Origin of the sequence: Nesterenkonia alba DSM 19423 (genome assembly GCF_000421745.1) — a bacterium.
GTDB lineage: Bacteria > Actinomycetota > Actinomycetes > Actinomycetales > Micrococcaceae > Nesterenkonia > Nesterenkonia alba.
The window spans coordinates 1-46977 of sequence record NZ_ATXP01000017.1 but is presented as its reverse complement, the minus strand read 5'-3'; the positions used below and the strand labels follow the sequence as shown (position 1 = coordinate 46977).

Annotated in this window: 41 protein-coding genes; 22 read left to right on the top strand and 19 right to left on the bottom strand. The window is 65.3% G+C overall.

Annotated elements, in window-relative coordinates; all coding sequences use genetic code 11:
- The first annotated feature begins 629 nt into the window (after window positions 1–629).
- The 5 genes from H578_RS15755 (at window position 630) to H578_RS0110895 (ending at window position 7650) form a co-directional block, all read left to right on the top strand.
- Window positions 630–3455 (top strand): choice-of-anchor G family protein, encoded by a 2826-nt coding sequence (locus H578_RS15755; protein WP_022873713.1) that lies wholly within the window; start codon window positions 630–632, stop codon window positions 3453–3455.
- 131 nt (window positions 3456–3586) lie between these two features.
- A complete protein-coding gene (locus tag H578_RS15750; RefSeq protein ID WP_022873712.1) occupies window positions 3587–4372 on the top strand; it encodes a DUF5819 family protein in 786 nt (261 codons plus the stop codon).
- Window positions 4369–5439, top strand: a complete 1071-nt coding sequence (locus H578_RS0110905; RefSeq protein WP_022873711.1) for an HTTM domain-containing protein — start codon at window positions 4369–4371, stop codon at window positions 5437–5439. The genes H578_RS15750 and H578_RS0110905 overlap by 4 nt, the downstream gene beginning before the upstream one ends.
- A gap of 89 nt (window positions 5440–5528) precedes the next feature.
- Window positions 5529–7064, top strand: a complete 1536-nt coding sequence (locus H578_RS0110900) for an MFS transporter (protein ID WP_022873710.1) — start codon at window positions 5529–5531, stop codon at window positions 7062–7064.
- Window positions 7065–7104: 40 nt separating this feature from the next.
- A complete protein-coding gene (locus H578_RS0110895; protein ID WP_022873709.1) occupies window positions 7105–7650 on the top strand; it encodes a TetR/AcrR family transcriptional regulator in 546 nt (181 codons plus the stop codon).
- A gap of 45 nt (window positions 7651–7695) precedes the next feature.
- On the opposite strand, the gene purM is transcribed toward H578_RS0110895, so the two are convergent.
- The 4 genes from purM to H578_RS0110875 all read right to left on the bottom strand — a co-directional run bounded on the left by purM (window position 7696) and on the right by H578_RS0110875 (window position 11266).
- Window positions 7696–8892 (bottom strand): phosphoribosylformylglycinamidine cyclo-ligase, encoded by a 1197-nt coding sequence (gene purM / locus H578_RS0110890; protein WP_022873708.1) that lies wholly within the window; start codon window positions 8890–8892, stop codon window positions 7696–7698.
- Window positions 8889–10556: an amidophosphoribosyltransferase gene (purF, locus tag H578_RS14920; RefSeq protein ID WP_084710206.1), complete on the bottom strand. Its 1668-nt coding sequence runs from the start codon at window positions 10554–10556 to the stop codon at window positions 8889–8891. The genes purM and purF overlap by 4 nt, the downstream gene beginning before the upstream one ends.
- A complete protein-coding gene (locus tag H578_RS0110880) occupies window positions 10525–10854 on the bottom strand; it encodes a hypothetical protein (RefSeq protein WP_022873706.1) in 330 nt (109 codons plus the stop codon). The genes purF and H578_RS0110880 overlap by 32 nt, the downstream gene beginning before the upstream one ends.
- Window positions 10855–10975: 121 nt before the next feature.
- Window positions 10976–11266 carry a helix-turn-helix domain-containing protein gene (locus H578_RS0110875; protein ID WP_022873705.1) on the bottom strand — a complete coding sequence of 97 codons (291 nt, stop codon included), beginning with the start codon at window positions 11264–11266 and terminating at the stop codon, window positions 10976–10978.
- Between the two features lie 221 nt (window positions 11267–11487).
- On the opposite strand from H578_RS0110875, the gene H578_RS0110870 reads away from it, so the two are divergent.
- Both H578_RS0110870 and H578_RS0110865 read left to right on the top strand, forming a co-directional pair.
- Complete coding sequence (locus tag H578_RS0110870; RefSeq protein ID WP_156837310.1) at window positions 11488–11748, top strand: hypothetical protein; 261 nt, start codon at window positions 11488–11490, stop codon at window positions 11746–11748.
- An 80-nt stretch (window positions 11749–11828) separates the two neighbouring features.
- Window positions 11829–12554, top strand: coding sequence for a SipW-dependent-type signal peptide-containing protein (locus H578_RS0110865; protein ID WP_169558524.1), 726 nt, complete (start codon window positions 11829–11831; stop codon window positions 12552–12554).
- Window positions 12555–12611: 57 nt separating this feature from the next.
- Here H578_RS0110865 and H578_RS0110860 read toward each other — a convergent pair whose 3' ends face one another.
- The gene (locus H578_RS0110860; protein WP_022873702.1) at window positions 12612–12980 is read right to left on the bottom strand and encodes a sterol carrier family protein; all 369 of its coding nucleotides are present in this window, start codon (window positions 12978–12980) and stop codon (window positions 12612–12614) included.
- 11 nt (window positions 12981–12991) lie between these two features.
- Complete coding sequence (locus H578_RS0110855; RefSeq protein WP_022873701.1) at window positions 12992–14017, bottom strand: asparaginase; 1026 nt, start codon at window positions 14015–14017, stop codon at window positions 12992–12994.
- A gap of 89 nt (window positions 14018–14106) precedes the next feature.
- Between H578_RS0110855 and purD the strand changes: the two genes are divergently transcribed.
- A complete protein-coding gene (purD, locus tag H578_RS0110850; RefSeq protein WP_028464188.1) occupies window positions 14107–15420 on the top strand; it encodes a phosphoribosylamine--glycine ligase in 1314 nt (437 codons plus the stop codon).
- Window positions 15417–16376 (top strand): phosphoribosylaminoimidazolesuccinocarboxamide synthase, encoded by a 960-nt coding sequence (locus H578_RS14915; RefSeq protein WP_084710204.1) that lies wholly within the window; start codon window positions 15417–15419, stop codon window positions 16374–16376. The genes purD and H578_RS14915 overlap by 4 nt, the downstream gene beginning before the upstream one ends.
- A gap of 111 nt (window positions 16377–16487) precedes the next feature.
- Here the strand turns inward: H578_RS14915 and H578_RS0110840 are convergent, their stop codons facing one another.
- From H578_RS0110840 to H578_RS14910, 4 genes are all read right to left on the bottom strand, one after another.
- On the bottom strand, window positions 16488–18440 hold the full coding sequence (locus H578_RS0110840) for an ABC transporter ATP-binding protein (protein WP_022873700.1): 1953 nt from the start codon (window positions 18438–18440) through the stop codon (window positions 16488–16490).
- A complete protein-coding gene (locus H578_RS0110835) occupies window positions 18437–20344 on the bottom strand; it encodes an ABC transporter ATP-binding protein (RefSeq protein ID WP_022873699.1) in 1908 nt (635 codons plus the stop codon). Before H578_RS0110835 ends, H578_RS0110840 begins: the two co-directional genes overlap by 4 nt.
- A 198-nt stretch (window positions 20345–20542) precedes the next feature.
- Window positions 20543–21442 (bottom strand): metallophosphoesterase, encoded by a 900-nt coding sequence (locus H578_RS0110830; protein WP_022873698.1) that lies wholly within the window; start codon window positions 21440–21442, stop codon window positions 20543–20545.
- Window positions 21443–21460: 18 nt separating this feature from the next.
- A complete protein-coding gene (locus H578_RS14910; RefSeq protein ID WP_245554979.1) occupies window positions 21461–23725 on the bottom strand; it encodes a transglycosylase domain-containing protein in 2265 nt (754 codons plus the stop codon).
- A 138-nt stretch (window positions 23726–23863) separates the two neighbouring features.
- Between H578_RS14910 and sp36 the strand changes: the two genes are divergently transcribed.
- The 3 genes from sp36 to H578_RS0110810 are packed head-to-tail and all read left to right on the top strand — an operon-like array spanning window position 23864 to window position 25741.
- Window positions 23864–24028 (top strand): Sp36 family protein, encoded by a 165-nt coding sequence (sp36, locus tag H578_RS16445; RefSeq protein WP_022873696.1) that lies wholly within the window; start codon window positions 23864–23866, stop codon window positions 24026–24028.
- Window positions 24029–24053: 25 nt separating this feature from the next.
- Complete coding sequence (locus H578_RS0110815; RefSeq protein ID WP_028464184.1) at window positions 24054–24512, top strand: RidA family protein; 459 nt, start codon at window positions 24054–24056, stop codon at window positions 24510–24512.
- On the top strand, window positions 24509–25741 hold the full coding sequence (locus H578_RS0110810; RefSeq protein WP_022873695.1) for a carboxylate--amine ligase: 1233 nt from the start codon (window positions 24509–24511) through the stop codon (window positions 25739–25741). The genes H578_RS0110815 and H578_RS0110810 overlap by 4 nt, the downstream gene beginning before the upstream one ends.
- Before the next feature lie 202 nt (window positions 25742–25943).
- Here the strand turns inward: H578_RS0110810 and H578_RS0110805 are convergent, their stop codons facing one another.
- Window positions 25944–26621, bottom strand: a complete 678-nt coding sequence (locus H578_RS0110805; protein WP_022873694.1) for a Crp/Fnr family transcriptional regulator — start codon at window positions 26619–26621, stop codon at window positions 25944–25946.
- Window positions 26622–26830: 209 nt separating this feature from the next.
- Between H578_RS0110805 and H578_RS0110800 the strand changes: the two genes are divergently transcribed.
- Together H578_RS0110800 and H578_RS15745 are read left to right on the top strand one after the other, a co-directional pair.
- Window positions 26831–28009 carry a MarP family serine protease gene (locus tag H578_RS0110800; RefSeq protein WP_022873693.1) on the top strand — a complete coding sequence of 393 codons (1179 nt, stop codon included), beginning with the start codon at window positions 26831–26833 and terminating at the stop codon, window positions 28007–28009.
- A 263-nt stretch (window positions 28010–28272) separates the two neighbouring features.
- A complete protein-coding gene (locus H578_RS15745; RefSeq protein WP_022873692.1) occupies window positions 28273–29298 on the top strand; it encodes a hypothetical protein in 1026 nt (341 codons plus the stop codon).
- A 152-nt stretch (window positions 29299–29450) separates the two neighbouring features.
- Here the strand turns inward: H578_RS15745 and aroQ are convergent, their stop codons facing one another.
- Together aroQ and acs are read right to left on the bottom strand one after the other, a co-directional pair.
- On the bottom strand, window positions 29451–29900 hold the full coding sequence (gene aroQ / locus H578_RS0110790; RefSeq protein WP_022873691.1) for a type II 3-dehydroquinate dehydratase: 450 nt from the start codon (window positions 29898–29900) through the stop codon (window positions 29451–29453).
- 370 nt (window positions 29901–30270) lie between these two features.
- Window positions 30271–32250, bottom strand: coding sequence for an acetate--CoA ligase (gene acs, locus H578_RS0110785; RefSeq protein WP_028464182.1), 1980 nt, complete (start codon window positions 32248–32250; stop codon window positions 30271–30273).
- Between the two features lie 248 nt (window positions 32251–32498).
- Here acs and nth point away from each other — a divergent pair, with 248 nt between their 5' ends.
- The 6 genes from nth (at window position 32499) to H578_RS0110755 (ending at window position 37771) form a co-directional block, all read left to right on the top strand.
- On the top strand, window positions 32499–33302 hold the full coding sequence (gene nth / locus H578_RS0110780; RefSeq protein WP_028464181.1) for an endonuclease III: 804 nt from the start codon (window positions 32499–32501) through the stop codon (window positions 33300–33302).
- A gap of 120 nt (window positions 33303–33422) precedes the next feature.
- Window positions 33423–34526, top strand: coding sequence for a CpaE-like family protein (locus H578_RS16440; RefSeq protein WP_022873688.1), 1104 nt, complete (start codon window positions 33423–33425; stop codon window positions 34524–34526).
- A complete protein-coding gene (locus H578_RS14900; protein ID WP_022873687.1) occupies window positions 34519–35640 on the top strand; it encodes a TadA family conjugal transfer-associated ATPase in 1122 nt (373 codons plus the stop codon). Before H578_RS16440 ends, H578_RS14900 begins: the two co-directional genes overlap by 8 nt.
- Complete coding sequence (locus tag H578_RS15740) at window positions 35637–36362, top strand: type II secretion system F family protein (RefSeq protein ID WP_022873686.1); 726 nt, start codon at window positions 35637–35639, stop codon at window positions 36360–36362. Before H578_RS14900 ends, H578_RS15740 begins: the two co-directional genes overlap by 4 nt.
- Window positions 36359–36922 carry a type II secretion system F family protein gene (locus H578_RS14890; protein ID WP_022873685.1) on the top strand — a complete coding sequence of 188 codons (564 nt, stop codon included), beginning with the start codon at window positions 36359–36361 and terminating at the stop codon, window positions 36920–36922. The genes H578_RS15740 and H578_RS14890 overlap by 4 nt, the downstream gene beginning before the upstream one ends.
- Before the next feature lie 156 nt (window positions 36923–37078).
- The gene (locus H578_RS0110755) at window positions 37079–37771 is read left to right on the top strand and encodes a hypothetical protein (RefSeq protein WP_156837308.1); all 693 of its coding nucleotides are present in this window, start codon (window positions 37079–37081) and stop codon (window positions 37769–37771) included.
- Between the two features lie 6 nt (window positions 37772–37777).
- On the opposite strand, the gene H578_RS14885 is transcribed toward H578_RS0110755, so the two are convergent.
- From H578_RS14885 to H578_RS0110730, 5 genes are all read right to left on the bottom strand, one after another.
- Complete coding sequence (locus H578_RS14885) at window positions 37778–38173, bottom strand: Rv3654c family TadE-like protein (RefSeq protein WP_022873683.1); 396 nt, start codon at window positions 38171–38173, stop codon at window positions 37778–37780.
- A complete protein-coding gene (locus H578_RS14880; RefSeq protein ID WP_051130870.1) occupies window positions 38170–38571 on the bottom strand; it encodes a TadE family type IV pilus minor pilin in 402 nt (133 codons plus the stop codon). Before H578_RS14880 ends, H578_RS14885 begins: the two co-directional genes overlap by 4 nt.
- Window positions 38572–38731: 160 nt before the next feature.
- Window positions 38732–38950, bottom strand: coding sequence for a DUF4244 domain-containing protein (locus H578_RS14875; protein WP_022873681.1), 219 nt, complete (start codon window positions 38948–38950; stop codon window positions 38732–38734).
- A 244-nt stretch (window positions 38951–39194) separates the two neighbouring features.
- A complete protein-coding gene (locus tag H578_RS0110735; RefSeq protein WP_033420613.1) occupies window positions 39195–41333 on the bottom strand; it encodes a prolyl oligopeptidase family serine peptidase in 2139 nt (712 codons plus the stop codon).
- Window positions 41334–41505: 172 nt separating this feature from the next.
- Window positions 41506–43107: an aldehyde dehydrogenase (NADP(+)) gene (locus H578_RS0110730; RefSeq protein WP_022873679.1), complete on the bottom strand. Its 1602-nt coding sequence runs from the start codon at window positions 43105–43107 to the stop codon at window positions 41506–41508.
- A 136-nt stretch (window positions 43108–43243) separates the two neighbouring features.
- Between H578_RS0110730 and H578_RS0110725 the strand changes: the two genes are divergently transcribed.
- Together H578_RS0110725 and H578_RS14870 are read left to right on the top strand one after the other, a co-directional pair.
- A complete protein-coding gene (locus H578_RS0110725) occupies window positions 43244–44773 on the top strand; it encodes a S10 family peptidase (RefSeq protein WP_022873678.1) in 1530 nt (509 codons plus the stop codon).
- Between the two features lie 85 nt (window positions 44774–44858).
- Window positions 44859–46580, top strand: coding sequence for a DUF885 domain-containing protein (locus H578_RS14870; protein WP_022873677.1), 1722 nt, complete (start codon window positions 44859–44861; stop codon window positions 46578–46580).
- Between the two features lie 120 nt (window positions 46581–46700).
- On the opposite strand, the gene H578_RS15265 is transcribed toward H578_RS14870, so the two are convergent.
- A partial coding sequence (locus H578_RS15265) for an integrase core domain-containing protein (RefSeq protein ID WP_022872784.1) occupies window positions 46701–46977 on the bottom strand: 277 nt, incomplete at its 5' end.

Sequence of the window (46977 nt, the reverse complement as noted above, 5' to 3'; positions counted from 1 at the left end):
GAAGTCCTGAAGGTTCCAGGCCACGAGCTTCTCCTCATCAATTGTGGAGTCCTGTCACCACCCAGAACGGGGCGCCTGGGCAGCCAGCTGCCCAGCCCTGCCAGCCCCAGGCCCTGGGGTGGAGTCGGTGGGCGGTTCATGCTCGGCATCCACGTTAGAAAACAAGCCCTCAACACTGGGACTGTCGTGCCTCTATCAGCGATCCACGATCCGCCCGTGACCAGCTCCTGGGTGACAACACCCCCCGGATCATCACATGACTGGGGGCAAACGATCATGCCCAGAAGCCGGACCGGACAACACCACTTATCCTGCCGGAAAACTGGTGCCCCTAGAAGCTAACGGGGGCTTCTGACCAGCACTTTTACCCAAAATACGTACATGCGTAGGTATAGTGACGAGTGTTAAGTAGTACTCGACAACGCCTGAGTGTCACACAAAAGTAACGACTTGCGTACCTTCAATCTGCTTACTACGTTGAGAGGCGAGCCACCGTGTTCATACGCGGTAGTTCCCTCACGTTGCATCACTCGCGCAACTCTGACGGCCCGTGCCTTAAGGGGAGCTGTGTCGATGCACCGTCATCACGAACGGAAACAAGACAACGTACCTGCACCGGAAGGACGCACATGGGGGAGACCACATCGGCCGCGAAGCGGCCATGCACGGCGAAGCGGGGTTTCGCCGCCCTCTCCACGGGGGCGCTGGTTCTCGGATTCACGATGAGCCAGGCCGGAGTGGCGCACGCTGCTCCCGAGGAGACTGACGACAGTGCCGCACTGGCGACTGCCGTTGACGTAGACCTACTCGGCATCGACATCGCAGACGTCGACTACGTGTCCTCGGGCTACCCGAGCGACCCGGGGCCGCATCACGCTCCCATCAACGTGGGGCTCTTCGACACTCTCGACCTGAGCCTGGGCAGCATCAACCTGCCGATCTTCGGTGAGGATGGGCTGCTGCCCATGGATGAGGTGGGTGTCCTCTACGGCTACGCCCACTCGCCCAACCCGTATGAGTCCACCGCGGCGGTCGGTGCGGTCAATGCCGAAGGTGCCATCGACCTGGGCACCGGTGAAGGCTACGACGACGCCACCATCGATTTGACCAACGCGCTGCGTGAAGGCCTGGGTATCAACCTCGACGGCCTCATCGACGAGGTGAGCTTGGAGCTCGGTGCGCTCAGTTCGCGGGCCCACCAGGCTCCGGATGGGGCTCTGGAGTCTGAGTACCAGATCGCCGGTGCTGATCTGGTCATCGACAGCCCCCTCGTTGGGGACGTCGTGGGCACTGTCGATTCCACAGTGGACGGCCTGGATGACACCCTGGCCGGCTTGCTCGGCTCCGACGGTGCGCTCAATGACGTACTCGGTGGTCTCGGCACCGTGCTTGACGGTCTGCAGATCGGCGACGAGGAGGGTGCCCTCAGCTGGCTGCTGGAGTTGAGCCTGGGTAATCCGGAGTTGAGCGTCGACTTAGACCTCGACGCCGTGACCTTCCCCATTCTTGAAGAGCCGTTGGTTGCCGACTCCGGTATCACCACGATCGACCTGGCCACCGGTCAGATTCATGTCGACCTGGAGCAGCTCCACGGCGAAAACCTCAACGACCTGGACCCCAACACTCAGATCCTGTCTGAGAATGAGCTCCAGATCATCACCAATGAAGTCACCGACCTGCTGGGCGAACTGGTCAACCAGGTGACGACTGTGGTGGAAGAGGCTCTGCTGACCTCTGAAGTCACCGTGGACCTGAACCCGAGCGTCAGCCTGCTCTCGGGACTGCTGGGCGTGGACCTGGAGGTCTACCTCGATGTCACTCTGGGTCAGCTGCTCGGTGTGCACGACGACGACCCCATCACCGAGGACAACATTCGCCTGGATGGTGATGGTCTGACCCTGGTCGGGCAGACGATTCTGCCCCTGGATGACATCCTCGGCTTCTTGGTGGAACCCATTCTGGTTGACGTCGTGCCGCAGATCACCGGCCCGATTCTTAACGACGTCGTACTGGCCGAAGGCGGCCTCACTGGCCCCGTGCAGGACATCCTCGATGACCTGCTGAGCGGCCTGGACCCGGTTCTGGATGCGTTGCCGAACCTCGTTGAGGTGACTGTCAATGAGCAGCGTGAGGACAACACCACCTTCGGTGACGACACCTTCTCCGTGTCCGCACTGACCGTGCGGGTGCTGCCGGCCCTCGAAGACGGGCTGATCGCCCTGCCGCTGGCGACCTCCACCATCAGCACCCACGACCTGGACCCGGACATCGAGTCCACACCGGAAGAAGTCGCCATCGGTGATGACCTCACCACTGACGGCACCGGCTGGCCCTCGACGTCCACGGTCGTGGTGGAGTACATCGACGCCGACGACGAGGTCGTCCACACCGAAGAGGGCGTTGAAGTGGACGAGGACGGCACCTTCGTCGAAGTCCTCGAGATCCCCGAGGGTACTGCCCTTGGTGAGCTGGAGATCGTCGCCACAGACGAGACCTACGACGACATCTCCGTGACCGACACAGTCACCGTGGTCGAAGGTGAAGTCCCCGGGGATGAAGACGGTACTGAAGACGGAACCGAAGATGGTGTGGAAGACGGCGTCGAGGACGGCGTTGAAGATGGCACCGAAGACGGGGACGACGACGGAACCGAAGACGGGACCGAAGACGGCGTCGAGGACGGAACTGAAGACGGCGTCGAGGACGGAACCGAGGACGGCACGGAGGATGGTGCCGAAGACGGAACCGAGGACGGTGTCGAAGACGGGGCCGAAGATGGTGTCGAGGACGGTGTGGAAGACGGAGTCGAAGATGGCGACGTCGACGGCACTGAAGACGGCGTCGAAGACGGGACCGAGGACGGCACGGAGGATGGTGTCGAAGACGGGACCGAGGACGGTGTCGAGGACGGAACCGAAGACGGTGTCGAGGACGGGACCGAGGACGGCACGGAGGATGGTGTCGAAGACGGCGTTGAGGACGGTGTGGAAGACGGAGTCGAAGATGGCGATGTCGACGGCACCGACGACGGCACCGCTGAGGACCCCTCCCTCGAGGTCGACCCCGACACCGCGCAGCCGGGCGAGACCGTCATCATCGAAGGTGACGACTACGAGTCCGACAGCACCGTGACCATCATCATCACCGACGACGAAGGCACCATCGTCGATGAGATCGAGGTCGACACCGACAGTGACGGCAGCTTCCGCATCGAGTGGACCGTGCCCGAGGACACCGAACCCGGTGACCTCACCATCACCGCCACCGACGAAAGCGACCAGAGCGACTCGGCCACTCTGACCATCACTGAGGGAACGGGAACCGGGAAGGGTGAGGGTGAACTCGCCCAGACCGGTGCCGGCATGGGCCTGATGGGGGTGTTCGCACTACTGGCCCTGGTGACCGGCGCAGGTGCCCTGGTACTGAACAACATCCGCCGTAAGACCGCGGAGTAGAGTACCGGCACCGGGCATGAACTGCGGGTGGCTGCGCGGAACCCCCGACTCGTGCAGCCACCCGCTCATGCCACATGAAGCTCATCAGAGAAGAGGAAGCGCACTAGGCAGATGACGACGCAGGTGCATTCGTGACCCGCTCTGTTGAGGAGCAGCACCGGGAGCTGAACGGGCTCCCGGTGCTTGCTCGTGTGCTGCCGTTCCCGCTCATCGCCATCGCGCTGGTGCACACCATGCTCATCGGACTGTGGGTGGCCCCCAGCACACCCCTGAGTGAAGACATCGGAGAAGAGCGGATCCGCTCCTATGTGCTGCCCTGGTTCGAGCAGAACTGGTCGATCTTCGCGCCCAATCCCCGCCGTGTGGCCGTCACCTTCGAAATCCGAGCCCAGGTGATGGACCCGGAGACCGGGGAGGAGATCACCACCGAGTGGATCGACCTGGTCGAGGGTGAAGACGCCCATGTTCACCACAACCCCGCACCTGCACGGACCTCCAAAATCGCTCGGCGCACCGCCGACCGGCTCCACACGGCACGTTCCCGCCTCAACGACGACCAGCTGCAGTGGCTCGAAGCCAACTACGTGGAAACGCCCATTGAGCAACTGCGCCAGCGGCTCAACGCCGTCGACGGGGGAGCCACCCCCGCCCAGGTGGCCGCCTACATGCGGGCCGATGCCACCGCCACCAGTCTGGCCACCGCGATCGCCGAACACGCCTGGGACGGTGAGGTGGTCCACGTCCAGTACCGCACCACCTCCCGTCCCGCCGTGCCTTTCGAGCGCCGGGGTGAGATGACCATTGATGAGACCGCACAGAACGACCGACGCTACGGGTGGCGCGCCCCCGCCGAGCTCAGCGAACAGGAACTGGAGTACTTCGAACGTTACGCCCGGCAAGCCGGGGTGATCGAATGACGGCGATACTCCGCGAGTTCACCCGCGCCGCCGATGAGCGACTGCTGGCTCTCCAAGCCTGGATGCTGCTGGACAAGCATGCCGCCTACGGGATCTCCGCCTCCCGGATCTTCGTCGGCATCGCCATGCTCGGCATCCTGGTGGCCAATTTCCCCCAGCGTCACATCCTCTGGGGGCAGGCTTCCTTCTGGGCGCAACCCGAACGGGACAACTCACGGTTCGGTTGGCTGCTCGGTGTCTTCGACGTCGAATCACCGGCCCTGTTCACCACCATGTACCTCGCCCTCATGGCGGTCACGGTAGCGGTCATCCTCGGCTGGCGCACCCGAGTGATGACCCTGCTGCTGGCGGTGGGAATGGCCGCCCTCGTGGAACGGGCCCCCATGGTCGGGGACCAGGGGGACAATATCGCCCGCATCGGGTTGACGCTCATGGTGCTGATGAGTGCCGCCGAACACTGGTCACTCGACGCGCGACGCCGACGTCGCGCCCGTGAACAGCACGACGTCGACAGCTTCAGTCTCGGCCGCAAGCTATGGTACGGGCTGCCCGTCCTCCCCACCTGGTTGACCAACCCCCTGCACAACGTTGCGCTGATGACCCTGGCGATGCAGATCTTCATTCTCTACACCGCCTCTGCGCTCTTTAAAGTGCAAGGGGAACTCTGGCAGCAGGGCACTGCGTTCTACTACCCGCTCAGCCTCCACGAATACGGGGTCTTCCCCTGGTTGAACGAACTGCTGGTGGCCAATGCCGCCTTCGTGACCATCGCGACCTACGTCTCCATCTACGTGCAGTTGTTCTTCGCCGTGGGGCTGCTGCACCCAGTCAGCCGGCGGCTCGCCCTCATCGGAATCCTGCTCTTCCACGGCAGTATCGCCGTGCTCATGGGGCTGCCCTGGTTCTCCCTGGCGATGCTCGCCTTCGATGCGATCTTCATCTCCACGCGCACCTATGAGCGGGTCAACAGTGCCCTGCGCCACACAGGGGCACGGCTCCAGGAACGATGGGCGCAGAAGAAAGCGACAGCAGCACCCGCACCGGAGGCGAAAACCGCCGCCGACTGAGCGACCAGACCGGGGCCCTCAGTGGTGAGGAGGGTATGGGTACGACCCCGAACCCGAAACTATACTAAACGTACGGTATAGTTTCGCGGGTGACTGCACCTCCCACCACCGCCCCGGACACCTCGCTCTCCCCGTGGCAGCGGTGGACCGTCTTGGCGATCGTCTCCTCTGCGCTACTGCTCATCGCCCTGGACAACACGATCCTCTACACGGCGCTGCCCACCCTGAGCAGCGAGCTGGGTGCCACCTCCTCGGAGCAACTGTGGATCATCAACGCCTATCCGCTGATGATGGCGGGACTGCTCCTGGGCTCTGGCGCACTGGGGGACCGGTTCGGGCATAAGCGGGTCTTCCAGGTCGGTCTGGTGATCTTCGGGGTCGCCTCGGTGATCGCTGCATTCTCCCCCACACCCCAGCAGCTCATCGCCGGTCGGCTGCTACTGGGCATCGGAGCCGCGGCCATGATGCCCGCCACCCTGGCGCTGATCCGTATCAGTTTCGCCGTCGAACGGGAACGCAACCTCGCCATCGGTGTATGGGCCGCCACCGCCACGGTGGGCATGGCGCTGGGGCCGATCGTCTCCGGGGCACTGCTCGCCCAGTTCTGGTGGGGATCGGTGTTCCTCATCAATGTGCCCATCGTGTTGCTGGCCAGTGCCCTCATGATCGCCATCGGACCCCGGAACATCACCAACCCGGCCCGGCGGTGGGACGCCATCTCCTCAGCTCAGGCGCTCATCGGGATGGCTGCGGCCGTATTGGCGATCAAAACGTGGGCGGAAGCTCCCCTGAACTGGAGCGTGGCGATCACCTCCACCCTGGTCGGCGTCGTCGTGCTCACCGTATTCGTCCGCCGGCAGGTGCGGCTGATGCGTACCACCGAGCCCCTGGTGGACTTCGCCATTTTCCGCAACCGGGGCTTCAGCGGGGGAGTGGTCGCCGCCGGGGTGAGCATCTTCGCCATTGTGGGGCTGCAACTGGTCATCACCCAGCGGTATCAACTGGTGGAAGGGTTCACCCCGCTGCAGGCTGGGCTCCTCGTCAGCGCGGTCGCTGCGGCCTCCCTACCCTTCGCGCTGCTGGGCGGGGCGGTGTTGCACCGGGTCGGACTGCTGGTGCTCATCGGCGGGGGGATCACCGCCGCTGCTCTCGGGTCGGTTCTCTCCGCCGTGGCGGCCGCCCAAGACTCCATGGGGCTGCTCATCGCCGGGCTGGTCGTCGCCGGTGCCGGGCTGGGGGCATCTATGTCGGTGGCCTCCACTGCGATTATGGGCAATGTCCCACCCCGCCGGGCCGGGATGGCCGCCTCCCTGGAAGAGGTCTCCTATGAATTCGGGGGCCTGGTGGGTGTGGCAACAATGGGCTCGTTGTTGACCTTCATCTACACCCGGACCCTGACCCTGCCACCGGAGCACGCTGCCTGGGAGACTGAAGCACCCGCCGCCGCTCTTCAACAGGGCGAGGAACAGGTCGCCGCAGCTGCCGCTGAGGCCTTCGACGCCGCCTATCTGGGTGTGCTCATCGCAGTGGCGGTGGTGATGATGTGTGGGGCGGTGGCGTCGTCGTACTTGTTGCGGCACTACACCCCGGGCACGGAATCCCAGAAATACCCCCATAACCACTAGGGGCCTGTTGTGGAGGGATGGAGGTAATAGGGTGTGAGAGATGCGGGCATCAAAACGCAATGACATCCTCGAGGCGGCCAAACGTGTGGTGCAGCGTGACGGGGTCACCGCACTGTCCTATGAGGCCGTGGCGAGCGAATCCGGGTTGACCAAGGGTGGGCTGCTCTACCACTTCCCCTCCCGGGACGCGTTGCTGCGGGGACTGCACGAGCACGTCGCCGGGCAGTGGGAACAACACATGGTGGAAGAAGCCGGAGGTGGGCCCGAAGACTGCGACGCCGCCACTCGGTTCGCCGCCTACACCCGCGCCTCACAGAACCCGGACCGGGCCGAGCTGCTGTTGATGCTCGAGGCCAGTGAGGACCCCGAAACCTACGCCATTTGGGATGAGATCTTTCTGCGCTGGGGGGTGCAGCCGCCCGCGGCTGGGGCGGAGGAGGAACAGGTCCGCCAGTTCATCGCCCGGCTCGCCGCTGATGGGCTGTGGTTCTATGAGGCACTTGGCACCGATCCTCTGGACCCGCAACTACGGGAACGCGTAGTCACCGCCATCACCCGCCTCGGCGCCACTGACTCACCCCACTGAGTCATACAAGGGGGCGACAGGCCACCGGTGAAGCCAGCCGTGAAGTCACCGGCGCGGTGGTGCTGAGGCAGCGTAGTGGCCGGTGAGGAGGACTCCGCCGCCGTCAACGCCTTTGGCGCCCTGGGTGAAGTCCACGCTGGAGGTGTCAACGGTCTGCGGGTCAAAGGCGCTGACCTCACCCATGATCCAGGCCGACTGGCCAGCGGCATTGAGGTGAGCCACGGCGTCGTCGGCCTTCTCGGCAGCGACAACGGCGACCATCCCGACTCCCAGGTTCCAGGTGCGCTCCGCATCAGCCTGTGGCACACGGCCCAGATCACCCAGCACGGAGAACACCTCCGGTACCGACCAGCTCGACCGGTCCACTGTGGCGATCAGCCCCGCAGGCAGCACACGGGCCAAGTTCGCGGCGAGCCCACCTCCGGTGACGTGGCTGAAACCACGCACTGGCAGCTCGGCAGGAAGTTCGCCCTCGGCCGGGTCGCCATTGAACGCTCTGGCCAAGTCCAGGCACGGCATCGTGTAGAGGCGGGTGGGTTCCAGCAGTTCCTCACCCAGGGTGCGGCCGAACTCCGGAACCTCACGGGAGAACGCCCAGCCGGCATCAGCGATGATCCGACGCACCAGTGAATACCCGTTGGAGTGGATGCCGGAGGAGGCCATCCCGATCACCACATCCCCGGGCTGGACCCGCTCTGGGCCCAGCACTGCGGAGGCATCCACCACCCCGGTGGCCGCGCCGGCGACGTCGTACTCATCCTCGGCCAGCAGCCCTGGGTGCTCAGCGGTCTCCCCGCCCACCAGGGCGGTGCCGGCCTCCGCGGCAGCCTTCGCCACCCCGGAGACGATTGAGGCGATGCGTGCCGGCTCCACCTTCCCGCAGGCGATGTAGTCGGTCATGAACAACGGCTTAGCCCCCATGACGACAATGTCATCGACCACCATGCCCACCAGGTCGAAGCCGATGGTCTCGTGCTGATCCAACGCCTGGGCAATCGCCACCTTGGTGCCGACCCCATCAGTGGAGGTCGCCAGCAGCGGACGTGGCAGCCGCTTCAGCTCCGCGGCGTCAAAGAGCCCGGCGAAGGCCCCCACCCCGCCGAGCACCTGGGGACCATGGGTCGCCTCAATATGGGACTTCATCAATTCCACGGCCCGGTCCCCGGCCTCAGTGTCCACGCCAGCCGAGGCGTAGGTGGTGGGGCCCGGCTGCCCGGTGGTGTTCGCAGTAGTCTCGGTCATCGGGCCGGCTCCGTGGTGTGCTGGCGGGCTGGTTCAGTCCTCGAGGTGCCGTTGCGTTGATCCTCAGTCAGCGCCTGGCCGGACTGCTCACGCAGGGGCGGCTCAGTGGGGTCGAGGTCGAACTCCGCATCCGGTCCGGGCTCACACCCCACCTGCGCTCGGCGGTGCGGCATCCCCGGTAGGGCCGGTTGCTCCAGGAGCATTTTGCCGCGCCGGTCCTCCGGTGGCAGCTCAATGGGGTACTGCCCGGAGAAACAGGCGGTGCAGAGGGTGGACCGCGGCTGATTCGTCGCCGCGATCATCCCCTCCTCGGAGATGTAGGCCAGTGAGTCGGCGCCCACGGCGGCGGTGATCTCCTCAATGGTGGCCCCGTTGGCGATGAGCTCGGCCCGGGTGGCGAAGTCAATCCCGTAGAAGCACGGCCACTTAATCGGCGGGGAGGAGATCTTCACATGCACTTCAGCGGCCCCGGCCTCTTTGAGCATCGCCACGATGGCACGCTGGGTGTTGCCCCGGACGATGGAATCGTCGACGACGACGACTCGCTTGCCCGCCACCACATGCTCTTGAACATTGAGCTTGAGTCGGATCCCCAACTGCCGCAGCGTTTGGCTGGGTTGGATGAAGGTCCGCCCCACGTAGGAGTTTTTGATGAACCCCTGGGCGAAGGTCAGCCCGGAGGCTTCGGCGTAGCCGACTGCAGCGGGAGTGCCAGATTCCGGCACGGGGATGACGATATCGGCGTCGTGCGCGGCTTCCCGGGCCAGCTGGCGACCCATCTCCACCCGGGACTCATAGACGGAGCGTCCATTGATATTGGCATCCGGGCGGGCCAAGTACACGTACTCGAAGACGCAGCGGGCCGGGGAGGCCTCGGCAAAACGGTGAGAGCGGACCCCGTCGGCGTCGATGGCGATGAACTCACCGGGTTCGATCTCCCGGATGACAGAGGCTCCCACTGTGGCCAGTGCGGACTGTTCAGAGGCCACCACCCAGCCCCGGTTGAGTCGGCCGAGCACCAGGGGGCGGACCCCTTGGGCGTCACGGGCGGCGTAGAGGGTGTTTTCATCCATGAACACCAGGCAGAACGCCCCGGTCAGGCTGGGCAGCAGGGCCAAGGCCTGGTCTTCTAAGGAGTCACCTGGTTCGTCCTTCAGCAGCGCGGTGACCAGTGCGGTGTCTGTGGTGTTGCCCTGGGCGAGTTCGCCGAACTTCTTCTCTCCGTGGCGGGCGATGACCATGTCCCGCAGTTCGGCGGAATTGGTGAGGTTTCCGTTGTGCCCCAGAGCCACGGTGCCGTGGGGGGTGGCGCCCAGAGTGGGCTGGGCGTTGGCCCAGTTGTTCGCCCCGGTGGTGGAGTAGCGGCAGTGCCCGACGGCGATATGCCCGGTCAGTGCCGAAAGGGTTGCCTCATCGAAGACTTGGGAGACCAGGCCGACGTCTTTGTAGACCTTGATGTTGTTGCCGTCGGAGGCGGCGATCCCGGCTGACTCTTGGCCACGGTGCTGCAGGGCGTAGAGCCCGTAGTAGGTGAGTTTGGCGACTTCCTCGCCGGGGGCCCAGACGCCGAAGACTCCGCATTCCTCCTGGGGGCGGGGGTCCTCGTCCAGGAGGTTATGGGACAGGCCGGACTTATGCGCCACTCGGCGCCTCACTTCCCTCATCGCGGCCCCGGTTGAGGCGCTCCATGTCATAGGTGGTGGCGCGGCGGCGCAGGTACTTCTCTGTCAGCAGCCAGGCGGTGGCGGCTAAGCCCACGGCGGGCAGACCGAAGGCGAAGGTCATATAGCCCACGGCCGCGGTATCGGTGTAGTTCTCCGCCGGTGGGGTGGAGTACACGGTGATGACGGCTGCGGTGAACGCCAGGCCGAGGGCGACAACGAAAAACGGTGCGAGTTTGGGTGTGGTGCGAACTCTCGCCCGCCGGCGCGACGCAGAAGGGCGCGGCTGCTGAGACGACATAGAGGTCAGTCTACTCCGTGGGTGCAAGGCCGGTGGCGCCGCTGTGGGCTGCCGCACACCCGGGTGTGACCCCGAGGGTGCTCGGCTGCGGAGGCAGACCGGCTTGAGGTGAGAGCAGTCGTTAGTCGGGGCCGTGCTGGTGGGGGTTGTACTCGGTGCGCAGCGGCTCCACCAGGTGGGCGACGTCGACGCGCAGGGCGGTGGCCAGCCCCAGTAGTACTCCGAGCCGCGGGTTGGCGGGGGAGCGTTTGGTCTGGTCACTGAGGCCCCGTTCCAGCAGGCTGAGGTGCTGTAGTGAGATGCCGGCGGCCTGGGCAACTTTCTCCTGTGAGAGCCCGAGTTCGCTGCGCGCTGCCCGCAGCCGTTCCCCGAAGGCAACTGCCTGTTCAGGGGATGGATGCGGTTGGGGCATGCATGTGATTTCACGCGCCCCGACCGGAGATGTCTTCAATGTATACAGAGAATTTGAGAGGCAGTGACGCGGCACACTCACCTTAATGGGAGCTCGGTAAACCCCTGCTGAAAACTTGATGTCAGGCGCTTCGGATGCTAGAAAGGTCTAGATTGAGGGGGACGTGTATCGTGCCGGATCCCCGTTATGTTCTTAACCCTGCGAGCAGCCGGGGAGCTGTGATGCCCGGACGAACCCCTAGTTCTAGCGGTGCCGGGCGTCGTCGCGCCTATCTCACGGCGGTGTTGGCGGCTGGACTGGTCCTCGGAGTGGGTGCAGCACACGCTTCAGCTTTTTGGTCTGAGCACACCTCCGGGGTGCGGACCACCATCACCACGGGCAATTTTGAGGCACCCAACCAGAGCGAGGCGCCGAATCAGAGCACGGATCAATCCGCCGAGCAGGGTAGCTCCGGTGGTGGGCAGAGTGATCCGGCCCGGTGAGTGATGAATTCCGGCGTACAGCGCCTATGCGCTCTGCAGAGACGGTGGGTTATGCAGAGGCCGTAAGCGGTGTGGAACCGGTGAGCACTGGCGAGGATACGACGACGCCGGCAGCCTCCCGAAGATCTCCGCACCGTTGGCTTGGTCGCCGCTGGCGGCGGATGACCGAGCGCACCCGCACCAAGGTCAAGGCGATGCTCGCCGCGGGCATGGTGATCGGCGTCGGTGCCACCGGCACCCTGGCCTCCTGGAGCCACGACTCCCATGTGGGTGTCACCCTCGAGACGGCCAACTTCCTGGTCGACGGGCAACTCGAGATCAGTGGAACGAGTGGCACTGCAGGGTATGAGCCGTATGACCCAGAGGTGCCGCACACGCCCCAAATGCGCGGGGAGTACAGTGATTTCGGGCCTACGAGCGCCGCCGCTGCCGTCTTCTGGATGCGCATGGACCCTGCGAGTAATGCGGCGATTGACCGTTATACCGTGGAATTCACCGGGGTAGAGCTGAGCGGTGAGAACGCCGAGAACATCGAATTCAGCGTGCATTTTCGAGTGGATCAGAACAGCGGAGCAGGGTGTGGTGGGAACGGGCAGATCAATACAACCCAAACGAGTGTTAACTTTACAGGGCATCCTCATATCGAACGCCAGGCGTTGAGTTCCTCCCCCAGCACAGTTGATGTGCAGCCTATGGCGAGGAGTCAGTATCTCCGTGCATGCGTGAACTTCTACGGCACGGAGAGACTGCAGCCCAATGATGAGCTTAACCTCACGTTCCAGGTCACGATCCGCCCTGAAGAGTGAGCGCTCCGCGGTCTGTCCACCACGCGGGTCTGTGCAGACCAGTCCAGGACGCACTGCTCACATCAGCGGCAGGTGAGCCGAGAGGTCGGCGCGGGTACCGGATGCGGTGATCTCCCCGGCCTGATGGGCTTGCTGCCAGCTCACCTGCCCGGTGGCCACCTGCAACCAGGTCTCAGGCCCGAATTCCACCACATTCGGTGGGGTTCCACGGGTGTGGGAGGGGCCCTGAACGCACTGGGCGACCCCGAATGGCGGTACCCGCACCTCCACCGCATGTCCCGGAGCCCGCTCGGCCAGTTCTTCTAAGAGGTAGCGCACTGCCGTGGCGAGCGTACGCCGGTCCGTCGGTGTACCGGCCTGATGAGCAGCCGCCCAATGGCGTACTGCTTCCGTTCCCGCCTCAGGGGAGATCCGGCGTCGTGCCATATCCGAGGTCCCTACAGCCGGGCAGTGACAGCATCGGCCAGACGCAGGGTGCCTACCACCTGCTGATCCGCCCCACCGGTGATCGGCTTGACGATCCGCTGCAGCACACCCTCCAGCCGGTCCAGGTCCACCGCACCCCGGGCAGCCAACAAGCTCAGCCCCACCAGGTAGTTCGGCCGAGAGCTGCCATCCAGGCACTTCACCGCACAAGCGGTGCCGTCACCGGCAGCCAGAACCAGCACACCCTCCGCCCCGGCTTTGGCCAGGATGCCCAGTTCCTCCATCACCACAGTGTCCGGTTCGCCCACCCCGCGCACCGCCCACGGGTAGTCCAGCATGGCCTGCGCCACGGTGAAGGCGTGCACCTCCGCCTCCCGGCGGGTCAGCGCCGCAGCGATCCTCCCGGTCCCCCGGGCCAGCGCGGTCAGGGGCAGCGTCGGAGCCGGGGCACCACAGCCATCCACCCCCACCACACCGGGGGCCTGACCGCAGTACTCCTCGATGACCTCCCAGACCACCTGCTGCACCGGGTGCTGCGGGTCGGTGTAGGTAGCCAACCGGTCTCCGCGGGTGCGGGCGGCGGCCAGAAAAGCGGCGTGCTTGCCCGAACAGTTAAACGCCAAACGGGTGGCGTCCTTGCCGGCCTCCAGATGGATCTTCACGTCCGCCGTCCGTGACGGCAGAGCCGCCGGACACTTCAAATGGGACTCATCCAGCCCCTCTTTGGCCAGAGTGGCCGCCGTCAACTCCTGGTGCCGCCGGGAGCCGGTGTGGGACCCGCAGGCAAGAGCCACCGCCTCCGGGGAGATCAGCGCACCGGCCCGCAACGAGGCCACCGCCTGCAGCGGCTTGAGGCTGGAGCGGGGGAAGGTCGGCAGATCCGGAGTCCCCAGGGACTCCAGCACCTCACCATCCGGGGCGGTGAGCACCGCCGAGCCCAGGTGCCTGGACTCCGGTACCCCGGCTCGGGTCACCACGGCCAGCTCGGCGGAATCCTCAGCGGTCGGGGTCTGCAGCGTGGCTGAACTCTGAGTCATGTTCCTCACCATATCGCTGCCGAATGCCGCCGCCTGTGTTGCCTGCGGGGCGGATTACGGTCTCTGCGGTGGCCGATAAGGTTGGGGGTATGAAGATCCTGGTGGTGGGCCCCGGGGGCCGAGAGCACGCGATTGTCCGAGCATGTCTGCGCGACCCGGCCGTGGAGGCGGTAGAGGCCGCACCCGGTAACGCCGGAATCGCCCGGGATGTACCCTGCCACAGCATTGACGCCAGCAACGGAACAGAAGTCGCCGCCCTCGCCGTAGAACGCGGGTTCGACCTGGTCGTCATCGGGCCGGAAGCGCCCTTAGCCGCCGGGGTGGCCGATGCTGTCCGCACCGCCGGAGTGCCCGTGTTCGGCCCCTCCCGTGCCGCCTCCCAGCTGGAGGCCTCCAAGGCTTTCGCCAAGGAGATCATGGCCGCAGCCGGGGTCCCCACCGCCGAAGCCGTTCACGCCAATGACGCCGCCGTGGCTGCTGCGGCCCTGGACCGCTTCGGTCCCCCCTATGTGGTCAAAGACGATGGGCTCGCCGCCGGCAAAGGCGTGGTCGTCACCGAAGACCGCCACACCGCGCTCGCCCACGCACAGAGCTGCTTCGACGCCGGCGGCAGTGTGGTCATCGAGGAGTTCCTCGACGGCCCGGAGGTCAGCCTCTTTGTCCTCTCCGATGGGCAAAACCTCGTTGCCTTAAGCCCGGCCCAGGACTTCAAACGCATCCATGACGGCGACGCCGGCCCCAACACCGGGGGCATGGGCGCTTACACGCCGCTGGACTGGCTCAGCGACTACCGCGAAAGTGTCGGTGGGGCACCGGCTGACTTCACCGGCGTCGTGCTGGAAAAGGTCGCCCGACCCACGGTGACGGAAATGGCTCGGCGGGGTACCCCGTTCGTCGGTGTGCTCTACTGCGGGCTGGCCGTGACCTCCCGCGGAGTGCGTGTGGTGGAGTTCAACGTCCGCTTCGGCGACCCGGAGACCCAGGCGGTGCTCGAACGTCTGGAGACCGGGCTGGGGGGACTGATGCTGCAGGCCGCCACGGGTGAACTCGACGAACAGACCCCGCTGCAGTGGCGGGAAGGCTATGCGGTCGACGTCGTCCTCGCCGCGGAGAACTACCCTGAGACCCCCCGGAAGGGAGACCTCATCACTGGGATTGAAGACGCTGAGGCCCTTGAGGGGGTCAGCGTGCTCCACGCCGGCACCAGCACCGACGACGCCGGGGCTCTGCGCACTGCCGGTGGGCGAGTTCTCGCGGTGGTCGGCACAGGCCAGAGTCTCGCCGCAGCCCGGGACCGCGCCTACGCCGGGGTCGCGAAGATCAGCTGGCCCGGGGTGCAGCACCGCACCGATATCGCGGCCAAAGCCATCGCAGCAGAGATCACCGTGGAGACCCAAGCATGAGCGCCACCCAGCCGCCGACACCCCAGCCCCCGGAATCGAAGCCCCCGGAGCCTCAGCCCCCGCGGCCCGAAACTCTGTCCGGTTGGGAACACCGCGCCTCCGGGAAAGTCCGCGAACTCTACACCCCGGCCCCCGGCTCCGCATGGGACGGGCAGCCGGTGCTGCTGATGGTCGCCACCGACCGGATCAGCGCCTACGACCACATCCTCACCCCCGGCATCCCGGATAAGGGCACCATCCTCACCCAGCTGAGCCTGTGGTGGTTTGACCAACTCGAAGCCGAAGGCATCCGCAACCACGTGGTCTCCACGGAGGTCCCAGAGCAGGTCGCCGGCCGGGGGCTGGTGGTACGCACCCTGAACATGGTGGAGGTCGAAGCCATCGTCCGCGGGTACATCACCGGCTCAGCCCTGGCCGAATACCGCGAGTCCGGCACGGTGACCGGCATCGTGCTGCCCGGTGGGCTCAACGACGGTTCCCGGCTGCCTGAGCCGATCTTCACCCCCTCGACCAAAGCCGCCCAAGGTGACCACGATGAGAACATCAGCTTTGACGAGCTCACCGGTCGGATCGGCGTCGAACTCGCTGAACGCATCCGGGACGCCTCCCTGCGGATCTATCAGCTGGCCGACCGGCTGGCCCGGGAAGCCGGAATGATCGTGGCGGACACCAAACTGGAGTTCGGACTCGACGACGACGGCGAGCTCGTCCTCGCCGACGAAGTCCTCACCCCCGACTCCTCCCGGTTCTGGGCGTTAGAAGGCTGGGACTCACCCGGCCCGCAGCCGTCCTTCGACAAGCAATTCGTCCGCGACTGGCTCACCAGCCCGGAATCCGGCTGGGACCGAGACAGCGGCCAGGCCCCGCCCCCGCTGCCCGAGCACATCGTGGCGGCCACCCGGGAACGCTACATCGACGCCTACCGGCGGCTCACCCGCACCGAACCGGTGCTCTGAGGTTCCTCGCGGAGCACCCGTCAGGAGTCTTCACTCCCAGATGGACTTCCCGACTCCCAGCGGGGCTCTTTCGGGTGCGCCGGCACCATCTCACCGCCGACGACGCCAGCCTCAGCTGCTCATAGTGGCTTCCCACGCCTCGTGCAGCTTGGAGAAGTATCCGCCCTGGGCGATGAGCTGTTGCGGGGAGCCGTCTTCGACGATACGCCCCTCATCCACCACCAACACCCGATCAGCGATCGCCACCGTGGAGAGCCGGTGGGCGATGATAAGCGCTGTCCGGTTGCCCAGCAGACGTTCCAACCCCTGCTGAACGAGCTGCTCACTCGGCAGGTCCAAAGAGGCAGTGGCTTCATCGAGGATGAGCACCGCCGGGTCGGCCAGGAACGCCCGGGCAAAGCTGACCAGCTGGCGCTGCCCCGCCGAGAGCCGCCCACCGCGCTTATTGACGTCCGTGTCGTACCCCTCCGGCAGGTTCATGATGAACTCGTGGACCCCCACGGCCTGGGCGGCGGCAATGATCTCCTCCTCCGAGGCGTCCGGCCGGCCGAGGGCGATATTGTCCCGGATCGTCCCGGAGAACAGGAAAGCCTCCTGGGTGACCATGGCCACGTGGCGTTTGTGGTCCTCCTCGGAGAGCTCACGCAGATCCACCCCGTCCAGGGTCAGCGACCCGGAGGTCACGTCGTAGAACCGGGAGAGCAACTTAGCCAGGGTCGTCTTGCCCGCCCCAGTCCGACCCACGACGGCGACCGTCTGACCCGCGGGGATGTGTAAGTCGAGTGTCTTCAGAACCACAGGTCCGTCGTCGTTGTATTTGAACTCCGCCTGGTGGAACTCGATCTCACCGTCAGCCTCCGGCAGGCGCACCGGATTCTGGACCTCACGGACCTTAGGAGTCTCCTCCAACAGGCCGGAGACCTTCTCCAGTGCAGCGGTGGCCGACTGCAGCGAGTTGTAGAACATCGCGATCATATCCAGGGGCTGGAAGGCCCGCTTGGTGGCCAGCACCAGACCCACCAGCACACCTGCGCCGAGATCACCCTGCAGTACCCGGAACCCACCCCAGAGCAGCACAGCGGTCACCGAGAGGTTCCCGATGAGCATCAGCGAGGGCTGCAGAATGCCCAGCAGGCTGATGGAGCGCAGCATGTCATTGCGGTAGATCGTGGCCAGCTTCTTGTACTGCCGAGACCGGGCGTGCTCGCGGCGGAAAGCCTGGACCGCACGGATACCGGTCATCGACTCCACGAAGTGCACGATCATCCGGGCACTGGAGACCCGGGTGCGGCGATAGGCGACCTCCGCATTGCGCTGATACCAGCGGCCCACGATGAACACCGGAATCGCCGCCACACAGAGCACCAGGATGGTCGGCGGGTCCATCAGCACAATGGTCACCACAGTGAAGAACATGAACATCACGCCCTGCACCAGGGAGTTCACCCCACCGTCGAGTAGCTCACGCAGTGACTCCAGGTCCGAGGTCTGCCGGGAGATGACCCGCCCGGAGGTGTAGTCCTCGTGGAAGTCCAGGGAGAGCTCCTGGGTCTTGCGGAAGACCTCATCCCGCAGCTTGAACAGCATGAACTGGGAGGCCTCAGCGGTCATCCGCGTGTAGAAGAACAGCAGCGTGGCCGCAGTCAGGGCAGCGCACATGTACAACACTGCAGGCAGCCACATGCCCATCGCGTTGCCTTCGAGGATTCGCGGGATCCCCCAGTCAATGGCCAAAGCCCCGACGATCATCGGGGTGGAGGCCTGGGCCGCCTGAGCCACGACCACCGCCAGGGCGGTCATCAGCAGTTTCAGCCGCACTCCCTTGGAGGTGCGGACCAGCAGCCGCCAGGAGCGACGCCGAATGAACTTGCGTTCCTCTTTATTGAGGTCGATCTGTTCCTCACCGGCGGTACCGCGCAAATGCGCGAAGGGATCGACCTGCCCGGCGGTTCCGGTTCCTCCGCCCGTATCCGAGGGGTTCGGCGGCTGGGTGGCCTGCTGGGGGACCTCCGAGTACTCCGGTGCGGGGTTCTCCGTGGTGTTCTTCCGGGTTGTCTGCGTCATGGGCGGACCTCCTCGGCCACGCTGTTCATCAGGTCCTGACCGCTGGGCCGGGGCGGGGCCATCACCTTGCGGTAGAGCTCGCTGCGTTCCAGTAACTCAGTGTGGGTGCCGACGTCGGCGATCTTGCCTTCGTGCAGCAGCGCCACCCGGTCGGCCAAGGCCACTGTGGAGGGGCGGTGAGCGACGATGAGCGTGGTCGTACCATCCAGCACCTCGCGCAGTCGCTCGGTAACACGCTCCTCGGTCCGCACATCGAGAGCGGAGAGCGGATCATCGAGCAATAGCACCGAGGGATTCGGGGCGATCGCACGGGCCAGGGCCAGCCGCTGTCGCTGTCCACCGGAGAGGCTCAGCCCCTCCTCACCGATGCGGGTATCGACCTGCTCAGGGAGGTTTTCGACGAACTCGGCGTCGGCGGTATGCAGCGCGCTGGTTAAGACCTCGTCGAGCTGCTCATCAGAGGGGGCGGCCGCACGGTAAGGGTGACTGGGATCGTCGTCGTCGCGCTGGTGCCCGGTGCCCAGCAGGACATTGGCTCGCACCGAAGCGGAGAACAGGGTGGGGTCCTCGAAAGCCACGGTGATCCGGGAACGCAGATCCGGCAGCGAGTAATCGCGCACGTCAACACCGTCGATAGTGATGGAGCCGCCGGTGACGTCATAGAGCCGTGGCACCAGGTTCAGCAGAGTGGAGGTGCCGCCACCGGTGTGGGACACCAGGGCCATCGTCTCACCCGGCTCGATACGCAGGGTCACCCCGTCGATGAGGTCCCGGTCAGAGGATTTCTGGTCCGGGAAACGGAAGTGCACATCGTGCAGCTGAACCAGCCCCCGTTCTTGGGCGGTCTTAGGCTCATCCGGGGAGACGATCGCCGGTTCAATGTCCATCACATCGATGTGCCGGTCCAGGGAAGTCTTGGCCATAAACACCTGGGACAACAGCATGCCGATACCTTCGATGGGCTGCTTGAGCACCACAGCCGTGGCGAAGAACGCAGTGAGGGTTCCGGGGGTGACCGTGCCCTGGCCCACCTGCCACAACCCGGTGAGCAGGCAGAAAGCGAGGATGCCTTCCGGCAGCAGGATCATCAAGAACTGGAAGGACGCCAGAGTGCGGGCCTTAGCCACTTCCAGGTGACGCAACTGTCCGGCTTCGCGCCGGAAGTCGTGGCGGGCGTGGTCCCCGCGTCCAAAGGCCTTCAGCACACGAATACCGTGGACGGACTCCTCCACCTTGGTGGCGACGTCGCCGGCTTTGTCCTGGGAGGATCGGGAGAAGTGGATGAACTTCATGCGGAACCGCGGGCCCAACACCATGATGGGGATCGCCGCGCAGAGGAAGATGGCAGCCAGGAGCGGCGAGTTGATGAACATCAGGGTGAAGCCGACCACAATGGTCACCGACTGGGTGACGATCATGATGGACCCGAAGGCGAAGAACCGCCGCAGCATGTTCAGGTCGGCGATGGCCCGGGACTGCAGCTGTCCGGCGTCCCAGGCGGCATGGAAGGCTGCCGGCTGGAAGATCAGCCGGTTAAACAGCGTGGTGCGCATGGAGGTTTCGGCATCTGAGGCCGGGGGGAGCACCAGGAAGCGGCGCAGGAACACCATGACCGCCTCGATGATCCCCAGGATGAGGATGATGCCGCCGCCGATCCAGACCACCATGGTGGTGGCGTCGTCGCTTTCGATATTGTCCACCACACTGCCCAGAGCCTGGGGGATGGACAGGGCCATAATGCCGGCTCCGACGGCGGCGAGCATGCCGAAGAACCACCGCAGCTTCAGGCCTTCGAGATAGGGGCCCAGGCGCTTCATGGCCGCCCAGATGGTGCGCTTATTGCCAGACTCGTATTGCTGCTGCCAGATCGTCTGAGTCTGGTTACGCCGTTCGGATGGTTGCATCGCGCAACTACTTTACGCCCTTCCCTGGGTGTTTGTGAAATTTTACTCGGGGTGGTGTCACGGAAGGTCACGCGGGGCGGATGAGCGGTCGGCGTCGTCGGCTCGAACGCAGCTTAGGCGCCGGGGTGCGGCCCGGGCTGAACCGTGGGCTACACCCCGGGGCCGAACTGTGTGCTGAACTGTGGCGGTCCGTACGCCTCAGGCGGGGGTGACTGTCAGCAGGGTCGCTTCCGGTGGGCAGAACAGCCGGATGGGTGCCTTCGCGGAGGTGCCGATGCCGGCCGAGACATGCAGGGCCGCATTCCGGGTGGCAGTGGTGACCTCACTGAGCCCCGAGGCCTGCCGGGGTGGTAAGTCACAGTTGGTCACCAAGGCGCGCCGGCCCGGCAAGCACACCTGCCCGCCGTGGGTGTGTCCGGCCAGGATGAGGTCGGCCCCGGTGCGGGTGAATGCCTCCAGCACCCGGCGCATCGGGGAGTGGGTGACCGCCAGGCGGAGATCCGCGGGACCCTCGGGCCACCCGGTAACCGTGTCCCGGTCAATATGGGCATCATCGGTCCCGGAGAAGTGCAGGTGCAGGCCCCCGTAGTGCACGGCGGTGTGCCGGTTCGTCAGGTCGATCCACCCGGAGTGGGTGAACCCGGCGAACAACTCCTCGGTGGGTAACTGCTCGGCCACAGTGTGCCGCACCTCAGAAGGTCCGCGGAAATACTTCAACGGGTTGCGGAACTGAGGGGCGTAGTAGTCGTTCGATCCGGGCACGAATACTCCGGGGAATGCGCGCAGCGGGGCTAGTGCTTGAAGAACCTCCGGCACGGCCGCCGGGTGGGAGAGGTTATCCCCGGTGTTGACCACCACGTCGGGACGCAGCTCAGCCAGAGACTGCAGCCACTCGAACTTCTGCCGCTGACCCGGTACGTAGTGCACATCGGAGATATGCAGAATCCGCAGCGGAGCGCGGAGTCCACGCACCGGCAGTTCCACGTGTCGCACGGTGAAACGCTTCAGCTCCACAAAGTGTGCGTAGGCGAGGGTGCCGGCGCCCAGTGCAGCAGTGGTCAGGCCCGCGGCGGCGCCGAGGCGAAGCAGCTGATTCACAGCAGCCGACGACGTCGGTTAGTCGTCATCGTCGTCGTCGCCATTGTCATCGTCATCGCTGTTATTGCTGCCGGCGCTGGGCAGGTCGGACCAGCTGTAGCGCCAGGAGCGGCGGTTATCGAACGGCGAGTCATCGGCTTCGCGGAAGTCGCCGGTGGCGTAGTTGTCACCCACCCGGCTCATGTAGTCGTACCACATGGGCATCGCCAGTGTGGATCCGAAGAACTCTTCGTGGTACTCCCCGGCGAAGGTCTCACCCCAGAGGGTCTCGTTGCTCTGGTAGCGACCCACGAAAGCGCTGGTGGCCAGGCCTTCGGTGAAGCCCTGGAACCAGGTGTGCGCTCCGTTGTGGTGGGTACCGGTCTTGCCCGCCATGGGGAAGGGCGGGTTGCCGCCGGCCGCCTGCTCCTCGGCAATGTTGATCATCGTGTCATTGACCTGAGCGACGACGTCGGGGTCAATGACCTGCTCGCAGTCGACCGGCTGCGGCTCGTACTCGGTGCCCTGGCCGTCCACCACGGACTCGACGACGCGTGGCTGGCAGAGTTCACCGTCATTGGCGAAGGTCGCGTAGGCGGTGGACATCGTCAGCGGGGTCATCTCCAGGGAGCCCAGCAGGAACGACGGCTGACCGATCTGATCCTGCAGGGTGATGCCGCCTTCGCTCTGCAGCTGCAGACGGTCGGCGACATCAGTAATGGCGCAGAGGTCCATGTCATAGGCGGTGGCCACTGTGGCGGTGTTGATGGAGTAGTAGAGCCCGAAGTCCACACTCATGTCCCGCTCGGCATCCTCGGCGACGTTGAAGACATCCCAGCCACCGGGCTCGTTGAGCCGGATCTGTCCACCGTCCACGCAGCTGGCCTCCCAGGTGGAGCCATCCGGGTAGTGGTCCCGGGAAGCGTCGACGAGGTCATCCATTGAGCCGCCCTCTTCGATCCAGGCGGCGGCGACGAAGGGCTTCAGCAACGATCCGGTGTTGAACCCCTCACCTCCGCGGTGGTTGAACCCGACATTGAGGTTCTGGGTCGTCTCACTCGGGTCGTCGGTCTCGGGGACCCAGTCGGTGGACTGTGCCATAGAGAGGATGTTGCCGGTGCCGGGTTCCTGGGTGTTGAGCACGGAGACGACGGCTTCCTCCTCTCCGCTGCTGTTGGTCACGGTGGTGCCGATCGGGGTGGTCTCCATGACTTCCTCATGGGCGGCTTCTTGGAGCTCCGGGTCCAAGGTGGTGACAATATCGAACCCACCGCGGGCGATGAACTCGAAACGGGAGTCCTCATCCTCACCGAACTGCTGGCCGAATTCGGTATCAGCGGTGAGCTCGGTGACCACGTAGTCGCAGAAGTAGGAGGAACCGGCCACGTTATTGCCGGCGGCCATGCAGCCGGGGTCCAAGGAGTTGTTTTCCAAGGTCTCCCCCAGGTCCACGGCGATGGCTTCGTCGTACTCTTCCTGGGTGATGTAGCCGTTGCGCAGCATGGTGTTCAGCACCACGTTGCGGCGGTACTCGGAAGCTTCCAGGTTCTCCTCGACATCCGGGCGGTACTGGTTGGGGGCCTGAACGATCCCGGCCAGCGTGGCGGACTGCTGGACATCCAGCTCCGCGGCGGAGACGCCCCAGTAGTACTGAGCGGCAGCCTCGACCCCGTAATTCTGTCCACCGAGCATCACGATGTTGAGGTAGCCCTCGAGGATCTCGTCCTTAGTCATCTCTTGTTCGAGGGAGACGGCGAGCTTCATCTCCCGCAGCTTGTCCGCATAGGTCTTCTCCTCCAGCCCGGAGGCGAGCACACGGCCCTCACCGCGGACAATCGCGGCATTGTTGAGGATGTTGTTGACGTACTGCATCGTCAGAGTGGAGGCACCCTGCTGGGTGGGCCGGGTGAGGTTGTGCACCAGAGCACGGCCCACACCCTGGGCGTCCACTCCGCCGTGTTCGTAGAAGCGCTCATCCTCAATGGCGACGATGGCGTCCTTCATCGGCTGGGAGATCTCATCGAGGGAGACCGGCTCGCGGTTCTCCATGAACATGGTCGCAATGAGCGTCTCGCCGTCATTGGCGTAGATACGCGCCGGCGTCGACAACGGCTCTTCCTGCAGCTCCACGGGGATGTCATCGAGGATGTCGCTGCCGGTAGAGGCGGCGGCACCGCCGGTAGCAGCCAGGGGGAAGATCAGACCGGCGGCGAGGATGCCGCAGAGGGCACTCACACCCAGGAAGGACATGATTTTGCCCACGGTGGTAGCCGTGTCAAACAGGGGGGACTTGCGGGGCGCCATGCATTCCATCGTACCGAGCAGGTCAAACTGCCTCACCGGTTCCTTCAACGCCCGGTTGATGTGATCTCCGCGACGTCATCTTGCGGTGCGTGCCCTCTACCGCTGCCGGAAATCCGGTGTGTGGGTTAGCCTGACGGTATGGCTGAGATGACCCAGTGGGAGTACGCCACGATTCCGCTCATTATCCACAACACCAAAGGCATCCTCGACCAGTGGGGCGAGGACGGCTGGGAGCTTGTCACCGTGCTGCCCGGCCCGGACGGCAATGCGCCGGTCGCCTACCTCAAACGTCCCAAGCAGTAACGTCTTCAGCAGTTAAGGAGCCCCTGTGTCCCAGGTCGAAGAGCGCCTCGCCGAACTCGGCATCACTGTCCCCGAGGTTGTCCCGCCACTGGCGGCGTACAAGCCTGCTGTCGTCGTCGGGGATGTCGTCTACATCTCTGGCCAGCTGCCCCTGGTCAACGGGGAACTTCCGCTGACCGGCAAACTCGGCGCCGAGGTGACCGAAGAGCAGGGCTATGATCTGGCCCGGCAGTGTGGCATCAATATGATCGGTGCGCTCAAATACGCCCTCGGCGACTTGGACCGCGTGGCCCAGATCGCCAAGCTCGGCGGGTTCGTCGCCTCCACCCCGGACTTCACCGGTCAGCCTGGGGTGGTCAACGGGGCCTCCGAACTGCTGGGCCAGGTCTTCGGCGAAGCTGGTGAACACGCTCGCAGCGCAGTGGGAGTCCCCTCCCTGCCGCTTAACACCCCTGTGGAAATCGACGCCATCGTGACCTTGTGAGGCAGCACGAACAGCCTTTTATCCCCGTGGTGGTGGGCACCGATATCAATGCCTATTCCACGGTTCGGTCCTTCCACGAGCAGTTCGGGGTGCGGTCCCAGGTCATCGGGAAGTTCCGCATGGGGTTCACCGCCTACAGCGGGATCTGCGATGTCCAGTTGGTGGAGGACCTCAATGACGACGACGTCTTCCTCACTGAGCTGACTGCGCTGGCCGAACGGCTCGAGGCTCGCCACCCCGGTGTGCCGCGGGTGTTGGTCGGGTGTCACGACGCCTACGTGCGGCTCATCGTCACTCACGCCGCGGCACTGGACGAGCTGTACCGGTTCAACACGCCCTCGCCCGAGTTGCTCGAGACCTTCCAAACCAAGGAACAGTTCTACGCCCTGGCTGCCCAGCACGGCCTGGAGATCCCCGCCACCCAGTTCCACCAGGTGGGGGAGCCCTTCGAGGTGGAGGTTGATCGCTACCCGGTGATCGTCAAGCCGAGCAACGTCATCGAGTTCTGGGCCAAGCCCTATCCGGGGCAGAAGAAGATCTACCGGCTGAACTCGGAGGCCGAGGTCCGGGACACGATCGCCGCGGTGGAGGCCTCCGGGTACTCCGACAGCCTCATCATCCAGGAATACATCCCCGGCGACGACACCAACATCTGGGATGCGATCCTCTACCTCAACACTGAGGGCCGGTGTGAGCTGGTGACCCTGGCCCAAGTGGTCCTCCAGGAGCACGAAGACCAGTACATCGGGGCCTACACCGCGATGATTTCCCGGTACGAACCGGAACTGATGCGACGGCTGCAGGCCTTCCACGAGGCGGTCGGCTACACCGGTATCGCCAATGCGGACCTCAAATACGACCCGCGGGACGGCGTCCACAAACTACTGGAAGTCAACGTGCGCCAGGGGCGGTCCAGCTGGTTCGCCGCACAACTGGGCCACGATGTGTTCGGCTACCTGGTGGACGACGTCGTGCACCAACGACGGCGCCAGCTCACCTTGGCGCAGGGCGATGCGCTTTTCACCGTGGTGCCACCGGCGATTCTGCGCAAGTACGTGACTGAACCGGAGGCACAGGCCGATGTGCGGCGGCTGCTGAAGGCCGGCCGGTGGGGGAACCCGCTGCGTTACCGGGCGGACCGGTCGTGGAAACGTACGGCGTTTTTAGCCCGCCGCGACCTGCGGTACCGGAAGATCTACGCGAACTCCACCTGGCGAGAGACGGCGTGAAGGTCGGCGGAGCCGACCGCCGTCCAGACACCTGCGTCGGCTTCAGGCGTGAAGGTCGGCGGAGCCGACCGAGGCGCAAATGAGGTTCGCTTTGCTACTGAGCGGTTCGAGGCGGAGTGCCTGGCAAGGGAGGCGAAGGAAGCGAGCCAGGCAGGCGAGTGACTGAGCCGAGCGCCGTCCAGGCGCCCGCCCTCGGATCGCCTCAGCGGGAGCGCTGGCGGATGCGCTGAATATCCAGGATGACCACGGCGCGGGCTTCAAGCCGCAACCAGCCGCGCTGGACGAACTCAGCGAGTGCCTTGTTGACCGTCTCGCGGGAGGCGCCGACCAGTTGGGCCAGTTCCTCCTGGGTGAGTTCGTGGGCCACCAGGATGCCGTCGGGGGCGGGGCGGCCGAAGCGGTCGGCGAGGTCCAGCAGTGCTTTGGCGACACGACCGGGCACATCGGAGAAGACCAGGTCGGCCAGGGATTCGTTGGTGCGGGTCAGGCGCTTGGCCAGGGCCTGCAGTAGTTGGATGGAGACCTCGGGGGCGCGGGTGATGACCTCGCGGAGGTTCTCGTGTTTCAGCCCAGCGAGTTTGGTCTCGGAGACCGCGGTGGCGGTGGCGGTCCGGGGTGCGGGGTTGAACAGTGCCATCTCACCGAAGATCTCCCCGGGACCGAGTACGGCCAGCAGGTTCTCCCGGCCGTCGGGGGTGGAGCGGCCCAGCTTGATCTTGCCGGAGACGATGAAGTAGAGCTCATCGCCGGCGTCGCCCTCATGGAAGATGGATTTCCCCCGGGAGAGCTCGACTTCGGTCAGCTCAGAGGTGAGCATCTCGAAGACGTCGTCGTCGACGGTGGCGAACAGTGGTGCTCGGCGCAACACATCAAGATCCATGGCTGGTCCGTTCTTCAAAAGTGAGCAGTATGACAGGACTGCCTATGAAGTTACCAGGTCGTCGGCCGACTCGGCAGTGTCAGGGCCGTTGTGTTCCCAGGTGTTGCGCCGAGGACGTGTGTGTGGAGGCTATGACATCCTAGGGTTCGGGCTGTGCACAGGTTGGCCGGTCCTCGGGTCCCGGACAGTGTGAAGTGAGGAGGTCGGCAGTGGAGGTCACGCTGCTCGACGTCGTGCTGGTGCTCGTGGTGATCGGGTTTTTTCTGGCCGGTTTGATGCGAGGGCTGTGGGTCACGCTCGGTGGTGCGGCTGGTTTCCTGGTGGGGGCCACGGCCGCCTTCTTCGCCATTCCGGTTGTGGCCGGCTGGGTGCCGGATCCCACCTGGCGGGTTGTGGCCGTCATCGGTGCGGCGATCGTGCTGATGGTGGCCGGGCACGCTGTGGGTTCGACGGCGGGTCGTGAAGTGCAGAAGATGTTCCGGTCCTCTGCCCTGCGGACCCTGGGCTCTGTGGTGGGTGGGGTGCTCAACGCAGTGGTCGCCGTCGTCGTTATCGCGGCGCTGAGTTTCTCGCTCCAGGCGATGGGTTTCCCGGCGGTGAACCACCACATGAAGCAGTCGATGGTGCTGCGGGCGATCGACACAGTGGTGCCTGACCAAGCAGAGCGGATGTTCGCGCAGGTCCGCGGGGTGGTGATGGATTCAGACATCCCGGAGATCGCCCAACTGTTGGTGGAGGAGCCGGCCGAGCTTCCCGAAGATGGTGAGCTGACGGCGTCGGCGGCGGAGACAGCGGCCTCTGTGGCGCGGATCAGTGGGGTGGCGCATCAGTGCGGCCAGTCGCAGACCGGCTCCGGGGTGGCGGTCTCCTCCACGCGGGTGGTGACCAATGCGCACGTGGTGGCCGGGGTGAGTGAGCCGACGGTGGAGATGCCCGATGGGCAGGTGCTGGCCGCGCGGGTGGTGCACTTTGACACCGCCCGGGACATTGCCCTGCTGGCGGTGGATCCGGTGAACGCAGGAGCTGCTCCGGTGGGTGGGCCGATGGACCCGGGGGAGTCCGGCTACGTGATGGGGTTCCCCTCCGGTGGGCCGTTTATGGCCGGGCCGGCGGTGGTGCAGGCGCGGGACACCTCTCAGATCAACAACATCTACGGCAGTTCGCCCAGCGACGTGGAGGTCTACCAGGTCAATGCCGATGTGCGGCAAGGCAACTCCGGTGGTCCGCTGGTGGACGCCGAGGGGCACGTGGTGGGGATTGTCTTTGCCCGGGCGATGGAGGGCACCAATGTGGGTTTTGCGGTGACCGCCGAGGAGATTGGTGAGGTGCTGACTGCCCCGGAGGTGTTTACTGAGACGGTCAGTACGGGCCAGTGCATCGACCGCTGAGCTCGATTGACCGCTGAGCTCGAACTTTTCCGTCAGCTGTCCCACCCAAAGTGCCGTTTCCCAGTGCCGTTTCGGACCGGACCTCTGGTCCTTCCCACGCAAAGTGCCCCCGGCCTCTGGTCCTTCCCACGCAAAGTGCCGTTTCCCACGGAAATTCCGGTGGGAAGGAGCATTTTGCGTGGGAAGAACGTGAGGTTAGGCGTTTTCCACAGGTGGCGGGGCGGAGGTAGCGCTGTGTGGTGCGAACCGGTGAAGCTGGGAATATGTCCACTGTCTCGCGGCACAGCAAGGCCGTTACCCTAGTCCGCGCCAACGCTGAGGGCAGCAAGCTGCTCTGCCAGCAAGTGGGGCGCAGGGAAAAGCTGCGGGTGCGGCACGGCATCTACGTGGAGACGGCCACCTGGCAGCAGGCTCCTCCCTGGGCGCGCTACCGCATGGCTCTTGCGGCTGAGGCGATGCACAATCCTTCGGCAATTTTCTGCCGTGAATCGGCCCTTCTTCTCTACGGGCTTCCCCTCCTGCACGTGCCACCTGTCGTGGTCGCCAGGACTTCCGCGTACGGTCGGGCAGGTCTGAGGCGGGCACCACAGCTGCCTGGTGGGCAGAACATCCCGGCAAAGTACGTGGAGCCAGCTCTGCCGCCCAACGTGACGCGTCATCAGTTGCGCCAGCAACTGCGTGCCGGTGAGCACCGCATTCCCCGCATGGAATTGCCTGCCGCTGTGCTGGAGGAAATAGTTGGGCCGGACCACTTCTGGGTAGATCCCTTGGAACTGGCGCTGGTGGACACGGTGAGTCGAATGCCATTCGCCGCGGCCGTGGTCGTCTTGGATGCGGCACTCCGGGAGAAGACGCTGGATGTGGAGCCGTGGTTGCCGTACCTCAGGTCGCGCCGTGGTCGGGCACACTGGTCCTCGGCCTGGGACTTTGCCGATCCCCGCGCGGAATCGGCCGGTGAGTCCTGGTCGCGGGTCATCATTCACGTTCGAGGCTTTCCAGCACCCCAGCTGCAATCAGTGCTGTGTACTGATGAGGGTGAGTTTCGGGTGGACTTTTGCTGGGAGAAACCTCGCGTGATCGGGGAGTTCGACGGGCGTACCAAGTATTTCGACGACGAGATGCTCAACGGGAGGGACCCGCGAGAGGTGCTCTACCAGGAGAAGAGGCGAGAGGACGCGCTGCGCCGATCTGGATGGACCGTGGTGCGCTGGGGTTGGCAAGAGCTGCGGCAGCCTCAGGCTCTCCTGCAGCGGCTGCGGCGAGCTGGGGTGCAGCCGCTCACCGAGTGAGGTGTACCCATCGGACCTCTAGTTCTTCCCACCCAAAGTGCCGTTTCCCACCGGAATTCCCGTGGGAAGGGGCATTTTGCGTGGGAAAGCTGGGAAGAAGGGCCGGGACGGGGTGGGACGGGGTGGGACGGGGTGGGGGTAGCGGGGGAGGGTTAGGTGGTGCGGAGCAGGTGTGCGAGGTGGTCGATGGCGTAGCGGTAGCCGGCCGGACCGGCTCCGGCAATCACCGCACTGGCGAGCGGAGAGACGTAGGAGTGCCGGCGGAAGTCCTCCCGGGCGTGCACATTGGACAGGTGCACCTCCACCAGCGGCAGGCCCACGGCCGCCAAGGCATCGGCGATCGCCACCGAAGTGTGGGTGTAGGCCGCTGGATTGATGACGACGCCGTCAGCGCGCCCGGCTGCCGCCTGGATCGCCTCGACCAGCTCGCCTTCGTGGTTGGACTGCACAATGTCCACCTCGACGCCGTGTTCTGCTGCTGTAGTGCGGCACTGGGCGTTGATGTCATCCAGAGTGGAGGTGCCGTAGATGCCTGGTTCGCGGGTTCCGAGTAAGTTCAAGTTCGGCCCGTGCAGGATCAGCAGTCGTGCGGTCTCAGTCATGTCCTCACCATACCGGGGCAGCTACCGCCGGTAACGGGGCACTCTGGTGATAACACCGCCGGCCTCCGGCCGCTGTGCGCTCTGGAAGCCGCAGCTGCGGTCCGGTGCATTGATGCCCAGCCCCTACAGCCCAGGCCCCGGGGCCAGGCCCGTGTGGCCCATAGGGCGAGGCCACGGAGGTGGCCTCAGCCGGTTCTACAGGCTGGGGCTACGGGAGCCCTCAGGCGGCCGCCGCCGGGTGGGCGGCTGCTGCCGGGTGAGAGCGCTGCGGTAACAGCCGTGAGACGGCCAGGGGCAAGGTGGTGCACACGCCGGTGGGTCCCTCCGTGCCGATGCACTGGGGGACCCACCGCAGCAATGGTGTCTCGGCTCAGCTGCCGTGCTTGGTGCGCATGTCCTCAGCGATCTTCTCCATGATGGTGGGGTCTGCCAAGGTCGAGGCGTCGCCGACCTCATCACCGTTGGCGACGTTCTTCAGCAGGCGGCGCATGATCTTCCCGGACCGGGTCTTCGGCAGCTCCGGCACAATGAGCACATTGCGCGGCTTGGCGATTGGCCCGATCTCAGCCCGCACGTGATTGCGCAGCGTCTCTTCCAAGCTGCCGTCGTCCTCATAGCCTCCACGCAGGATGACGAACGCGACGACGGCTTCACCGGTGGTGGCGTCCTTCGCCCCGACCACAGCGGCTTCTGCGACCGATTCGTGCGCCACCAGAGCGGATTCGATCTCTGTGGTGGAGAGTCGGTGACCGGAGACGTTCATGACGTCGTCGACCCGGCCCATGAGCCAGATGTCGCCGTCGTCGTCGTACCGGGCTCCATCGCCGGCGAAGTACAGGTCTGTGCCAAACCGCGACCAGTAGGTGTCCTTGTACCGCTCAGGGTTGTTGTAGATGCCGCGCAGCATCCCGGGCCACGGCTCCTTGACCACCAGCAGCCCGGACTCGCCCCGGCCGACTTCCTCGCCCATCTCATCGACGATGCCGACCTCAATCCCGGGCACCGGGGTTTGGGCGGAACCGGGCTTGGTCGCGGTCACCCCGGGCAGCGGGGCGATCATGTGGCCGCCGGTCTCGGTCTGCCACCAGGTGTCCACGATCGGGGCCGGGTGTTCCTTGGGCTCCTTGCCCGGGCCGTTATTGGCCCCGATGACCTCACGGAACCACAGCCAGGCCTCCGGGTTGATGGCCTCGCCCACGGTGCCGAGCACGCGCAGGCTGGAGAGGTCGTACTGGTCAGGGATTTCCCTGCCCCACTTCATACAGGTGCGGATGAGGGTGGGTGCGGTGTACAGCTGGGTGACTTTGTACTTCTGCACAATCTCCCACAGCCGGCCCTTGTGCGGGGTGTCCGGGGTGCCTTCGTAGATCACCTGAGTGGCGCCGTTGGTCATCGGGCCGTAGACGATGTAACTGTGGCCGGTGATCCATCCGACGTCGGCAGAGCACCAGTACACATCCTGCTCAGGCTTGAGATCGAAGCTGTCCCGGTGCGTCACCGCGGTCTGGGTCAGGTACCCGCCGGTGGTGTGCAGGATTCCCTTGGGTTTCCCGGTGGTACCGGAGGTGTAGAGGATGAACAACGGGTGCTCAGAGTCGTGGGGCACATAGCTGTGCTCGGTGGACTGGCCGGGGACGACGTCGTGCCACCACAGGTCACGCCCCTCGGTGAAGGAGACCTCCTCCTCGTTGCGCTTGACCACGAGGACTTTCTCCACCGTGTGGCCGGGCTGGCTGAGGGCTTCATCCACATTGGGCTTGAGCATCGAGGGCTTACCGCGGCGGTAGGAGCCGTCCGCGGTGACGATGAGCTTGGCCTCGGCGTCATCGACCCGGGAGCGCAGAGCGTCGGCGGAGAACCCGCCGAAGACCACCGAGTGCACCGCCCCGATGCGCGCGCAGGCCAACATGGTCACGATGGTCTCGGGGATCATCGGCATGTAGACAGCAACCCGGTCGCCCTTGGTGACGCCGAGGGATTCGAACGCATTGGCCGCGCGGGCGACCTCGTCTTTCATCTCCGCATAGGTCAGAGTGCGGGTATCGCCCGGCTCACCCTCGAAGTGGATGGCGACCCGGTCACCGCGGCCGGCCTCGACGTGCCGGTCTACGGCGTTGTAGGCGGCGTTGAGCTCACCCCCGATGAACCACTTGGCGAAGGGTGCCTCCGACCAGTCGAGCACCTCAGAGAAGTCAGTGTCCCAGCTCAACGTTGAGCGGGCCTGATCTGCCCAGTAGCCGAGGCGGTCGGCTGTGGCCGCCTCGTATTTCTCCGCGGTGGCAACGGCGTTGGCGGCGAATTCTTCACTCGGTGGGAAGGTGGTGGTCTCGGCGTTCTCAGTAGTGGTCATGCGCTGCAGGTCCTCCTTCTCAAGCTGCTCGGCGGCAGCGGCGTTCGCGGACTCGTTCTCACGATAGCGTGCTCCGCACACGATGACGAGACCCAGGTCACAATGTGATGTATAGCACGTATCTGACGTGGGTGAGAATTCATCACGGCGGGCGGTAGCTTCTGTGCGGTCTGCGGATCAGGTGGCCTCATACCAGACGGAAATGTGCCCTGGTGGCGGGTGCCGGCGTCGTCGTCGGAGGCTGGGAATTGGCCGGATACGATGGTGCGGTGCCTGAGGAGACGCTGCTGGCGAAGAAGCGCCGCGTGCGCAAGATCAACCGCGTGCTGGGGGAGATCTACCCCTATGCGGTCGCGGAGCTGGACTTTGAGAACCCCTTCGAGCTGCTGGTCGCCACGGTGCTTTCCGCTCAGACCACCGATGTTCGGGTCAACCAGGTCACCCCGCGGTTGTTCGCCCGCTACCCTGACGCCTATGCCATGGCCGCGGCTCAGGAGACAGAGCTAGCGGAGATCATTAAACCCACCGGGTTCTACAACTCCAAGACCAAGGCACTGCTGGGCTTGGCGAACGCGCTGGTCACCGAGCACGACGGCGAGGTGCCCGAGACCATGGACGAGCTGGTGCGGTTGCCTGGGGTGGGGCGGAAGACCGCGTTTGTGGTGCTGGGTAATGCTTTTGGCCAGCCGGGGCTCACCGTGGATACGCACTTCGGTCGGTTAGCCCGCCGGTTGGGCATGACGGAGCAGACTGACCCGGTGAAAGTGGAACGGGACGTCGCCGAGCTCTTCGAGCCCAAGGATTGGACGCCGTTGAGTCACCGGTTGATCTACCACGGCCGGCGGATCTGCCACTCCCGTCGCCCGGCGTGTGGGGCCTGTCCGGTCAGCCAGTGGTGCCCCTCGTTCGGCATCGGGGAGACCGAACCGGAGGCCGCACGGCAGCTGCTGGCCTATGAGTTGAAACCGGGGCGTGAAGAGCTGCGGGAGAAGATGATGGCCGGATACACCCGACGCCAACTGCGCGAAGAGGGCTACACCCTCACACCCTGAAACCGGTGGGTGCACTGAGTTTTCCACAGTCACGTATGCGGCGAGATGACGCGCCGGGAATATCCACATCCGGCGCGGTGAGGCGCACTCAGGTGGCAGGTTTCGGCCCAGCCTGGGGGCATGCCCCGAGTTGCTGAGACCACCGAACCCACAGTGCTGTTAGTCACCGGTGATCCGCAGATCCGTGATGACCTGGCTCTTATCGCCGCTGTGGTGGGTGCCCGCCTCGAAGTACGTCAGAACTGGCACGACGCCGGCACCAGCCTTGGTGCGGCGTCTTCAGCTGTGCTGTGCACCCCGGAGATGCCTCCGCCCTCGGTCCGGGTTCCCGCTGAGGTGCTCATGGTCGGAACCGACGACGACGCCCTCTTCCGTGCGGCGAGCCAATGCCCGGCTACTGTGCCGGTCCCGCTTCCCCGAGCTGAGCGGTGGCTCTCCGAGCACCTGTCCGCCCGGGTCCTGGAGCGGTCCGCGGGGCGAGTACTCGGGCTGGTGGGGGCGCTCGGAGGTGTGGGGGTGACGACGTTTGCCTACCTGCTCAGTGCCGAGGCCGCAGTGCTGGGGCACCGGCCTATGCTCATTGACGCGGACTTCAGGCCCGGCAGCGGCGCGTCCCACCTGGTAGAACAAGCCCGTGCTGCCGGGACACTGGCCGGTGGCGGACTGACCCTGCCGCAGCTGTTGGGCGCTGAAGGGGAGATCTCCTCCAGTCATCTGCACACCGCCGCACCCGTGGTGGACGGGGTCCATGTACTCACCGGAGCGGGGGTTCCCCCTGCCGAAGATGGCGACAGTACCAAGACCTCTGGCGGCGCAGGGGCCGTCGCGGGTTTGGGCGCTGTGCTCCGAGCCGCCGCTCGGGCTTTCGACCCGGTGGTGGTCGATCTCAGCCGTGGGGATGCGGCCGCACCACTGGCTGAACACCTCGACACGGTGCTGGTGGTGACCCGGCCGTCTCTGCGTGGGGCCGATGCCGCTGCGCAACTGCTTCAGCGGACCTCAGGTGGGGACACGGCAGTGGTTCTCAATGGCCGCGCCTCACCGGGGTGGGGTGTCGCGGAGATGGAGGAAGCACTCGGCGCGAGGGTGGTCGCAGACCTCGCCGAGCAGCGGTGGCTGGCCCGCAGCGATGACCCCGCTGAAGCTTACGAGATGCTCCGCACCACCCGGGGTACCCGCTTGGTCCACTCTCTGCTGGAACACCTCGGAGTCCACCATGGATGACCAGCGTCTCGAAGCACTCCGGGAGAAACTGACCTCCTCCGGGGAACCGGTGACCGCTGCCCGCATCGCCGAGGCCATCCGGGCTGAAGGCCTGGCACTGAGCTCAGGCGCCACCCAACAACTGGTCCGCACCCTGCGTGACGAGCTGGTCGGGCTCGGTCCCCTCCAGCAGTTCGTGGACACTCCCGGGGTCACTGATGTGGTGCTCGACCAGCACCGCAGCATCTGGACCGATGGCGCCCAGGGTCTCCAACACACCGGTGTACGCCTGGAATCCGAAGAACAAGCCCGGGCTTTGGCGCGTCGACTCATCAGCGTGGCCGGTGGCCGTCTCGATGAAGGCCACCCCTGCGCTGACGGCCGGATCGGCAACTGCCGTATCCACGCGGTCATTCCGCCCATTGCAGTGGAGGGAACCATGATCTCAGTCCGGGTGGCGCGCAGCTCCACCGCCGGGCTCGAGACTCTCGCGGCCCAGTGGACCGGCGCTAACGAGTGGCTCACCGCCGTCAGGCACATTGTCTCGGCACGGTTGAACTGTCTGGTCTCCGGGGCCACGGGCTCGGGGAAAACCTCTCTGCTGGCGGCGATGCTTGCCGAGGTTCCAGCGACCGAGCGGATCATCATCGTCGAGGACACCACTGAGATGCTTCCCAGCCACCCCCATGTGGTGCACCTGCAGGGTCGCGGTGGCAATGTCGAAGGCGCAGGCCGGGTGGACATGGGCCAGTTGGTCCGGGAAACCCTCCGGATGCGTCCGGATCGGCTCATCGTGGGGGAATGCCGCGGCGCGGAACTGCGGGATTTCCTCACCGCGATGAACACCGGGCATTCGGGGGCCGGCGGCACAGTCCACGCCAACTCCCCGGAGGCTGTCCCCGCGCGGTTGGTGGCCATGGGTGCGCTGGCTGGTCTGACCCCGGAGACTGTCCGACTTCAGGCGGCTGCTGCCCTGCATGCGGTGATCCACATGGAACGCCGCCACGGCCGACGGCTACCCACTGCGCTGTCCACACTGCACTACGACGACGGTCGCCTGGTCATGACCCCGGTGCTCACCACTGAAAGCGACCGGGTCAGGCGTGGACCCGGGTGGGAGGGTTTCTTCGGATGAACCTCATCCTGCCGGTAAGTGTCTTCGCGGCGGTGGTCGCTGCCGTGCTGTTGCTGATGCCCGGCACGCAGCGAACGCGTACGACGTCGTCTCCTCGCCTGTCCGATCGTCTCACCGGGGTGCGCCTGGGGACCGGCAGGAAGCAGCATGCCCACCTGCGCCAGGACGCCGCGGTGCTGCTACGCCAGCTCTCGGCCCTGCTGCAGTCCGGTCGTGCCGAGGGCCACGCCTGGACTGATCTGCGGGACCATTGGCGAGACCGGGATCCCCACCACCCTTTGGCGGAGGCTGCTCACCAGGTCGTTTCCGCAGAGGCCTCGGGTGCAGGTGTGGCCGAGGGGTTACGCCGCAGTCTGGCCCAGCAGCCACCGCAGGAGGTGGCCGAGGTGCTGCACCGATTATTGGCCGTCAGCGCCCTGTCCGAACAGACCGGAGCCCCACTGGCCCGCCTGGTGGACCGGATTGCCGCATCCCTGGATGAAGCCGCCGAACTCCAGGCCGCGGTGGAGAAGGAATCTGCTGGCCCCAAGCTCACCCAGTTGATCCTCAGCCTGCTGCCCTTGGGTGGGGTGGTGCTCGGACAGCTCATGGGCGCCGATCCGGTGGCCATGCTGCTGGGTTCTGGACTGGGACTGGTGTGCCTGGCCACCGGGGTGGGTTTCCTCTTCCTGGGGAGGGTGTGGAGCGGACGAATGATCCGAGGCGTGGAGGTGCGTCCATGATCGGCGCCCTGGCTGCTGCGGCGTTCACCATGGCGGCGGTGTTGCTTCTGCTGCGTCCCAGCCGTCCCAGCCGATGGCAGGCCACCGGCTGGTGGAGTCACGCCCGCGGGTCCCGGCAGGAATCCTGTGCCGTGGTGGATGCTGCGACCCTGTTGGATCTCACCGCTGCGCTGCTCACCGCAGGGGTCGGGATCGAAGCCGCTCTGGACCGGTTGGCCCGTTCGGTGTCGGGGGCGGAGGAGCTGAGTCGAGTCCACCGGGCTTTGGCGGCGGGTACTCCCTGGGATCAGGCGGCCGGCCTGGTGGGCGAAGACGCCGAGCTGAGTCGATACTGTGCCCACCTACGGTTCGCGTACGCCACCGGTGCCCCGAGTGCGGACATGCTCGAAGCCGCTGCTGCCCAGGCCCGGGCTGAGCGACGCCACGAGGCCGAACGTGCCGCCGCTGAACTCGGGGTGAAGATGATGCTGCCTTTGGGTGCCTGTTTTCTGCCGGCCTTCATCCTGCTGGGGGTGGTGCCGGTGATCCTCTCCATGGTCCCGGAGGCCTTCGCCCTGTGATGACCACCACCAGGGCATCTGCCGCCCGGATGCAGACAGATGTATCCAGGTGCATACAGTGGAGCTATGTTCTCCCGCAGAAGCAGGCGCCGTCGTCGGATGAGCAAAGTCCAACCAGGTCACGGGCATCGGATGCCTCGGTTTCACTGGTGGCAGATGCTCTGGCGATCCATCTTCTGGTTCCACCCGGCTGAACACACAGACCGTGCCAGCTCCCCGTCCACAGCGTCACCCCCGCAGCCTGCAGCCCGCACCGCCGCCGGCACCGGGGGACACGCCACGGCGGCGGAACCGTCTGAGGTGAGTTACGCCGTCGTCGTCGATTACCTCAGTTTCGGGACCAATGGCGGGTATGTGGCGCAGCTGTACCGCAATGGGAAGCACCACGCCTACGCGGAACTGCCCGCAGCGTTCCCTGTTCCCGGTGGGGTCATCGAGGTCGCTGCCAGCATGGTGGGGCTCAAACGGGTGCATTACGTTCCCGACGACGACGGCGACACCCGCCAGGAAGGCCAGTTACTCACCCCGGAGCCGCGGTCAGCCGAAGGGCTGCGGGCCCAGCTTGGGGAGAAGTGGCCGCGGCTGGGCGCATGGCTAAGCCGCGGGGCCATCGTGGTGCTTATCATCGCGCTTGTGCTGAGCATTCCGCAGATGGTCGAGCTGGTGACCCGGTGGGATGTGGTGCAGCAGTATGTCGGGACCTGGACCTCCCCGGTGAACTTACCCGCTTGGCTCAACACGGTGGTGGCCATCGCCGGGGCGCTGGCTGCCTTCGAACGAGTCCTCACCGTCCGGTACAACTGGCTGCTCGACGGCGGCGAAGACTTCGGCGACCTCGGTTTCGACTAAGGACGGTTAGCCCGGTCTCGGTAGTGCCTCCGGCGGCCCGGCACGGGAGGTGTGTTCGGCCCGCAGGGGTCCCAGTGTCCACTCCCCGGTGAGTCCCGGATCCAAGGGGAGTTCCACGTGGGCGGTCACCCACACTTCGGTCTCCCACTCTCCGCCCACCCGGCAGTCGAGGACCTCGGCACCGTTGCGCTGCGCGGTCTGCTCGGCCACGGTGCACGGATCACCCACCGCCAGGCCGCGTGCGGTGTCGGCAGCGGCCAGGGCCGCCAGGTCCGCCGCCGAGGCAGCCTGGGCCCTGGCCGTCGCCGCAGCGGTGACCACGTGAATCACCGCTAAGAGCATGACCAGCGCGGCGATGATCCCCAAGGCCAACACCGTCCCGGAACCGCGCTCCTCACTCATGCCTTCCTCCGGACACGGTGGGTGGGCAGGGTGGGCACACGGCCGCGCGACACACGGCCGCGTGGCAGACGGTCGCCGCGGATGTGTTCCACACGGGCGGAGGCCTCGGCGGAGTGCGAGGCATCCAGCTCTACCACTCCCAGGAGCCGTACCGGACGGCTCAGCTGCACCCGAGCGTAGCCACCCTCGGAGGACACCGAGACCTCGACGTCGGCTCCGACGGTGCGCCGCGCGGTTTGCACCGCAACCTCTTCGCTCTCGCCGCGGGCAAGTTCCCGGGCCGCTGCGCGGGCGCCATCTTCCAGGCTGACCTGGGCCGCCCCGTGGACCGCGAAGCCCACCACCAGCAGCAGGACCAGCACCACGGAGGGTAGAGCCACGGCAAACTCAGCCGTCACCGACCCGGAATCTGTTCCCTGGGTGCCATACCCCGTGCGGGGTGTGCGGCGACCGCAGGAACACCTCCGGTCGCCGCACCCAGTAGCGCACTCAGTACACCGAACGCGGGGGATCATCGCATGCTCCGATCCTTGCGCGTGAAGACCTCAGAGTTCACCCTCAGGCGGCGCTGAGTGCCCGTTCCACGAGCGCCTCCAGCCACCCCTGGACGGTGTCAGAGGTCAGCACTGCGGTCAGCAGCCCGGCGAACCCCACCGCCGCGAGCATGACAATGCCGTATTCCGCGGTAGCGAGACCGTCCTCCTCCTGATGGAGGCGACGGACGACGTCGGCGGCCTCCTCACCGGTCAACGGTTCGGGCCAGGTCTTCTTCCCCATAGCAGTCTCCTTCCTCTTAACGACGGGAAGAGCCCCCTGGCATGTGCCAAGGGGCTCTTCTAGCGTCACTGCAGACTGCGGCGGGATCACCTCACTTGCCCCACTGCTGTGGAGAGATCGGCGTGTTAGCTCAGGTGCCGACGTCGTCGTGGAAAACCATCCCGCAACCGGAGACCACGTACCCGAAGATCCTGGCACCCGAAACCGCGCACGCTGAGGCCTCGCAACCGGAGACCACGCAACTTTACTTCCCCGCCAGTGTCTTCCACAGGTACCGGTAGATCAGCCCGTTCATGATCGCCTGTTGCTCCGGGTTCGCGGCACCGCCGTGACCGCCTTCGGTGTTCTCCCAGTAGCGCACATCTGCGCGGATGGACTCCAACGCGGCGGTCATCTTCCGGGCATGCCCCGGGTGCACCCGGTCATCCCGTGTGGAGGTGGTCAGCAGTACTGAGGGGTACTCGGTGTCCCGATCCAGCAGGTGGTACGGGGAGAAAGACTTCATGTACTCCCAGTCCTCGGTGTCCGGATCGCCGAACTCCGCCCGCCAGGACGCCCCGGCCAGCAGCTTGTGGAACCGGTACATATCCAGCAGCGGCACCTGGATGACCACCGCGCCGAAGACATCCGGGTACTGGGTGAGCATGTTCCCGGTGAGCAGACCCCCATTGGAACCACCCCGGCAGGCCAGCTGGCCCACGGTGGTCACCCCGGTTTTCACCAGGTCCTTGGCCACTGAGGAGAAGTCCTCGTAGGCCCGGTGCCGGTTGTCCCGCAGCGCGGAGTAGTGCCACTGGGGTCCGTACTCACCGCCGCCGCGAATATTGGCCACCACGTACACTCCGCCGCGCTGAAGCCACGCCTTGCCGATGACCGCACTGTAGGCCGGGGTCTGGGAGATCTGAAAGCCGCCGTAGCCGTAGAGCAGCGTGGGCCGGGGGGTGACCTCCGCGCCAGGAGAGGGGTCGACGACGTCGGCAGGCCCCACAATGAAGTACGGAACCCGGGTGCCATCGTCGCTGGTGGTGAACCGCTGTGCAGCCACCAGACCGGAGGCGTCAAACCGCTCCGGCAGGGACTTCAACGCTTCGGTGGTGGCTGCACCGCCGGTGAGCACCCCGGAGACATCCCCCAGGTAGAGGGTGGTGGGGTTGAGGAAGTCGTGGGCGGTGATCCACACCTGGTCGCTGTCCTCATCGTCCACCCCGGCCACACTGATGGTCCCGGTGATCTCGGTGAACACCGGGGCGCTTTTCCAGGTACCGTCAGCACGCCAGTGGGCCTGGACCTTGTACTGCACGTCTTCCATCACTGTGAGTACCAGGGTGTTCTGGGTGGTGGTGATTCCCTGCAGTGAGGTGGTCGAGGTCGGCTCGAAGAGCACCTCGACTCCGGCCTCATCCCCGGTGGCCCCGGCCAGCAGTTTCTGCGCATCCGCGACCAGCAGGGACCCGGCCGTGTAGGTGGTCCCACCGAGTTCAAAGTCGGTGCGCGGGTTGATGAGGATCAGGTCCTGGTGGAAGCCGGGGCGGGCATCATCCGGCACCGGAACCGGGGTCAGCTGCGGGGCAGCGCCCTCGGCGGCCTCTGGGTTCACCACGTAGACCTCGTGACTGTAGAACCCAGTCGATTTCACCGCCACCAGTCGCTCATAGCCGGGGGTGTCGTCGAACCGCAGCCGGGCGGCCATGTCATCGGCGCCCACCGAGACCACTGGGGTCGCCTCCGTCAGCGGGGTACCGCGTTTCCAGATGTACCCCACCCGCGAGTACCCGGAGGTGGTGACCTCATCCTCGCCGAAGTCGTGGGAGAGGGTGACGGTGTCGGCGTCGATCCAGTTCAGCCCCCCTTTCCCTTCTGGCTTGTAGAACCCGCCGTCCTCCTCCGGGATGAACTGCCGGGTGGTGAGGTCGAACTCACGGGTCACATCGGCGTCCGAGCCGCCGGGGGACAGGTTGACCAGCACTCGGGTGTGCGGCTCGCCCTCGGGTGGACGCAGGAAGTCAGCCCCGTGCCACACCCAGGTGATGCCCTCCTGCTCGGAGAGCGCATCAAGGTCCAGCAGCACGTCCCACTCCGGTTCCTCGCTGCGGTAGGAGTCGAAAGTGGTGCGCCGCCATAGGCCCTGGGGGTGCTCGGCGTCAGTCCACAGGTTGTAGAGGTAGTCACCTTTCTTGGTGACCATGGGGATCCGGTCGGTGGCTTCCAAGACGGTCTGCAGTTCGGACTTGATCTCATCGAAGAGTCCGTCCTGCAGCTCGCGTTCGGTGCGCTCGTTCTGCTCGGCGACCCACCCCAAAGCGGCCTGTCCGGTCACCTCCTCCAGCCACAGGTGCGGATCCTCGGTTTCGGACGGGATCACCGGGTTTTTCGGCGTGGTCATCATGCCTCTCCATATCAGTGGACGGGTTGGGTCAGCTCAGCCGCACAAGAGCACGACGCCGCCAGCTGGGGTCCGTGCCGTCACGGACCCCAGAGGGTGCCGCACTTCAACCGGCTGGCGGCCGCGTGACCGGTGGTCACACTGCGGCCGTCTGCCGGTGAGGGGGAGCGGTTCAGCTCAGCTGGGACAGGAAATCGGTGCGCTGTGGGACATTCCACGGGTTGTCCTCACGCACCGGTGCCGGGTGCAGGGCAGCCGGCAGGTTCTGGTAGGCCACCAGGCGCTGGAATCGGTCGATGGCTGCGGTGCCCACGGAGGTGGAGCGGCCATCGGAGGTCGCCGGGAAGGGGCCGCCGTGGACGATGGCGTCGCCGACGTCGACCCCGGTGGGCCAGCCGTTGACGAGCACTCGGCCGGCCTTCAGTTCCAGCAGTTCCACCAGTTCAGTGGCCAGGGCCACGTCGGTGGAGTCCTCGGTGTCCAGGTGCAGGGTCGCGGTGAGCTGTCCCTCGATGCCCACCGCGAGTTTCTTCAGCTCCTCAGTGGAGGAGTAGCGCACCGCCAGGCAGGTGGCTCCGAAGATCTCTTCGGAGAGTTCCTCCCGGGTGAGGAAGGTCTCCACGTCGGTGGAGAACACCGCTGGTGCCGGGGCGTTCTGCGTCTGCCCCTCGGTGCCGCGGCCGACTTCGGTGACTCCGGGCACCGAGGCGAGCTTCTTCTCCCCTTCCACGCGGGAGGAGCAGATTCCGGGGGTGAGCATAGTGACCCCTGCAGCCTGACTCAGGGCGGTCTTCACCTGGCTTAAGAAGGTGTCCCCGGCTTCGCCTGCGGGCACGAAGATCAGCCCGGGTGCGGTACACAGTTGTCCCGCCGAGCCGTTGAGTGAGGTGATGAAGCCTTCCGCCAGAGCGGTGGAGTCCCCGCTGATGGCCGAGCCGAGGACCACCACCGGGTTGATGGAACTCATCTCCGCGTAGACCGGGATGGGTTCGGGGCGGGCGGCGGCGGTGGCCATAATGGCGGTGCCGCCGGAGCGTGAGCCGGTGAAGCCCACGGCTTTGACCGCAGGGTGTTTCACCAGTGCCTGGCCCACAGTGGTTCCGCGCCCGTAGACGAAGGAGAACACCCCGGCGGGCAGGTTGTGAGCGGTCACGGCCTCGGTGACCGCGCGGGCCACGAGCAGTCCGGTACCCGGGTGGGCCAAGTGGGCTTTGAAGATCACCGGGCACCCGGCGGCCAGTGCGGAGGCGGTGTCTCCACCGGCGGTGGAGAAGGCCAGCGGGAAGTTTGAGGCCCCGAAGACCAGCACTGGGCCCAGGGGGAGTTTCCGTTGGCGGAGGTCTGGGCGGGGCAGTGGCTTCCGATCCGGAAGGGCGGGTTCGACCCGCACACTGTGGTGGTCGCCGCTGGCGACCAGCTTGGCGAACATCTTGAGTTGATTCACCGTGCGGGCCAGCTCTCCGGTGAGCCGCTGCTGGGGCAGGCCGGTCTCGGTCATCGCGGTGGCGATGATGTCATCCCCGGCGGCGTTGATGTTCTCGGCGATGGTGGTGAGGAAAGCCGCACGGTCGGCGTCGGGCAGCTTCCGGTACGTTCCGAAGGCTTCCGCAGCGGCCTGGGCGGCCGCATCAGCCTGGGATTCCGCCAGGGTGGTGAACTCCGGACCGGTCTCGGTGCCGCGGGCGGGGTCGATGGCCCGCAGGGTTCCGTCGGTACCGGGGACTGCTTCCCCGGCGATGAGGGAGTGGTAGGTGGCTTCAGTCAGCGTGGTCATGGGTGGTAGGTGCCCCTTTCACATCAGTGGCGGTTCCGTTCTCAACCCTATCCGTGCCGAGTGATATTTCACATGGTACCTTGGATATCGTTCGCATGAGAAACTAATGTGCGCCGCACATGGTGAGGAGACACCCATGGCCGACGACGCCGTGCAGCCCGAGACGACCACCGAGACGACGTCGCCGCAGTCCGCGGAGCCAGTCGACGAGTTCGTCACCACTGAACACAGCCTCTCACTGCCAGACGGGGAATTGAAGTACCGGGCGGTGGCCGGTCGCATGGTCGTCGCTGAGGAGAAGCTCGACGACGGCGTCTTCCAGGGAGTCAAACCCAAGGCTCAGGTGTTCATCACCACCTATGTCAAGACCGACGACGCCGGCAACCCCGACCCCTCACGTCCGGTCGTCTTCGCCTTCAATGGGGGGCCGGGATCGTCCTCGGTGTGGCTGCACATCGGTCTCTTCGGCCCCCGGCGGGTGGTGGTCAACGACGTTGACGACCGCACTCCACCGCCCTACGGGCTCACCGATAACCACGAGACACTGCTCAAAGACGCCGACCTGGTGTTCATCGACCCCATGACCACTGGGTTCACCCGGGCGGCTGAGGGCACCAAACCCGCTGAGCACCACGGGTTCACCGGTGACCGGGACCTGGTCGGTGAGGCGATTCGCCTGTGGTTGAGTAAGAACAACCGGTGGTTGAGCCCCAAGTTCCTGGCCGGAGAGTCCTACGGCACCACGCGGGCTGCCGCCTTGGCTGGTTACCTCGCCCAGCGCTACGGCATCGCTCTCAACGGGGTGATGCTGATTTCCGCGGTGCTGGATATGGGAACCATCCGGTTCGACCAGGGCAATGAGCAGCCCTTTATCCACTTTTTGCCCACCTATGCCGCCATCGCCCACTACCACGGTAAACATCCGGGCCGTCAGCTACGTGAGGTGGTCGCCGAGGCCACCGAATTCGCCTACTCTGACTACACCTTGGCGCTGATGAAGGGCAGCCGCGCCACGAGCGAGGAGTTCTCCACCATCGCCGCGAAATACGCCGAGCTGACGGGGCTGGACCAGGAGTACGTGGAGCTGAATGACCTGCGAGTGGACGCTTTCGCGTTCTTCTCTGAGCTGCTGCGCCGCGACCGGCTGAAAGTCGGCCGCCTCGACTCCCGGTTCACCGGTCCGGTGGGTCACCCCACCGGTGATGGTCTGGGGGATGACCCTTCTTACCCCATCATTCAGTACCCCTACACGGCGGCGATCAACCACCTGCTCGGTGCTGAGCTGCAGTACAGCAATGATCTGGTCTACGAGATCATCTCCCGCCGGGTCCACCCGTGGTCCTATAAGGAGTTCGAAGGCCGTTCCATCACCACGGCCGAGGATCTCGCCTTCGCCATGCGCGCCAACCCGGATCTGAAGGTCTACGTCGGTTTCGGGTTCCACGACTCGGCCACCCCGTTTGCCGCCAGCGAGTACGTTCTGGACCACCTGCGCATCCCCGAGTCCGCCCGGGAGAACTTCGTGCGCAAGTACTACGAAGCCGGCCACATGATGTACGTCCACCAGCCCAGCCGGGTCGAACAAAGCGAAGACCTGGCCGCCTTTGTGGCCTGGAGTACCGGATCTGGTGAGAAGCCGGCGTCGAACGATCCGGCCTCGGCCTGAAGTCCCTGAGCTTCGGCGGGCCACCAGACCCCGCGGCAGCCCCCGCGATGCGCACTGACGTTGACCTACAGAACAGGATTCCCTCATGACCGCAGCAGAGAACACCACCGACCAGACCAGCGCAGACCAGGCAGCTGCTACTACCGAGGCGGGGGCGGCCCTGGAGGCGCTCTACACCGCTGAATGGCAGTGGCGTGAAGCTGAGCTCGGCTCCGGCCGGGCCAAGCCGGATGAGAAGCCCGATGACTTCATGCCCGATGTCTCCGAAGAGGCCCAGCTGCGCCGCCTTCAGAAGTGGCAGAGCACCTTGGAGCAGTTGCGCGCCATCGACCGGGATGAGCTGTCTGCTGAAGAGCAGACCACCTACGACGTCTACGAGAACCAGCTGCAGACCTTCATCGAATCTCAGCAGTTCCGCACCTGGGAGCGTCCGGTGACCGCCGATAATGCCTTCTGGCGCAATCTCGCGTTCGGTGCGGCGCGTCAACACTTCGAGACCGCTGATGCCGCTGAGGCCTACCTGCGCAAACTCAGCCAGGTGCCCCGCTATATTGACCAGCAGATCGAGAACATGCGCACCGGTGTGACGCGGGGATTCGGTCCGGCGAAGGTGTGTATGACCGGCCGGGAAGAGCCAGTGCGTGCAGTGGCCCAAGAGACCGATGCTGCCGCCTTGCCGTTCTACAAGCCCTTTGCTGAACTACCGGCTGTGATGCCGGAGGCCACCCGGGCGAAGCTGCAGGCTGAAGCGGTTCACATTCTCGGTGAGCAGATCATTCCCGCCTACGGAAAGCTCTACGAGTTCCTCACCACCGAGTACCTGCCGAATCTGCCGGAGTCGATCGCCACTTATGACCAGCCTGAGGGTGAAGCTTTCTACGCCTCTCAGTTGCGGGAGTTCACCACCACGGACTACACCGCTGACCAGATCCACGCGATCGGTGTTGAGCACGTCGCCAAGATCAAAGCGGAGATGGTGGAGATTGCCCAAGAGACCGGGTTTGGCGACGACGTCGATGCGTTGATTGAGTTCATGCGCACCGATGAGCAGTTCTACGCGAAGACGCCGAAGGAATTGGTGGCCTACGCCGCCTACACGTGTAAGGCCTTCGATGGGGTGATCCACCAGTACTTTGGCAAGCTGCCCCACCAGCGGTTCTCCATTATGGAGACGCCTCGGGAGATCGCTGCTTTTGACACCTTCGGCCGTGGTGCCCCGGATAAGTACATCCTCAATACCTATAACCTGCCGGCTCGGCCGCTGTACTCTCTGCCGGCGCTGACTCTGCATGAATCCTCACCGGGGCACTCCTTCCAGCTCTCCTTGGCCCTGGAACTGGACTTACCGGAGTTCCGCCGCCAGTACATCTCCGCCTTTGGGGAAGGCTGGGGGTTGTACTGTGAGCGTCTCGGTGACGAGATGGGAATGTATGAGACCCCTTATGAGCGGATGGGGATGCTCTCCTTCCAGATGTGGCGGGCCGTGCGGCTGGTGGTCGACACCGGGATGCACGCCCTGGGCTGGAGCCGTGAGCAGGCGCAGGACTTCCTGCGCTCCAATACCGCCATTGCCGAACACGAGATCGTCACGGAGATTGACCGTTACATCTCTTGGCCTGGCCAGGCCTGCGCCTACTACTTGGGGCAGCTGACGATCGAGAAGCTGCGCGCCCAGGCCGAAGCTGAGCTGGGGGAGGCGTTCAGTATCCGTGATTTCCACGACAAGGTACTCTCGCTGGGCTCGGTGCCACTGCGCGTGCTTGAGACCGAGATCGGCCGGTTCATCGCCGAGGCGCAAACACAGTAAGCAGACGCCAAGCTACTGAGGCGAAACATGCGCGTTACGTGGTTTCGTTACATTGGCCGCGCAATGCAATTGCACATTGCACATGGTAATGTGTCCGCCGTCACAAGCTTATGTCCCGCGTCAAGTAGTTGGCAGGATTTCCTTGGTTTTGAATGTCGGGGTGGTGGGGTCGGCCAGGCCCAGGTGCACCTCCTTGGGCCGGTTCCATGAGATGGCCTCGTGGGGCCGGAGCTCGTTGTACTCGATCCGGTAGTCCTCGGCCCGCTCGGCGAGCACGATCGCGTCGTCGATCTCGTCCAGGTAGAGCCGTTCGTACTTCAGCGTGCCGAAGCCGCGTTCACGGGACCCGTTCTGCCCCGGGGTCTTCACTCGGGTGCGCACGTGGTGTAGCTCGGGG

Coding starts and splice junctions, on each gene's coding strand:
- H578_RS14910 (WP_245554979.1), bottom strand. CDS start 23,725: ATGGCGCCCCGCAAGTCCCCCCTGTTTGACACGGCTACCACCGTGGGC.
- H578_RS15745 (WP_022873692.1), top strand. CDS start 28,273: ATGTCCACTGTCTCGCGGCACAGCAAGGCCGTTACCCTAGTCCGCGCC.
- H578_RS0110755 (WP_156837308.1), top strand. CDS start 37,079: ATGCTCTGGCGATCCATCTTCTGGTTCCACCCGGCTGAACACACAGAC.
- H578_RS14885 (WP_022873683.1), bottom strand. CDS start 38,173: ATGAGTGAGGAGCGCGGTTCCGGGACGGTGTTGGCCTTGGGGATCATC.
- H578_RS14915 (WP_084710204.1), top strand. CDS start 15,417: ATGAGCGCCACCCAGCCGCCGACACCCCAGCCCCCGGAATCGAAGCCC.
- sp36 (WP_022873696.1), top strand. CDS start 23,864: ATGGCTGAGATGACCCAGTGGGAGTACGCCACGATTCCGCTCATTATC.
- H578_RS14875 (WP_022873681.1), bottom strand. CDS start 38,950: ATGGGGAAGAAGACCTGGCCCGAACCGTTGACCGGTGAGGAGGCCGCC.
- purD (WP_028464188.1), top strand. CDS start 14,107: ATGAAGATCCTGGTGGTGGGCCCCGGGGGCCGAGAGCACGCGATTGTC.
- H578_RS16440 (WP_022873688.1), top strand. CDS start 33,423: ATGCCCCGAGTTGCTGAGACCACCGAACCCACAGTGCTGTTAGTCACC.
- H578_RS0110875 (WP_022873705.1), bottom strand. CDS start 11,266: ATGCCCCAACCGCATCCATCCCCTGAACAGGCAGTTGCCTTCGGGGAA.
- purM (WP_022873708.1), bottom strand. CDS start 8,892: ATGACCGAGACTACTGCGAACACCACCGGGCAGCCGGGCCCCACCACC.
- H578_RS0110735 (WP_033420613.1), bottom strand. CDS start 41,333: ATGACCACGCCGAAAAACCCGGTGATCCCGTCCGAAACCGAGGATCCG.
- aroQ (WP_022873691.1), bottom strand. CDS start 29,900: ATGACTGAGACCGCACGACTGCTGATCCTGCACGGGCCGAACTTGAAC.
- H578_RS0110730 (WP_022873679.1), bottom strand. CDS start 43,107: ATGACCACGCTGACTGAAGCCACCTACCACTCCCTCATCGCCGGGGAA.
- H578_RS0110860 (WP_022873702.1), bottom strand. CDS start 12,980: ATGGCACGACGCCGGATCTCCCCTGAGGCGGGAACGGAAGCAGTACGC.
- H578_RS0110895 (WP_022873709.1), top strand. CDS start 7,105: ATGCGGGCATCAAAACGCAATGACATCCTCGAGGCGGCCAAACGTGTG.
- H578_RS0110840 (WP_022873700.1), bottom strand. CDS start 18,440: ATGACGCAGACAACCCGGAAGAACACCACGGAGAACCCCGCACCGGAG.
- H578_RS0110835 (WP_022873699.1), bottom strand. CDS start 20,344: ATGCAACCATCCGAACGGCGTAACCAGACTCAGACGATCTGGCAGCAG.
- H578_RS15740 (WP_022873686.1), top strand. CDS start 35,637: ATGAACCTCATCCTGCCGGTAAGTGTCTTCGCGGCGGTGGTCGCTGCC.
- H578_RS14870 (WP_022873677.1), top strand. CDS start 44,859: ATGACCGCAGCAGAGAACACCACCGACCAGACCAGCGCAGACCAGGCA.
- H578_RS0110880 (WP_022873706.1), bottom strand. CDS start 10,854: ATGTCGTCTCAGCAGCCGCGCCCTTCTGCGTCGCGCCGGCGGGCGAGA.
- H578_RS0110805 (WP_022873694.1), bottom strand. CDS start 26,621: ATGGATCTTGATGTGTTGCGCCGAGCACCACTGTTCGCCACCGTCGAC.
- H578_RS0110905 (WP_022873711.1), top strand. CDS start 4,369: ATGACGGCGATACTCCGCGAGTTCACCCGCGCCGCCGATGAGCGACTG.
- H578_RS14890 (WP_022873685.1), top strand. CDS start 36,359: ATGATCGGCGCCCTGGCTGCTGCGGCGTTCACCATGGCGGCGGTGTTG.
- H578_RS15755 (WP_022873713.1), top strand. CDS start 630: ATGGGGGAGACCACATCGGCCGCGAAGCGGCCATGCACGGCGAAGCGG.
- H578_RS0110870 (WP_156837310.1), top strand. CDS start 11,488: ATGCCCGGACGAACCCCTAGTTCTAGCGGTGCCGGGCGTCGTCGCGCC.
- H578_RS0110725 (WP_022873678.1), top strand. CDS start 43,244: ATGGCCGACGACGCCGTGCAGCCCGAGACGACCACCGAGACGACGTCG.
- H578_RS14900 (WP_022873687.1), top strand. CDS start 34,519: ATGGATGACCAGCGTCTCGAAGCACTCCGGGAGAAACTGACCTCCTCC.
- H578_RS0110855 (WP_022873701.1), bottom strand. CDS start 14,017: ATGACTCAGAGTTCAGCCACGCTGCAGACCCCGACCGCTGAGGATTCC.
- acs (WP_028464182.1), bottom strand. CDS start 32,250: ATGACCACTACTGAGAACGCCGAGACCACCACCTTCCCACCGAGTGAA.
- purF (WP_084710206.1), bottom strand. CDS start 10,556: ATGAGGGAAGTGAGGCGCCGAGTGGCGCATAAGTCCGGCCTGTCCCAT.